At 45.1% G+C, this 57671-nt stretch carries 34 protein-coding genes (2 of these 34 only partly in view); 22 read left to right on the plus strand and 12 right to left on the minus strand.

Features of this window, described 5'->3' with window-relative positions:
* The 3 genes from ACOMHB_RS08180 to ACOMHB_RS08190 all read right to left on the minus strand — a co-directional run.
* Positions 1–1443: the 5' portion of a hypothetical protein gene (locus tag ACOMHB_RS08180; protein WP_448216216.1), read on the minus strand. 936 nt of this gene lie to the left of the window's left edge; the window shows 1443 of its 2379 coding nt (coding positions 1–1443); it begins with the start codon at positions 1441–1443; the stop codon falls past the left edge of the window.
* A 371-nt stretch (positions 1444–1814) separates the two neighbouring features.
* On the minus strand, positions 1815–2834 hold the full coding sequence (locus ACOMHB_RS08185) for an acyltransferase (protein ID WP_448216217.1): 1020 nt from the start codon (positions 2832–2834) through the stop codon (positions 1815–1817).
* A gap of 53 nt (positions 2835–2887) precedes the next feature.
* Positions 2888–3232, minus strand: coding sequence for an antibiotic biosynthesis monooxygenase family protein (locus tag ACOMHB_RS08190; RefSeq protein WP_448216218.1), 345 nt, complete (start codon positions 3230–3232; stop codon positions 2888–2890).
* A gap of 254 nt (positions 3233–3486) precedes the next feature.
* On the opposite strand from ACOMHB_RS08190, the gene ACOMHB_RS08195 reads away from it, so the two are divergent.
* The gene (locus tag ACOMHB_RS08195) at positions 3487–4095 is read left to right on the plus strand and encodes an HNH endonuclease (RefSeq protein WP_422132869.1); all 609 of its coding nucleotides are present in this window, start codon (positions 3487–3489) and stop codon (positions 4093–4095) included.
* 361 nt (positions 4096–4456) lie between these two features.
* Here ACOMHB_RS08195 and ACOMHB_RS08200 read toward each other — a convergent pair whose 3' ends face one another.
* Positions 4457–7378: a hypothetical protein gene (locus ACOMHB_RS08200; RefSeq protein ID WP_448216219.1), complete on the minus strand. Its 2922-nt coding sequence runs from the start codon at positions 7376–7378 to the stop codon at positions 4457–4459.
* Positions 7379–8026: 648 nt separating this feature from the next.
* Between ACOMHB_RS08200 and ACOMHB_RS08205 the strand changes: the two genes are divergently transcribed.
* Together ACOMHB_RS08205 and ACOMHB_RS08210 are read left to right on the plus strand one after the other, a co-directional pair.
* Positions 8027–11317 carry a hypothetical protein gene (locus ACOMHB_RS08205; RefSeq protein ID WP_448216220.1) on the plus strand — a complete coding sequence of 1097 codons (3291 nt, stop codon included), beginning with the start codon at positions 8027–8029 and terminating at the stop codon, positions 11315–11317.
* A 537-nt stretch (positions 11318–11854) separates the two neighbouring features.
* Positions 11855–15256 (plus strand): DEAD/DEAH box helicase family protein, encoded by a 3402-nt coding sequence (locus ACOMHB_RS08210; protein WP_448216221.1) that lies wholly within the window; start codon positions 11855–11857, stop codon positions 15254–15256.
* A gap of 160 nt (positions 15257–15416) precedes the next feature.
* Here ACOMHB_RS08210 and ACOMHB_RS08215 read toward each other — a convergent pair whose 3' ends face one another.
* Entirely contained in the window at positions 15417–15692 is a 276-nt protein-coding gene (locus ACOMHB_RS08215) for a helix-turn-helix domain-containing protein (RefSeq protein WP_448216222.1), read from the minus strand.
* Complete coding sequence (locus ACOMHB_RS08220) at positions 15689–16039, minus strand: type II toxin-antitoxin system RelE/ParE family toxin (RefSeq protein WP_448218618.1); 351 nt, start codon at positions 16037–16039, stop codon at positions 15689–15691. The genes ACOMHB_RS08215 and ACOMHB_RS08220 overlap by 4 nt, the downstream gene beginning before the upstream one ends.
* Before the next feature lie 125 nt (positions 16040–16164).
* Between ACOMHB_RS08220 and ACOMHB_RS08225 the strand changes: the two genes are divergently transcribed.
* From ACOMHB_RS08225 to ACOMHB_RS08275, 11 genes are all read left to right on the plus strand, one after another.
* Positions 16165–17796 (plus strand): type I restriction-modification system subunit M, encoded by a 1632-nt coding sequence (locus tag ACOMHB_RS08225; RefSeq protein WP_448216223.1) that lies wholly within the window; start codon positions 16165–16167, stop codon positions 17794–17796.
* Positions 17793–18980 carry a restriction endonuclease subunit S gene (locus tag ACOMHB_RS08230; RefSeq protein ID WP_448216224.1) on the plus strand — a complete coding sequence of 396 codons (1188 nt, stop codon included), beginning with the start codon at positions 17793–17795 and terminating at the stop codon, positions 18978–18980. The genes ACOMHB_RS08225 and ACOMHB_RS08230 overlap by 4 nt, the downstream gene beginning before the upstream one ends.
* A gap of 46 nt (positions 18981–19026) precedes the next feature.
* On the plus strand, positions 19027–19296 hold the full coding sequence (locus tag ACOMHB_RS08235; protein WP_448216225.1) for a hypothetical protein: 270 nt from the start codon (positions 19027–19029) through the stop codon (positions 19294–19296).
* Between the two features lie 102 nt (positions 19297–19398).
* The gene (locus tag ACOMHB_RS08240) at positions 19399–23811 is read left to right on the plus strand and encodes a hypothetical protein (protein ID WP_448216226.1); all 4413 of its coding nucleotides are present in this window, start codon (positions 19399–19401) and stop codon (positions 23809–23811) included.
* A 195-nt stretch (positions 23812–24006) separates the two neighbouring features.
* Positions 24007–27279: a hypothetical protein gene (locus ACOMHB_RS08245; protein WP_448216227.1), complete on the plus strand. Its 3273-nt coding sequence runs from the start codon at positions 24007–24009 to the stop codon at positions 27277–27279.
* A 202-nt stretch (positions 27280–27481) separates the two neighbouring features.
* Complete coding sequence (locus tag ACOMHB_RS08250) at positions 27482–28624, plus strand: hypothetical protein (RefSeq protein WP_448216228.1); 1143 nt, start codon at positions 27482–27484, stop codon at positions 28622–28624.
* 202 nt (positions 28625–28826) lie between these two features.
* On the plus strand, positions 28827–29315 hold the full coding sequence (locus ACOMHB_RS08255; RefSeq protein WP_448216229.1) for a hypothetical protein: 489 nt from the start codon (positions 28827–28829) through the stop codon (positions 29313–29315).
* Positions 29316–29400: 85 nt separating this feature from the next.
* Entirely contained in the window at positions 29401–32187 is a 2787-nt protein-coding gene (locus tag ACOMHB_RS08260; protein ID WP_448216230.1) for a hypothetical protein, read from the plus strand.
* Between the two features lie 198 nt (positions 32188–32385).
* Positions 32386–35631: a hypothetical protein gene (locus ACOMHB_RS08265; protein ID WP_448216231.1), complete on the plus strand. Its 3246-nt coding sequence runs from the start codon at positions 32386–32388 to the stop codon at positions 35629–35631.
* A gap of 218 nt (positions 35632–35849) precedes the next feature.
* Positions 35850–36305: a DUF29 domain-containing protein gene (locus tag ACOMHB_RS08270; protein WP_448216232.1), complete on the plus strand. Its 456-nt coding sequence runs from the start codon at positions 35850–35852 to the stop codon at positions 36303–36305.
* A gap of 309 nt (positions 36306–36614) precedes the next feature.
* A complete protein-coding gene (locus tag ACOMHB_RS08275) occupies positions 36615–39869 on the plus strand; it encodes a hypothetical protein (RefSeq protein WP_448216233.1) in 3255 nt (1084 codons plus the stop codon).
* Between the two features lie 25 nt (positions 39870–39894).
* On the opposite strand, the gene ACOMHB_RS08280 is transcribed toward ACOMHB_RS08275, so the two are convergent.
* From ACOMHB_RS08280 to ACOMHB_RS08290, 3 genes are all read right to left on the minus strand, one after another.
* A complete protein-coding gene (locus ACOMHB_RS08280; protein ID WP_422412047.1) occupies positions 39895–40275 on the minus strand; it encodes a thiol-disulfide oxidoreductase DCC family protein in 381 nt (126 codons plus the stop codon).
* Positions 40253–41854 carry a protein kinase domain-containing protein gene (locus tag ACOMHB_RS08285; RefSeq protein WP_448216234.1) on the minus strand — a complete coding sequence of 534 codons (1602 nt, stop codon included), beginning with the start codon at positions 41852–41854 and terminating at the stop codon, positions 40253–40255. The genes ACOMHB_RS08280 and ACOMHB_RS08285 overlap by 23 nt, the downstream gene beginning before the upstream one ends.
* A 128-nt stretch (positions 41855–41982) precedes the next feature.
* Complete coding sequence (locus ACOMHB_RS08290) at positions 41983–43608, minus strand: serine/threonine protein kinase (RefSeq protein ID WP_448216235.1); 1626 nt, start codon at positions 43606–43608, stop codon at positions 41983–41985.
* 235 nt (positions 43609–43843) lie between these two features.
* Between ACOMHB_RS08290 and ACOMHB_RS08295 the strand changes: the two genes are divergently transcribed.
* Positions 43844–44746: a transposase gene (locus ACOMHB_RS08295; protein WP_448216236.1), complete on the plus strand. Its 903-nt coding sequence runs from the start codon at positions 43844–43846 to the stop codon at positions 44744–44746.
* 472 nt (positions 44747–45218) lie between these two features.
* A complete protein-coding gene (locus tag ACOMHB_RS08300) occupies positions 45219–45422 on the plus strand; it encodes a hypothetical protein (protein ID WP_448216237.1) in 204 nt (67 codons plus the stop codon).
* Positions 45423–45598: 176 nt separating this feature from the next.
* Here the strand turns inward: ACOMHB_RS08300 and ACOMHB_RS08305 are convergent, their stop codons facing one another.
* Both ACOMHB_RS08305 and ACOMHB_RS08310 read right to left on the minus strand, forming a co-directional pair.
* Positions 45599–46057 carry a type II toxin-antitoxin system VapC family toxin gene (locus ACOMHB_RS08305; protein ID WP_448216238.1) on the minus strand — a complete coding sequence of 153 codons (459 nt, stop codon included), beginning with the start codon at positions 46055–46057 and terminating at the stop codon, positions 45599–45601.
* The gene (locus ACOMHB_RS08310; protein WP_448216239.1) at positions 46033–46257 is read right to left on the minus strand and encodes a FitA-like ribbon-helix-helix domain-containing protein; all 225 of its coding nucleotides are present in this window, start codon (positions 46255–46257) and stop codon (positions 46033–46035) included. The genes ACOMHB_RS08305 and ACOMHB_RS08310 overlap by 25 nt, the downstream gene beginning before the upstream one ends.
* A gap of 242 nt (positions 46258–46499) precedes the next feature.
* Between ACOMHB_RS08310 and ACOMHB_RS08315 the strand changes: the two genes are divergently transcribed.
* The 3 genes from ACOMHB_RS08315 to ACOMHB_RS08325 are packed head-to-tail and all read left to right on the plus strand — an operon-like array spanning position 46500 to position 48305.
* Complete coding sequence (locus tag ACOMHB_RS08315) at positions 46500–47357, plus strand: phospholipase D-like domain-containing protein (protein ID WP_448216240.1); 858 nt, start codon at positions 46500–46502, stop codon at positions 47355–47357.
* A complete protein-coding gene (locus tag ACOMHB_RS08320) occupies positions 47323–47688 on the plus strand; it encodes a DEAD/DEAH box helicase family protein (RefSeq protein WP_448216241.1) in 366 nt (121 codons plus the stop codon). The genes ACOMHB_RS08315 and ACOMHB_RS08320 overlap by 35 nt, the downstream gene beginning before the upstream one ends.
* A gap of 11 nt (positions 47689–47699) precedes the next feature.
* The gene (locus ACOMHB_RS08325; protein ID WP_448216242.1) at positions 47700–48305 is read left to right on the plus strand and encodes a hypothetical protein; all 606 of its coding nucleotides are present in this window, start codon (positions 47700–47702) and stop codon (positions 48303–48305) included.
* A 325-nt stretch (positions 48306–48630) separates the two neighbouring features.
* On the opposite strand, the gene sodB is transcribed toward ACOMHB_RS08325, so the two are convergent.
* Positions 48631–49212 (minus strand): superoxide dismutase [Fe], encoded by a 582-nt coding sequence (gene sodB, locus ACOMHB_RS08330; protein WP_448216243.1) that lies wholly within the window; start codon positions 49210–49212, stop codon positions 48631–48633.
* Between the two features lie 334 nt (positions 49213–49546).
* Here sodB and ACOMHB_RS08335 point away from each other — a divergent pair, with 334 nt between their 5' ends.
* From ACOMHB_RS08335 to ACOMHB_RS08345, 3 genes are all read left to right on the plus strand, one after another.
* Positions 49547–50359, plus strand: a complete 813-nt coding sequence (locus ACOMHB_RS08335) for a hypothetical protein (RefSeq protein WP_448216244.1) — start codon at positions 49547–49549, stop codon at positions 50357–50359.
* Between the two features lie 200 nt (positions 50360–50559).
* Positions 50560–51456, plus strand: a complete 897-nt coding sequence (locus tag ACOMHB_RS08340) for a hypothetical protein (protein ID WP_448216245.1) — start codon at positions 50560–50562, stop codon at positions 51454–51456.
* A gap of 180 nt (positions 51457–51636) precedes the next feature.
* A protein-coding gene (locus tag ACOMHB_RS08345; RefSeq protein WP_448216246.1) for a hypothetical protein crosses the window boundary here: on the plus strand, positions 51637–57671 show its 5' portion. Its footprint extends 5071 nt past the window's final position; only the first 6035 of its 11106 coding nucleotides appear in the window; its start codon is at positions 51637–51639; its stop codon lies off the right edge, out of view.

The following is a 57671-nucleotide window of genomic DNA, read 5'->3' on the forward strand; positions in this document are numbered from 1 at the left end:
AATATAGTTGAAATTTTGCAAGCTTTTTTCTTCGAGTATAGAAGCTATATCATACTCCAATTCTTCACCAAATTTGAGATTTATGCTGTTATCAGGTGGTATACCCTGTACTACCAAGTCTGGTTTTTCTGAAAACATATCATTCAGAGTACCTAGCCAGCGTCTTTCAAGTTTTGGTCCAATAAAAACTTCATTAAAAGATTTTCTTAAAGTAATGTTTTTTCGTAAGATGTCACTAATAAGGTTTCTGCTCCGTATATTTTCATCAAAAAACATCAAATTCTTCAATGTATTAGTGATTTCGTGTTTGTGGAGATCAATAAATTTCATAAGGTCAACAAATTCTAAAAAACAGCCATCCCCAAAAAGAATTTGTTCAAAAAAACGAAACGCATCATGTCCGGCTGATTGGAGGTCCTTGTTTTTAAATTTATCTTGATGTAAATGGTCTATATAAAGATAGTCGACCAATAAAGCTCCAAGATAATAGTGTTTATGTCGCTTATTATTGAGTGATAATTCACTTTCTCGTTGAGCAAACATCACTGATACGATTGAATTTATTCTTTCAATGTCTTTGACACTAATTCTTAGTTCAGCCCGATACTTATTGGTATCGGTTTTAAAAGTGAATTTCTGGTTTTTTAACAATCCTTCCGTATACAATATGAAGTCTACAAAAATTTCTTTAACATTGTGTTTGATAGTAACGGAATCAATGCTTTTTCCATCGTCGTTTACTCTTTCGATAGATAGATCATGCTCCTCAGTCAATTTATTAATTGTATTCAAGAGATGCTCCGCTGCCTCCTGAGGTGTCAAGTCCGGTACATTTAATTTAAGATCTGAGGCCGCCCTCTTGCGCTTACCCTGTTTTACTTTTGATGATTCTTGTTGACTTTGATTTTCGGCTTGCCCTCCTTTTTTTCTGGTTTGCTGATCACTATTGCCTTTGTTATTCACTGCTTGTTTTTCCTCTGAATTACCGAGACTAATAATACCGGGAATGTGACCCGTATTCTGTTTTAAAAAAATATTTTTAGCAGTGTCAGACAACAAGGATAAAAGAATATTCGAGGCATTCGCCTGATTATTGATGAGCTCATCTTTTTTTTGAGCTAATTGATAGAGCTTGTCCTTTTCTTGTTTAGAGAACTCTGTGTTTTTTTTCTGTTCAAGCTCTTGCAGCTCTTTTTTTACTTTATATGTTGTACTCTCGAGAAAGGGGTCTTTCCAGCCTTTGAAGACCGATATTTCTTTTTTCTTAAAGGCATCAAACAGTATTTTGTTAGCACTGTTTCTTTCTATAGGAAGTATTTGAGGAAACAACTTGCCTGAATAAACAGGAGCTAAAAAACCTTTACTGTCAAGAGTGAAGGGTTCAGAAGCTATCAAGTATGAAGCAACCATGAATGACCAGGTGAAAATAATGACTGATTTCATAGTGGAGGACTTGCCGTATCCGTCTGTATAAAGGTTGATGTTTTTAGTGGTTTTTCTTATTCAGTAATTCCAGTCTTTCAATTAAAAACTATTACCACAATAAATGAACTAAGTTGACTCGAGTTCTGATAGGGTGTGCAGAATATTGTGCGGCTATTTAGCATAAAAACTAACTGGCATCGGTCAAGTTAGTTACATATCAGGAATTAATCAAACGCGCTGACGAAAAAATCTCAGGTATTCGGCCGACAGGTAGAGAGGCTTCTGTCTGTTGGTGCCTTCAGGAGGCTGTCGCAAAAGCGCTGCATTTTGCCGATACTGCGTTAAAAAATAATGCAGGTTTGCCCGCTACTTTTGCGACATTCTCCAGGTCAGGGAACCATCCAGTGGGTTAAACGACTTCGACTGAGTAGCCAGACGAAAGCGGTACTGGCAAGTAAGGTCACAACAGTCCAGAAGGGAATCATGATAATGGCGCTGGCTGGGTAGAGGTCGTAGGCTCTTACGGGCCAGAGCAGAAGAGGATGTACCAGATAGATGCCCAGACTGTAACGGCTGAACATGGAAATAATGTTTTTGCTTCTACCCTGAATCCTGTCGCCATAGTGCTTGGCAAGACAGAAGACCATGGTCGCCACAAGAACGGTATTAATGGTTTTATAGGAGTTAAATCGACCAAAGCTGTACATTCCCTTTTCGGTGCTGAGCCAGAGCACGCCACCTAAAGTAAGCACCAGTCCAAGAATACCGCCAAGAATAATCAATGGTTGATGTTTGCGGGTATCATACTTTGCAAGGCAATAACCCCAGATTAAATAACCCCCGTACAGGAGAGTATTGATATGCCAGAAAGTCTCGATCCTGATCAAATAACTCAATGTCAGCCATAACCAGACTCCGGCCATAAATTTAAGCAGATCATCGGGCATGGTGTGAACGGCAGGCCTTAGAAAAGGAATAACAAGATAAAGAGGAATAAAATAGTAATAGAAGCCAAGGTGGTACCAGGTGCTTTTATAGGGAAGTTCTTTCAGGGTATCAATGGCCCTGGTCCACTGGTAATCAAAAGTGGGTGAGAGTCCTGCCAGAAAGGAATAAAACACGGCCCAGAAAAGGAAGGGCACCAGAACTTTCATCACCCGTCGTCTGAGGAAGTAATCCAGGTCAAAAGGGCGTTTGTCTGATAAAAACAACATGCCGGTGATCATGATAAAAATAGGAACACACCAGCGGGAAAAACTGTTAAAAGTGACCGCTGTGAGCCAGTCCGACATCGGAATTTGCCCGTAAAGGTCACGATAGGGTCCCAATACGTGGATAATGATCACAGCTACTGCGGCCACAACACGTAATAGATCCAGATAAAACACAGGTTCTCTTTTTGATGACATTGGCCTGATTCTTCTTGCTGGGTGACCGTATATTATGAAGTTTGCTTCATAGCTTATTCAGGGGGGAAACTACTTATTAAAGTTTGGGTGTAGTGATCCACCTCTGGAAAGGGATCATAAAAGTGATGCAGTAACCGTTTCCGATCCTGATACTCTTCTGACCCTCTGAAGCCTTCAGTGTGATCTTCCAGTGTTTCCCAGTTTACCAAAAGCAGATAACGGCTATCCTTCTCCAGACGTTTTTGTAGCTGATGGTAGAAGTAACCCTTTATGCTGGCAATGGTGTCCTGTGCCTGAACAAAGGCTCGTTCAAACCCGACCTCCTGGCCCGGTTTTACATCCAGGATGGTTACTTCCAGTATTATTACTTCGCTGTCGTTCTGTTGCAGGGGAGACAAGCTCCGTCCCTTGAAAAAAGACTATCAGAATCCGTTACGGCATGTCTGCGTTTCCAACTCTGGTTGGGTTGTGGTTTCAGAAAGTCAGTATAGGAGTCAATTCTGATTTAAAATAAAGGCAGTTCCTGCCTGTGTTTTTTGAACAAAAGTTCAATTGTTAACAAACAGTTGTCGGGAATAGGGCATTGGCAAGTTCATTTCATTTCGATAAGTTAATAAAAGAGGGTCATGGATGAAAAAACGGGAGCTGAATTATGTATATTCTGCGACTGAATGCTGCCGGACAACCGGTGGAGTGGCTGACCTGGCAGGAGACAGTCTGTCTCTACTCGAGAGACCTGATCCGCTGGAGCCTTGGTGACATCATTTATCGGGTAAGAGGTGGCTATAACCGATGGCTTGGCGCCCAGACGGTCATTGAATTACCCAGCATCATTGCTTGTGGTGGTAAACGACTCTTCCCTGCCCGCACAAATCCAGCCTTAACTAACACTTCTCTTTTTGAACGTGATAATCACCAATGCATGTATTGTGGCAAGTTCCTGGCACGCCGGTTTTTGACCCGTGACCATATTCTGCCTACCTCAAGGGGCGGACAAGACGACTGGATGAATGTGGTGGCTGCCTGCAAGCGATGCAATCAATTCAAAAGTGATCGTTTGCTGGATGAACTGGATATGACACTGGTGGCGCTACCCTATCGACCGAATGCCGCTGAATATCTGGCTTTAGTGAATAGCCACCGGATTTTGCCGGAGCAGGCGGATTATCTCAGCAGCCAGTTTTCTAAAAACTGTCGCTGGAGTCTTGATCCGGATCGTCTGGACAAAGAGCCTGCACAACTGATTGATGACTTCATTTAATGATTCTTCTCTTTTGAGATCATCAGCTCAATCCGGGCAAGGTTTCAGAAGGATAGCGACTAACGGTCTAGCTACTACCTTGCAAGAATTTACGGAATTAGACGATATCCAATACCGTTCATGATTGACTCGCTCAGCTCAGGAGATCCTCTACTGGACTGCCCTTCAGCCTTATGAGGTCAGAGACAATCGTGCATTTGATCCTGATTGTGAGTTCTACTCAGAACACTTAAAGCAAACGGGGCATTTGGATAAAACACTCTACCCTGAAACTTTGCACCCAGCGGACGAGGAGAAAAAATTTCCCAGAGACTTCGATCAAGGCGATGATCAGCTTAATCTCGGGGCCGATAATGCCGTTTTACCTCTGGTCGCTCTGGTCAGGGGACTTACGCTGCTGGCCAACCGGGGTAAGTTTAATCTGAACGTAAACACATTCAGGAAAACCATTGTTGTGACGACCTCTGTCCTTACTATACACGGTTTTAAAAAGTAATTCTGTCAGGCATATTGGGTACGGATCTGGATGAGTCATCGTATCAAGATGAACCTCGTAACCACAGAGATCACATGAGGAATCTCCCCGCATCACAAAGGGTATGTCTTCCAGCTTTTCACCTTTTCCGTTAAAAACGACGGGTAGTGCCATACGGCGATGTTCGGCTTCCGGAAATATAAGGAGAGACAGACTACCTTCAAAGGTATCAAATCTGAAATCTACAGAAAAACCATCGGAATAATCAGGGTTAACGCAGATAAACTTTATAGAGTGTTTTCCCCATACGCGTCCTCTTTTGGTTATTGATTCATAAAAAAGCTTTGAAATTTTGCAATAGTAGGTATCTTCTCCTGGCTTCTTAAACACTGGAATCACCTCCTCTCTATCTTGACCCCCATAGAGCTTAACAGGCATCTGCTCAGTTCTGTCATAAAATAAGGCATCATCCTGATTCAGTCGTATACTGGCAAGGCAGTTTTCCCTGTGCCTGCTCATTTTCGTCAAAGCTACCTGTTGGTGGCATATTTGGCACTTAACTTTGTTATAACGGCATTTTAACAAGTGTGTCGGCATCAGGGCAGACTGATGTTGAAAAGAACAGCCATCATCTCTGTTAGGGCAGAAACCGATTTTAGAGCATTTGCTTAAATGTTCCCGTATAGCCAGCACATTTTGATTCAACCCTATGCGGACGTTACAAAAACGGCATTTGGCGATTAGCTCATTAGTACTTCTGAAACACTGCAAGTATGCCGAATCAAGATTTTGCTCTATGGAATTGAAAAAAGCATACGACGGGTGATTATTATGACAAGCTGCACCTGTGCTCTCCCGTCCAGAATGAATACTGGCTGGCTGTTCGGGCCTGTTTTGAAGTGCCTCGAAGACCCGGGTAAATGCGCCTGCCAGTTGCAGGTGTTCGGGGTCATTAATCTGGCGGCAGATATGAAGAAATTGCTCGACCCTGTCTTTATCTTCTGCCATTACAGGCACACCATAAAATAACACGCTCCCCGGAGGCATCGCCTGCTCTTCCTCTTCTTGGTTCATGGGTACTGATCGATCTTCGGGAGAACCGGGGGTATGCTGCTCTTTGATATGGTTCTTTATGAATGCCAGCGGGCAACTGTGCCCACAGCCTAACGGACATTGAAACATGACGACTGCGGCAGCGTCTTCATAGTTGAATGAATGTTTATGCATTTTCCCACGGCAAGTAATGCATTCTTTGATGTTTTTCATTTTTGCTTCAGTCATTGCCTCAAAACAGTCAATGCAGACACTGTGTGGAAGACTCGAAGTGCAGGTTTTCGCTTCTCCGGTAATGAGCTCAGTGCAAACCGGACAATACAAATGTTGCTGGTTGCCATTAAGAAAAGCGGTAGCGTATAACGGAATGGGGGTTTCATCGCGGTTTTCCGGAGGTTGATAATCGTAAATCACTTCAACTTTCTGCCGGTTAATCTGTGCTTGCCTTCCATCCCTTTCGGTAGATGCTGTTCCGGGTTCCCGGGTTTGTTCTGAGTAATGCATTGCATGAGCTTCAGATCGAGTCGATCTGTCGTTTCTTTCATTATTCCTGCCTTCAGGATTTACAGGTCTCTGAGCACCAGAACCCTCACTGGCATCCCGTTCAGACCTCTCATAGGGTTGAAAAGGCTTCTTGCGAACCCAGCGGTTCCATTCATGCCAGCCGCCACCCGCAGGGAGTGATGGACCGAAAATCTCCGGATACAGTGACTCAAGAAAGCTCTGGCTATAAAGACTTAACCTTAAGTGGGCTTCGAATCTGCTGATGGATAACAGCTTGCCGTTGCGCTGGATGATGTATGAAAGTTGTCCATTACTGTCCTGTACCAGAAAGGCTGTCCCGTGAATGAATGCCAGAAATCTTAATAACGGATCATCGGACAGTGCGTTCTGTATCAGCCTATTAGTCCATCTCAAGACAGACCTGACACCATCGGTATTCCTGTGAACAGACTCAGCCGCAATGAGTTGCGGCCAGTTTTCATCGGACATATCGCTGACTTTGGCCACGGCAGGAAACTCCGATGGCGCAAGAACCAGCGATTCTTCCTGATTAAGCCTCAGCCAGATTGAATCCTGGAATAAAACCGACAGGCCGGATTCAGCATAACGGATTGACAGGGGGTAGGTGGCAGGCAGGAGATGGGTTAACGGGTTTTGTACTGCGTCAAGGTCATTGCTATCAGATCTATCCAGTCCATTACCTGCAAAGAGATGGGTGAAATTAAAGGGTGTGGATAAATCAGAATTATTCCTCAGTGATGGTGGCGGGCTGTTTTCGGGGTCTTCCGGGTCGATGTCTGGTGGCATGTCCTGTGTGGCGACACCCTGAATAACCCAGTGCTCATGACAATGTCCCGTTGGGTCAATGTATTTTAAGGCGCCGGGCAGATGGTGGGGCTCCAGATCCAAAGGTTCATTATTGCCTGAGGATTGCCAGATATGGCCTTCAGCCAGGGTGATTTGTAACTTTATCTGACGGTATTGCGGCGCAACGACGGAAACGGTGGTATCAAAAGGGCATGAACTGTCTCCGTGACGATGTGCAGGCTGCGGTGGCAGATTCAGGTCAGGCAATAGGCTCTTTGCTTCGGGCATATTCCGGTAAACAGTGGCCAGCAAGGGTAACAATGAACTCTGCGGAACATGTCCGAGACTATCCACGGCCATTGCCTGTTGTATCGTTGCCAGTTGTACTACGAGGCAGAAAAAAAGAAATCCGCAAACAGCCTGCCAGTAATCTATTTTTTTCATATCACCCTGATATCCGCAGTACACCATTCCGTTCAGCAATAACTTGAGTGGTATGTCTGACAAAGTATAAGAATTCTCGTCGGTAGACTTTCTGTCATTCCAAGTAAATGCTTTTCTTTTTGATTTAACGTTCAGCGTATCAATAAGCTCAGCTCATAACGACTCCGAATAGCAGGATAGACCATCAGAGAGAGAGTGATCATCATTACAGGGCTTAATAGCAATTTTTTTTCAAGCTATGGCAAGGTAGAATCAATACACCGGGGATAATAATATGAAATGACGTAGATATCCCACCAGTGCATCCAACATCTCAGGCTATTTAAGTACCTAACCAGTTGGTTTCGCATATTCTGGACGGCGGCTTTTTCCATCCTTCTGCGTTCCAACTCTGGTTGCGTAGCTATGGCTACGCGCCCGTCGTTGCGCCTTGAAGGATGAAAAAATCCACTCGCCAGAATATGCGAAACCAACTGGCCAGGTACTTATATGATTTTGTATTGGGCTGACCAGGCTTGCGGCTTTTTTTCAACTCAAGGATTCTTCAGCTGTGGAACTTTCGTTTAACTAACGTGTCTAAATTACAATATCTCTCCAGGTGGGCTCACCCTCATCAAGATTAAGGACAATTAAAGTAAGATAAAAACGATGGAACCATTATCTCAAGACTCACGTAATCAGGTGCCAAATGCCTCTTCTTACCGTGCTACAGCCGCTTTTATAGAAGATGCTACAACGAAGTGCATTGTTTCCGGCAGGGCCGTTAGCCCCGCCAGCAGTGGTGCATTTGGAGTCAATTGTGAAGATTTCACAGCCGATCGACAAAAAGAGATCGGAATTTCCTCCAGAGCCATTGCTTCAGATCCAGATACCTGTGAAGCCACTCAACGCAAACGCAAACGGCTCTTTACCGATGCCGGAGATATTGCTCTTAGGGTAAAACCTAAAGCATCATTACCCGGATCTTTAACAAAGTTTAAAGCCAATCCGGGTGACAACACTGCTATCTTGAACCAAAAACAAGTCGAGCTGATTCAAAAAGTCTTTGATGGTCGAAGCCGTGAACTCTCAGAAGAGGAATTTAAGAACGTTATCGACTATTTTTCACGAAAAAATTTTAGAGGTCACGTACCCAGAGTCTATTTAGAATCACCCGCCTTGATGAAAGAATTTTTAAGGAATGGTGTTTTGAAAGTTTATGAAATACCAAAGGATAAACTAACTAAAGATATACTTTTGTCTAAGAGCAGTTTTGGTATTAGTTGCTGTGACTTCGATAAACTACCAGACGAATTGAAAACAGATTTTGATTTTCTTATTGAATATTCATCCCGTAAAGGTATTCCCTTTGGCACACCGCCGGAACTGGCTGTTCTTATTTATGATTATCTGGACATCACGGAGAAAATAAAATCTCTCAATCAACTTCCGGACAGCTTTAAAAATAAAAATGATGATTTTTACGATGAACTCATTCATTCAGGAATGATAAAGCTTGAAGACCTTCCAGAACACGTCAAGAGCAAAAACAAAGAATACTGTCTTTCGCAATTATCAAAAGGCCTGTGTGAATTATCAGAAGTTCCGGTTCATTTGTTGACGAAAGAATCCATTCTGGATTCGATCAAGGGTAAATATTACTGGCGTAACTTTAGTAGTGTTTTTTTTGATGAATACAAGGTTTTTATCAAGGACTCTGTATTTTTTGAAGAAGTACTGGTCAGGGCTGTAACAGCTGATTTGGAAAGTGTTATTAAATATGATTCTTCATTGAAATATTCTTCAGGGGATTTATGTATGCAGCAAGCATATTGTTACGCCTCAAAAAGATATAATTCAGACGCAGAAATGCTTGCTTTGTTATTTGAGAAACTGGTAAGAGTTAATCCTTTTTTTTTAGTTTATATTGAGGATTTAAATGCTGAGTTGGCGCAGAATTTAATCGATAAAGCAAAGGATTCATTATTGAAAATATTAAGCGGAAGGCCTGAAGTAATCCCAGGCTTTCATGTTGGAGTCCTTAAAGTTTTCTTTGATAAAGTTAATGCAGATAACGAATTTAAAACCCATGTCTTGAGTATTGTCTATCGATATTTTCCTTACCAGAATAACAGCAAGACTTCTGAGGAAATTCTGCAACAGCAAGATGAGATAGTACTTGGTACTGAACCCTTTGACAGGGGATATAGTCACTTTCTGAGCCGAAAGTTACGGCCAGCCAATCCTCAGATTGCATTAGATTACATTGAACGGAATCTGGATTTCTTGTACTTTTTTGACGACAAAGAATATCTGAAGCGGTGCTGCATTGATCCAATAATCAGGCAAAAGCTCATACACATACTTGCAGAAAGGTTGGTTTCTGACAAACAGGCGCTATTGATATACTGGCAAGATCGTCTACCTCGACGATTACTGGATGATACGCTGGAATTTCTCAAAGATCCGGCACTTTTCTCTAAACTGGATTCTTCCGACAAATTGACAGAACCCGTTAATCCTCTTAAATTTCAACTGCCCAATACTTCGGCATTCGAATTGCTGGTAGCTGCTCACGCGTTTGGTTTTAAACCTGCGGATCCGGCCTCCGGTCGTCAGTTGCAGTCAGAGTTTGCCCATTCCGGTGAAACAGGCTTTCAATGGGTTTATTCTGGTCAGGATCTGCTATCACTGTTCGAAAAAGAGGGCACCATTGTTGGTGGTCGTACACTGGCAATACCTAATGGTGAAGAGGTTGATTACTATAAGTTCCATCGGGTCGGAGAGTGCATGTCTACTTTGGCGGAAGAAGGCATTATGCATAAATTTATTGCCAAAAGTGACCGCTTTAAAAGCCAGAAACCCCGTTTTGGCCAGTATCTTGCCGTACTGGAAAAGGATCTCCCTGAGAAGACCCGAGGTTTCACTGACCGCTTGCAAGTCATCAATGTTGATGGTGAAAGAGCCATACTGGTCTATCACTTCAAAGCGACAAACGACTATGGTGTATACGCTTACACTCCTGATGAAAAAAACACTCCTTATGCGACTGCTGAGCGAGGTCTATTGAATGGCATTCATGATATTGGCTTACTTAATGGCCAGTTTGGCATTATGCCATCGTCAACGGTACCGTCATTTCACGCTATCGGACGTCGTTGGGTATTTCTGAGTCCGTTGTTGGGGAACTCGCAATATTTTGCCCTCCCATTACCCGGGGATTTCAAAGGCTGGATCGAAGCTATTGAACGTCCTGATTTTGGCTGGGCTGGTCTACGGGATTGGGGCGATGTGGAGTTTTATGGCTCTATGAAAAGTGGCCTGGCTGCCGCAGACTCTATATCGTCGGGTTATACTCCAGAGGTTTTGCAACGATTAAGCTTCGCCAATGCTCTGTGCGAAAACCTGCTGGCAGCTGTGTTATTAAGATCACGCTTGCGTCGGGACTCCCCGGATTATCATTATCAAAAACAATCGGCATTGAAAGAGACAGAAAACTTTATTGAACAGCTACTGAACGAATACCTGTCGGGCCTGTTTGCAAAAGAAAAAGAATTACAGCCCAAGGCAAGATTGCAAGAGTTCATGCAGTTAAACGATACCAAATACCGTTCATGGCTGACTCGGACAGCTCAGGAGATCCTGTACTGGACGGCCCTGCAACCTCATGAGGTCAAAGACCCCTCTGCATTTCCCTCTTCTGATGAGTGTTACTCAGAGCACTTAAAGAAAAATGGACATCTTGATGAAATGTTGTACTCGAAATTGCATCCTGTGGACACGCAGAAAAAATTCCCCGGAGACTTTTACAAAGCCAATGGTCAGCCCAATCTCGGAGCCACTAACGGTGTTTTTCCTCTGGTCAGTCTGACCAAGGGGCTTACGCTGTTGGCTGCCAATATTTTTGCATTCTCAGATCAATACTCCGAGGATGATAATTTGGCTTGGTCCAAGTTGTAGATAAGCAAATGGTGATTTACCAGGACTTTTCCACAGCAGTCCAGACAGGGAATACGACTGGATAACCTGAAGAATGTTTTTCTTCGCTGGCATGAGAATCGAGTTGAAAAGTCCAGGCAGGCAGGTCTTTCAGAGCCCGAAAAATTTACGCAAGGGACATCGGAAGAGCGGCCAACTATCTATTGACTGATGCAGGGGTAAGGGCAGAAGACAGTAATCTGCTCCAGTCACATGGCCAAACCGACATTGTTAAAAAACACTATGACCGCCATCATCATTTACCCGCCAAGCGTGCCGCTATTCGGCTCTATGAAAAAGAGCTGAGGCATTTGCTCGCTGGAAGCAAGGTTTATCGGAATATTGGGAAATATTAGCTGGCAGAGCCAATGTCTTGATTAAAAAGCGACAGATGCCCATAGTCAGGGAAAAGTAATGTGTGATGGAGTAAAAAAACGACGTAAGCAAGCCAATTTATTTTTCAAATCAAACGTAGAATAATAACGAGCATTCAGAAACCTTTGACAAGATGTTTGTCCAATGACGTCAGTTAACTTTGAAATGCTTCGTTCCAAATGGCCGGAACTGGCGAATCTTGGTGCTCAGGCCGAGCAATATGTGCACTCTGATCCTGAAAGCAGTGTGGTTAAACTGCGCAATTATCTGGAGCTGATCGTTCGTTGGTTATACCGTCATGAACGTCTTCAGCAAGGTTACCGATCCAGTGTCTATGATCTGATTTCTGACGATACCTTCCAAAGCATCATCCCCAAGCCTATCTCCATGAAGATGGATGCACTGCGTATTCATGGCAACCGGGCTGCTCATGGTGATCCTGTTAAAGCTGAGGATGCTCAGTGGCTGCTCAAGGAAGCCCATATCGTGGGGGCCTGGATGTACCTGAAGTATGCGGGTGGCCATGCCGATGACTTTGCGAAATTTCAACTGCCCTCTCCCCCAAAAGCCTCCTCAGAGATTCATCCAAAAGAACTGAAGAAAAAGCAGGAACAATTAGAGCAAGCCAAAACCGACCTGGAAGAAGCTCAGAAGCGGGAAATTTCCATTCTCCGTGATCTTCAGATTGCCAAGGAAAAAGCTGACGAGCTGGAAGCCCGATTAGAACAAAGTCGCAAACAGGGTGAGCAGGCAGCAAGCGTTTTAGACATGGATGAGGCGGAGACGCGTCGCCGTCTGATTGATTCCCGGTTAATGGCGGCAGGCTGGAATGTTGCCGAAGGTGTCCAGAACACTCTGCAGGTCACCCAGGAACACCCGGTCAAGGAGCAACCTACTCCAACCGGTGACGGTTATGCAGACTATGTGCTTTGGGATGATAAAGGCTTGCCAATTGCTGTTGTTGAAGCCAAACGCACCAAAGTCGATGCTGAAAAAGGCCGCAAGCAAGCCCAACTCTATGCCAACTGGCTGGAGAAGGAATCTGGCCAGCGTCCACTGATCTTCTACACCAACGGCAACGATATTTTTATTTGGGATGACCACCCTGCCCGCAACTATCCACCTCGCAAACTGTTTGGCTTTTATAGTCCCCAAAGCTTGCAGTATCTGATCCAGCAAAGGAATAGCTGTCGTCCTTTGGAGTCCGTTTCAGTGGACACCAGCATTGCTGGCCGCCTTTATCAGATGGAAAGTATCAGTCGAGTCAGCGAGCGTTTTTCTGACCGTCATCGCAAGGCTTTGATCGTGCAAGCCACAGGCACCGGTAAGACCCGAGTCGCCATTGCTCTGACCAAAAAGTTGCTGGATGCCCGATGGGCCAAGAGAGTGCTGTTTCTCTGTGACCGAAAAGAGCTCAGGAAACAGGCCCGAAATGCTTTTAATGAGTTTGTGAATGATCCGATCTTTGTGGTGGGAAGAACGGACAAGAAATATCAGGATAACTCCCGCATCTACATTTCGACTTATCCTGGCATGATGAACATTATGGATCAGTACGATGTGGGCTATTTTGACCTGATCATTGCCGACGAATCGCACCGTTCTATCTATAACGTTTACGGTGATCTGTTCAAATACTTTGATGCTCTGCAGGTAGGTCTGACCGCTACACCCGTAGATATGATAGGTCACACCACTTATGGACTGTTTGGTTGCGAAGGCCGGATTCCTACCTTTGAATATTCTCTGGAAGCGGCCATTGCTGACTCTTACCTGACTCCCTACGAGATCATTACCCACACCACACAGTTCCTGCGAGAAGGCATCAAGCAGGACAAGTTGAGCGATGAGCAGATTGCTGAACTGGAAGAGCAAGGGATAGACCCGAATACCCTGGAGTTTGAAGCCAAAGCGGTTGATAAGGCGATCTTCAACCGGGATACCAACCGGGCCATCATGCGAAACCTGATGGAAAATGGACTGCGAGATAAAGATGATCAGCTGCCCGGTAAAAGCATCGTCTTTGCCCGCAGTCATAAACATGCGGTGCTGCTGCAGAGTGTGTTTGATGAAATGTATCCCCAGTTTGCAGGCAAGTTCTGTCAGGTAATTGATAACTACGATCCCCGTGCCGAGCAGCTGATTGATGATTTCAAAGGGGGTGATCAGTCCACCAATGATGAGCTGACCATAGCGATCTCGGTGGATATGCTGGATACCGGAATTGATGTACCGGAAATAGTGAACCTGGTCTTTGCCAAACCCATCAAATCCAAAGTGAAATTCTGGCAGATGATTGGGCGGGGAACCCGGCTCTGTGAAAACCTGTATGGTCAGGGCAAGCATAAAGAAAAGTTCCGGATCTTCGACCACTGGGGCAACTTTGAATACTTTGAAGAAGACCCCGGAGAAGGAGAAGTCAGCCAAAACAAATCATTGGCCCAAAAACGTCTTGAAGCCTGGATTGAACTGGGCAAAGCCGCGCAGAAAAAGTTTGAACAGGGCAGCCTGAAAACCATCGCCAGGCAATTGCAGGAGCAAGTGGTAGGGTTGGATGAAAGCTCCATTGCTGTTCAGGAGAAATGGCAAACCCGCGACCGGCTCATGGATCTGAAAGTCCTCGAACAGTTCGCACCACAAACCCGGCAGCAACTTCAGGATGAAATAGGCCCTCTCATGCAATGGCTGGATGTGCGGGGGCAGGGCAATGCTCTGCGCTTTGATATGGATATGATCGAAGCCCAGACAGCGCTCTACACCAATAAAGACCGCTTGATGAAGCCCTGGTCTACAGTGGTCAACAAACTCGATATGCTGCCGCCTCACCTGGCTCAGGTTCAGCAACAGGGTGAGATTATCAATCAGGTGCGTGACCCTGATTGGTGGCAAAACGCCAGCTTTGCAGAGCTCGAACATGTTCGGACCCGTTTGCGAGGCATTATGTACCTGATGGAAGGCGAGGTCGCTCCACCGCCAGCTGAACCTGTGTATCTGGATGTCAAAGAAGATCAGGCTCTCTATGAAATCGGTCAGCGAGAAAGCAAGATCAAGTCAGTGGATCTCAAGCTCTATCGCCAGCAGGTGCAGGGTGCTCTGGAACCCCTTTTTACAAGCCATCCGGTGCTGCTGAAAATTCGTAACGGGCAACCGGTGGATGAAAAAGAGCTGGAAGAACTGGCCAAGCTGGTAATGGTTCAGAACCCCAATGTGGATATTCGGGCTTTAAAAGAGTTTTATCCTGAAGCTTCCGCCGGGCTGGATCAGATTCTGCGCACACTGATCGGCATGAACAGCAGTGCCGTGGCGGACAAGTTTGCCGGGTTTGCTGCCCAGTACAACCTCAACAGTCAGCAGATCCGTTTTCTGGATATGCTGAAAAACCATATCCGGGACTTCGGCACCGTGGAAATGAAGCAGCTCTTCGAGCAGCCCTTTACCCGTATTCATGGCGAAGGCATTACCGGTGTATTCACTGATATGACCCAGGTGATGGCCATTAAGGAAATCGTGGACGGTTTTTCGGTTAATTTAGGGGAGTCAGCTTAAGTAGACACTGGCTCTCTGACGCTTCAGGAAGCCAAAGACAGCTCAGAGGTAGAGAATATTGTCACCGCTCATGACTGGTTAATGTTCATGCTTGAAGCAGTGTCAGAAAGGTCGCAAGAAACCACAGCCTTGATGGGTGAAATAAACGTCCAGATGCAGCTTAAATTAGCCGAATTTCCAGCTTTTTACCCAAGGCAGCAGCAAAGCGCTCAAGTGTAGAGAGTTTTACATCTTCAGAATTGTTTTCGATACGGGATATCGCGCTTTTATGGGTTTGTAGCTTTTGTGCCAGCTGGAGCTGGGTCAACCCTGCTTCTTTTCTGGCCTCCTTGAGCAATACTCCAAACTTGAACGACTCATAGCCCTCATCATAACCGTCGGCAAATTCCGGATCTCGGGTTTTCCTGTCTTGAATGTACTGATCCAGATCACTCATAATATCCTCCTGTTCAGATAATCCCTGCGACGCTTTTCAGCCAGCTTGATGGCTTTTGACGGTGTCTTCTGTGTCTTTTTTTGAAAAGCGTGATTTAATACGATCAAGCTGCCTCCGTCAAAGAAACCCAGCAGACGAAATATAACACTTCCAGATTGAACTCTAACCTCCCAGATTTCCTCAGTGCCAACCAACTTTTTAAAATAACTGCTCGGTACTTTCTCCTGCTCCTGAACCAGCTTCAGAACCCAGGTAACTTTTCGAGCCTGCTGGCTGCTCAGGGTATTCAGAAAATCGGCAACAGGCGTTTTGCCGTCTTCCGTTGTATAAAAACTGATTACACGCATGGTCACAGGTTAACACAGGTGTAAACTTTTTCCAGCCGGTTTCTGGTAGAAAATTCGGGTTCTGCCAGCCAGTAAAGGATATAATCAGCGATATTTTTCTGAATAACTCCGAGATATTCCCCTCCATGATCACAGGCGAACTGAAAAGCAAAATCGACAAGCTCTGGGAAGAGTTCTGGGTCGGTGGTATTACCAATCCGCTCACCGTGATTGAGCAGATCACCTATCTGATGTATTCCCGCATGCTCGACACCATGGAGAGCAAGGACGAGCAGAAAAAAGCCCTGGCCGGTGTCGATTTCAACCCCCGCTTTCAGTCGTACCAGCAGGATTGCCGGTTCAGTCATTACTGCAACCTGGGCGCTGACGAAATGATGGAAGTGGTGCGGGATGAAGTTTTCCAGCACTTCAGAAGCCTCTCTACCGAAAAAGGCGACGAAGGTTCACTATTGGGCGAATTTATGAAAGACGCCCGTCTGGAAATCGTAAAGCCCAACCTGCTGGTTAAAGCGGTAGAGATGATCAAAAACCTGCCGCTGGATCGGGGCGACACCAAAGGTGATCTTTACGAGTACCTCCTCAGCAAGCTGACCACAGCGGGTATTAATGGCCAGTTCCGTACACCGCGCCATATTATTCGGGCCATGGTGGAAATGATGGAGCCTAACCCGGCCCGGAGCGAGCGCATCTGTGATCCGGCCTGTGGCACGGGTGGCTTTCTCTCCACCACCTATGAATACCTGCTGGAAAAATACAGCTCTCTGGACAGTATTCATACCGAAACCGTCACCAACGAGAAAGGCGAGCTGGAACAACAGAAAGTTTTTTCCGGTGACCTGCTGAGCAAATACCGCCAGCATGTGGACTTTGATATGTTCCACGGCTACGACTTTGACTCCACCATGCTGCGCATTGCCGCCATGAACCTGATTATGCACGGCGTGGACGAGCCGGATATTCACTATCAGGACACCATGAGCCAGAGCTTTAGTGATCGTTACCCTGAAGCATCCCACAACGGCTTTCATCTGATTCTCGCCAACCCACCGTTTACCGGGACCCTGGACGAAGAAGACATTGACCCTGATATTCTGAAACTGGTCAAAACCAAAAAGACCGAGCTGCTGTTTGTCGCCCGAATCCTGCAAATGCTGAAAATCGGTGGTCGTAGCGCCACAGTTGTCCCTCAGGGTGTGTTGTTCGGTTCGAGCAAAGCCCACCAGAGCCTGCGGAAAACCCTGGTAGAAGACAACCAGCTGGAAGCCGTCGTAAACCTGCCTTCCGGTGTCTTCAAACCTTATGCTGGTGTAGCTACAGCTATCCTGATTTTCACCAAGGGCGGCGAAACCGACAACGTCTGGTTCTACGATCTGAAACACGACGGTTACAGTCTGGATGACAAACGTAATCCTGTTGAGAAAAATGACTTGCCTCATTTGGTGGCCAGTTGGAAAGCGTTCCGTAAAAGTAAACAGTTGCCAGTTGAAGAGTTTACAGGACATAAGCTCCGTCATTCCCGCGAAGGCGGGAATCCACCCCTCGTAGAAAACAACGACTGGATGGATCGCACCCAGAAGGCATTTGTTGTCCCCAAACCCGACCTGAAAGCCAACAAATACGACCTGTCCATCAACCGCTATAAGGAAGTGGTGTATGAGGAAGAGGTTTATGATCCGCCCAAGGATATTTTGGGGCGTCTGAAGGCTTTGGAAGCAGAGATTCAGCAGGAGCTGGTTGAGTTGGAGGGGATGTTGTGAGTTGGCCTGAACACAAGCTCAGTGACTTCTTTGAAATTACATCAAGCAAGCGGGTTTTTAAATCTGAATGGAAAAGTAGTGGTGTTCCATTTTATAGAGCAAGAGAAGTTGTAAAACTTGCTCAGAGTGGCGCCGTTGAAAATGAACTCTTCATTTCTGAAGAGATGTATGCAGAGTACAAACAAAAGTATGGTGTGCCGCAGCCAGGAGATATCTTGGTAACAGGTGTGGGAACTCTAGGTAGAGTTTATATTGTTAGGGAAGGTGACAAATTCTACTTCAAGGATGGAAACATTATATGGTTGAAGAAGAAAAAGGAAATAGACTCTAAATTCGTTGAGTACGCTTTCAAAACTCCAAAAGTCCAAGAATTTATCCAAAATTCTCCCGGTGCAACTGTTGGTACCTACACGATCACGAAGGCAAATGAGACTAAGATACCTGTCCCCCCACTCCCCGAACAAAAACGCATCGCCGCCATTCTGGATAAAGCCGACCAGCTGCGCCGGAAACGTCAGCAGGCCATTGAGCTGGCCGACGAATTCCTGCGCAGTGTGTTCCTGGATATGTTTGGTGATCCGGTGACGAATCCTAAGGGGTGGGAAGTGAAGCCTCTGGGTAGTCTGATCGCAGAAAAAGACAGAATGAACTATGGTGTTGTTCAGCCCGGTGATCATGATGAATCAGGCATTCCAGTTATTCGTGTTGGAGATATGGTTGATGGTGAGATCGATAGCTCAAGTCTAAAAAGAGTCTCTGGAGCTATAGATGAAAAACATAAAAAGTCGAGAATAAAAGGTAACGAAATCCTGATTGCCTGTGTGGGATCGATTGGGAAAGTTGCCTTGGTGAATAAATTGCATGTTGGTATGAATATTGTTCGGGCTGTTACAAGAGTTCCGATTGGCCCGAGTATTGATCGTGAGTATGTTTTTCGATATCTGCAAAGTCCATATATTCAGGATTATTTTCTTCGAAAAACTCGCACGGTATCTCAGCCAACTCTAAACGTTGGTTTGATCTCAGAAACTCCTATTTTGATACCGGATCAAAAGGTACAGGATGAATATTTGGCTATTGTGAAGAGAACAATGTCAATCAGAGAAACTGCCAAGTTAGGCACGAGTGAAGTAACAGAGCTATTCAACTCCCTCAGCCAAAAAGCCTTCGCCGGAGAGCTATAAGCCGAACTGAATATTCATCCGATGGTGGCATGGTATCCGTGCTACCATGCAATCCATGATCGCTTCATCCAAAGACAAGGCAACAGCAGATATTTTTAACGATAAGGCTTCCCGCCTGGCCCGCAAAGTCTGTCCTCAGTCGTTTTGGCGAATCGCCGCAAGAAAGTTGGTACAGCTGGATTCTGTGCTAATCCCGGGTGAACTGAAGGTTCCACCGGGTAACTGTCTTGAAGCCTTGACCCGAGACCGGAAAGGGCGTGAAATTCGTATGATTTTTTTGCCGGAATCAAAAATATTGACTAGGCTCTTGCATTGATAGCGGTCACCATGAGTTGTTGATGCCTGTTTCAATGGTAAAAACAATAAAGACCATTATTTGTTTTCGTGCGTTCATCAATGATTGGATTTAAACAATCTCATGAGAAGATACGCATTATTTTTTATTTTTACCCTGCAGTTGTCCTGGGCAAGCATCAGCAACTCAGATACGGATAATCACGGTTATCGTGAAGCTGAAAGCGGGTTAAATACACTTTCACCTTTTGATTTTGAGTTTCACAGCGTGTCGCCATTGGGCTTCTTTTTCCGTCTTGGAGATGATTTTACTTATCGCCGTTATGGCGATTATTTATCGCTGAACGGTTTGCGCACACTGCCCACGCTGGCGTTTAACGCCATGATTTACTGGATGGTGAGTAAAACTACAGCCTCCGTACTGAGCCGCTGGACAGAAAACCCTTTGATGCTGCACACCGCTCAAGTCTTGTCCATGGCCATTTTGCCCGGTGTAAAAAGTGCCTTGTACACTTGGTATACCGGGACTCGTTTGGGATCAGAACAAATTCAGGTGGACCCTCCTCACATCCGCAAGCGATTTTACCTGGAGCTGATTTACCAGCAGCAAAGTCACCAGCAGACTTTGCGAATAACGCCATTCCCGTTGAACCCATCCATCAGCCCCTGGTTGGCCGAGACTCCATTACCTGAGGGCTACTCCCCCTGGCTGGAGCTGTACGAGGCCAGTTCGCAACACGGTGTCGTTCATATTGATCTCTCATGGGTTTCACCCATGGCGGCAAATGCCATTCGCATTGATATTGACTATTCAGACAAAAGCAGGGAGTCAACTTTAGTCACACTGACCAACACTGGAAACTCAGAAAGTTTACCGGTGAGTATTGAGTCGTTGTTGCATAATGAGGCGAAAGATTTTGCCAATGGTTTTTCCATTGCCAGCCTGCTAAGCGATGCGGTCATTAAAAACACCATAGCTTTGATCCAAAATCCGGATTCGGCCTCAACCAGCCTCCCTGTGTCACAGGTCGCTGGCAACGTTGAATTTGAGGCGGATGGTCATAGCGGTCAGCTCTCACTTTGTGGCGAGCAGCAACCCGAATGCAACAGCCATCTGCAATTGACCTATAAACTGTTTCCATACCCGCATTTTGGTATGACTTTGCAGGGGCAGCAGGACATCAAAACCAGCGTTGACGCGACCATTAAACAGCTGGCGAATGCCAACCGCGCTGAGCTAATTCTGCAACTGCTGGAAAAGGCGGTTCTACACTTTTTCATAGCCTCTTTTCAGCAAAACAATCAGGAGCCAGAGAATACTGGCAAGCCTTATTTTCAGGCCTCCTCTCAACATAACGAAAGAAGCCTTAAAACGATCATAACCCCCCCTCACGATAAGCTTGCTAAAGCGTTGCAGCCAGTGGTTAAAACGTTGATGCCAGAAGGTGGTATCTGGAAATCAGGAAAGCTCTCCGACGTTCCACCGGTGCTGTGGGTGCTGCATCCTGCGTTATTTAGAAGTTTTATGGTAAAGCCCGAAGTCTCATCATCCGAACCTTTAAAAAGGTTTAAGGCCAGTCCGGGTGTGAACACCGCTCTTCTTACCGGGAAACAAGTCGAGTTGATTCAAAAGGTCCTTGATGGCAAAGCCAGTGAAATCACAGAAGATGAATTCGTGAACGTTATCGACTATTTTACAATAATAAATTCCAGGCAATATGTGCCTGATGCTTATCTAGAATCACCCAGCCTTATGAAAGACTTTGTGAGGAATGGTATTTTGTGCGCTGACGAAATACCAGTAGATAAACTAACTAAAGATATACTTTTAGCTCAGAGCGATGGTATTCATACTCTTACCCGCTATGATAAATTACCTGATGAATTGAAAAAAGATCTTGATTTTCTTATTGAATTTTCAGGGCGTTATGGCATTCCCTACAGCACACCAGCAAAATTGGCAATTTTTATTTATTGTCACTTGGACACCGTGGAAAAAACAGGGTCCTTGCATCGTCTTCCAGCCAGTTTTAAAAGTGAGTACTTATACGACGAGCTCATTCGTTCAGGAATGATAGAGGTTGATGACCTTCCAGAACGCATTAAAAATAAAAACAAAGCCTTCTGCCTTTCACAATTGGCAAATGGCTTTTGTGAATTATCAGACGTTCCGATTCATTTTATGACAAAAGAATCCATCCTGAGTTCGATTAATAATGGTAAACATTTGAGTCGTAATTTTCGTAGAATTTGTTCCGATGAATACAAAATGTTCACCAGTGATCCTGTTTTTTATGAAGAATTACTGGTTAAGGTCGTCACAGTCGAATTGGAAATGTTGGATAAGTTCGATTCTGAATTATACTCTTATTCAAACAATTCCTGCTTGTGTGAGGTACATAACTCTGCCTTAAAAAGATATGAGGCAGATGGGGAGAAATTTGGTTTATTATTAAAAAAACTGACAAAAGCAAATCCTTTTATTTTGCTTTACACTGTAAATTTGGATGATGCCTTGCTTCAGGAATTAATCGGCATAGCAAAGGAATCATTATTAGACATATTGAGCAGGAGACCTAAAGTAAGTCATGGCTTATACCCTGGACTGATTGAGGATTTCTTTGAAACAGTGAATGCAGATGAAAGTTTTAAAGTCCGTGTCCTGAATATTGTTTATCCTTATGTTCTTGCTCATATTGGGGAGGCTTTCAAACCCCGTACTCGTTTTCCAGAGCAAATCCTCAAGGAGCAAGATAAAATGGTGCTCAAATCCAGGCCCTTTCACAAGGGAAAAGAGCATCTTCTGTTCAGAAAGTTACGGCCTGTCGATCGTAGCATTGTAGTAGAATACATTGAACGACACAGGGAGTTTGTGTACTTTTTTAAAGACAAAGAATATCTCGAAAGTTGCTGCACTGACCCGATACTCCGGCAAAGACTCATATATACATTTGCACAAAGGCTTGTTGCCAATAAACATGATTTATTGCATGATTTTAAGGATAATCTGCCCCGACAATTGCTGGATGATACTCTTGATTTTCTCAAAGATCCGGCACTTTTTTTCAAACTGGATTCTTCTGAAAAACTCACAGAACCCGTTAATCCTCTGGAATTTCAACTGCCTAATACTTCGGCATTCGAATTACTGGTGGCTCTTCACGCATTTGGTGTTCATTTTGCGGATCAAGACTCCACTCGACAATTAAAGTCAGAGTTCGTTCGTGCCGCTGAAACAGAGTTTCAACCGGTTTATCCTGGTCAACATCCGATAACACTGTTTGAGAAAGAAGGTACCATCGTTGGTGGACGTACACTGGCAATAGCCAATGGTGAAGAGGTTGATTACTATAAATTCCATCGGGTCGGAGAGTTGAAGACGGCCCTGGCGAAAGAAGGCATTATGCATCAATTTGCTGCCAAAAGTGACCGCTTTAAAAGTCAGAAACCCCGTTTTGGCCAGTACCTTCTGGTGCTGGAAAAGGATCTTCCCAAGGGTACCGAAGGTTTCACTGATTGCTTACAAGCGAGCGATTTTGATGGTAAAAGAGCCTGTCTGGTCTATCACTTCAAGGCGACAAACAACTTTGCTAAATACGCTCACACTCCTGATGTAACCGGAACCCCTTATGCGACAGCTGAGCAGGGTCTACTGAAGGGCATTCATGATATTGGCGTACTTAATGGCCAGTTTGGCATTATGCCTAAGTCCAGTTTACCGTCCTATCACGCTAGCCAACGTCCCTGGGTGTTCCTGAGTCCGTTGTTGGACGAGTCACTTTATTCTGTCTTCCCCTTACCCAGAGAGTTTACGGGCTGGATCGAAGCTATTGAACGTCCTGAATTCGGCTGGAATGGTTTAAGGGATTGGGGCAATATGGAGTCTTATGGCGCTGTGAAAAGTGGCCTGACTAACAGAGACTTAAAAACTACGGATTATTCTCCGGAGGTTTTGCAACGGCTAAGCTTTGCCAATGCTATTTGCGAAAAATTGCTGTCAGCCGTGTTGTTGAGATCGCGCCTGCGTCGCAACTCCCCGGATTATCATTATCAAAATCTACAGGCAGTGAAAGAGACAGAAAACTTTATTGAACAGCTACTGAACGAATACCTTTCGGGTTTGTTTGCAAAAGAAAAAGAATTACAGCCCAAGTCAAGATTGCAGAAATTGATGCGACTTGACGATGCTAAATATCGTTCATGGTTGACTCGTACAGCCCAGGAGATTCTATACTGGACTGCCCTGCAACCTGATGAGGTCACAGACCCTTGTGCTTTTACCCCTTCTGGCGAGTGCTATTCAGAACATCTGAAACGCAGTGGACGCCTGGATAAAACACTGTACCCGAAACATTTACACCCCCTGGATGAGCATAAAAAATTTCCCAGAGATTTCCGCCTGGCTACTGGTCAGTCCATTCTTGGGGCCAGGCGCTCTGTTTTTCCCCTGATCAGTCTGGTTAAGGGGCTTACCCTGTTTGTCAGCAATATTTTTGCCTACGAAGACCAATATACTGAGGGTGCTGATTGGGAATAGCGTGGATATCCGCCACTGCATCCTGCATCCAGGGTTATTTAGATTATTTTGTGCCGTCCTGGCCCGGGCTGGGGGCTTTTTCCGACTCTGTGTTTTTTTGGAACTTTCATTTAGTTAATGAGTCTAAATTTTTAGCATTCTTTGTCTGAGCTACTTTGGGCAAGATTAAGGACAATTAAAGAAAGGATAAAAACATTGAATCTATTACCTCAAACCTCAGTTAAACATAGGCCAAATTCCTCTTCTGACAGAGCTAAAGCCGATGTTCCAGAAAATGCTAGAGAAAATCAGGGCAATATCTCCGGCAGAGTCGTCAGACCTGTCAGCGATGGAACGTTGGGCTTCAATCGAGAAGATTTCGAATCAGAACCCACAAAAGATCAAAAAGAGACCGGAATGTCCTCCAGAGTGGTTGTTTTAGATATAGATACCTGTGAAGCCAGTGTACGCAAAACAAAACTGAACTTTAACGATGCTGTAGATATTGGTCTTTCGATAAAGTCCGAAGCATCAACACCCGGAACTTTAAAAAAGCTTAAAGCGAGCCCGGGCACGAGCAATGCTATCTTTACGGAAGAACAAGTCGAGCTGATTCAAAAGCTTATTGATGGTCGAGGCCATGAACTCACAGAAGGTCAATTCACTAAAATTATCAGCTTTATAAGACGACAAGACCTTAGCCGATTTTTGCCTCGAGCTTATCATCAATCGCCAATTCTTATGAAAGAGTTTGTAAGACATGGTATTTTTGCGATTCAAGAACTACCAAAAAATAAGCTAACCAAGGGTATACTATTGGCCCAGCCTATGTATATACCTTTCCGATGTGGCCTCGATGATCTAACCGATGAATTGAAATGTGATATTAATTTTCTTATTGAGTATTCGAATCTGTATGGTATTCCCCAAGATACACCATTCAGTCTGGCCGTTTTTATTTATAGCCACTTGAATACCACAGCGAAAATGAAATCGCTGGAAAATCTTCCAGTCAGTTTCAAAGATGATGATTTTTATGATGAACTTATTCGCTCAGGAATGATAAGGCTTAAAGACCTTCCAGAATATATTAAAAGTAAAAACGAAGCTTATTGTCTGTCACAACTATCAAAGGGTTTGTGTGATTTGCCAGAGGTTCCGGCTCAGTTTTTGACAAAAGAAGTTATTTTGGATTCGCTCAGTAGCTGTAATTGGTATCATAATTTTGAGAGTATTTACTACCAGAAATGCAACGTGTTCAACAAGGATTCTGTCTTTTTTGAAGAAATCATGCTCAAGGTGGTAACTGCTGAATTGGAAACAAATAATCTTGTCGATGATGCCTATCGAAGGTCCCTGTTCAGGGTATATTCTCTTGCTTCGAAACTGTATGAAAATGACAAAAAAAAATTTGGTCTTTTATTAAAAAAACTGGTGAAAGTTAATCCTTTTGTATTGAATTCTATTGGAAACCTGAGGGGTAGGCAGCTTAAGAAATTAATCGATATAGCAAAGCATTCATTATTGGACATATTAAGTAGTAGGCCTGAAGTAAGCCAAGGTTTTAGTATTTTGGCTCTTTATGGTTTCTTTGAAATAGTTAATGCAGACAGCGCTTTTAAAACCCATGTTTTGAATGTTGTTTATCCTTATTTTCCTGATCATGGGATCGAGTATCTTCCAGATGAAATTCAGAATGAGCTGGATCGAATAGTGCTCAAATCTGAAGCCTTTGATATGGGATGTCATCACATTCTGAACAGAAAGTTATTGCCCGCTGACCCTCACACTGTAATTGACTATATTGAACGGAATCGGGAATTTTTGAGGCTTTTTAACAATAAAGAATATTTGGAGAAGTCTTGCAATGATCCAATAGTCCGGAAAAGGCTCATTCCAATACTTGCAGAAAGGTTAGTTACTAATAAAGAAGATGTATTGTATGTTTGGCAATTTTGTCTCCCCCGACAATTATTGGATGATACTCTGGATTTTCTCAAAGACCCGGCACTTTTCTCGAAACTGGATGCTTCTGACAAATTGTCAGAACCCGTTAATCCTCTTAACTTTCAGCTGCGCAATACTTCGGCACTCGAATTAATATTGGCTACTCACGGACCTGATTTATATCCAGCAGGTAAAGACTCGGCACGACAGTTAGAGTGTGAATTTGCCCATGCCGGTGGAGTAGTCTTCAAACCGGTTTATCCTGGTCAACACCCGATATCACTGTTTAACAAAGAAGGTACCATTGTTGGTGGTCGCACGCTGGCAATACCCAATGGTAATGAGGTTGATTACTATAAGTTTCTGCGGGTCGGAGAGTCCGAAGCCACTCTGGCACAAGAAGGCATTATGCATCAATTTATTGCCGAAAATGATCGATTTAAAAGTCAGAAACCGTGTTTTGGTCAGTACCTTGTTGTACTGGAAAAAGACCTTCCGGAGAGTACCCGAGGTTTCACTGACCGTTTAAAAGCGAGCTTTGTTAATGGTAAGTGCGATTTCAAGGTCTATCATTTCAAAGCTTCGGAGCACTACAGTCAATACGCTCACACTCCTGATGAAACCGACACTCCTTATGCAGCTGCCGAGCAGGGTCTATTGAAGGGTATCCACGATATTGGTGTACTTAATGGCCAGTTTGGCATTATGCCTACGTCAACGATACCGGCATTTCACGCTACCGGACGTCGTTGGGTGTTCCTGAGTCCGTTGTTGGGGAACTCGGATTATTTTGCCTTGCCACTTCCCGGAGATTTTAAAGGCTGGCTCGAAGCGATTGAACGTCCTGATTTTGGCCGGGATGGCTTACGGGATTGGGGAGATGTTGAGTTCTATGGCTCCATGAAAAGCGGTCTTGGTTCCAAAGACTCTAAAACCTGGGGTTATACTCCAGAGGTTATACAGCGACTAAGCTTTGCCAATGCCATTTGCGAAAACCTGCTGGCAGCTGTGTTATTAAGGTCACGCCTGCGTCGGGACTCCCCTGATTATCATTATTTAAATCAACAGGCATTGAAGGAGACAGAAAACTTTATTGAACAGTTACTGAATGAATACCTGTCGGGTTTTTTTGGCAAAGAAAAAGAACTAAAGCCCAAGTCAAGATTACAAGAATTGATGCGGTTAGACGATTCCAAATACCGTTCATGGTTGACTCGCACAGCTCAGGAGATCCTTTACTGGACTGCCTTGCAACCCTGTGAGGTGACGGACCCTTGTGCCTCTCCCCTCTCTGGTGAGTGTTACTCGGAACACTTAAAGCAGAAGGGCTGTCTCGATGAAACATTGTACCCGAAACCTCTGCATCCCCTGGAAATACAGAAAAAATTTCCCAGAGACTTCTGCAGAGCGAATGGTCAGCTCAACCTCGGAGCCATTAACGCTGTTTTTCCACTGGTCGCTCTGGCCAGGGGGCTTACGCGGTTGGTCAGCAATATTTTTGCCTACGCAGGCCAATACGCCGAAGATGAAAGTATGGAATGACCTGGATACCCACAGTTCATCCTGTACCTCAGGCTATTCACATTGTTTTTTGCGACACTGGTCGGCCAGAGGTCTTCTTTCAGCTCTGTAATTTTTCTGTTTTGGAACTTTTGTTAAATAAACGGGTCTAGAATACGTATGCATTCTTTAGATGGGCTCTCTCCCGACAAGATTAAGGGTAATTAAAGTAAGGAATAAAACGATGGATCAATTACTACAACCCTCATTTGATTATGGGCTAGCTCCCTCTGCTGTTGGAAAAGATGAAAAAGTTGAAAATGCTCCAGCGAACCAGGGCAATCTCTCCGGCAGAGCCGTCAGCCCTGTCAGCAGTGAGCCAGTGGGAGCCAATCGCCCCGATTTGACCGCAGATCACATAACCGGACCAAAAGATCAAAAAGAGATCGGAATTTCCTCCAGAGTCGTAGCTTTGACTGTAGATGCAGCCGCTACAAACAAACCAGAATTTGATCTTGCCGGGCCTACAGAACCTGCACACCCTAAATTCGTTGCACCTTTGCAGCCAGTGGATGAAACATTGATGCCAGTAACCCGGCTTCCTGTCTCCCGTGAGCATCCGGAGCAATCGCTGGATGAGCATCAAATGACTGGGCCAATACCTGGTGTTGTAAAAACAGGCGCTGAAAAATCACCGGCAAAGTTTCAGGAAAATGACATAATGCTGCTCTACCCACAAAATTCTGTCAGCCCCTCCGGTTTTGATTTGCATGTCAATCCAGGAAAACTTAAAGATGCTCTTACATCGCATGTCCATGATAGATTGGTTTTTCTTTATGATCATAACCGTAGAGACGATTGGCCTGCCAAGGATGAAGTGAAGTCACTGGCAGATTCAATATTAACGAGGTTGCCGACAGCGTTATATGAGTTTCTGAATAAAGACTGGTCTGGTAGAGACAGTTTTGCCCCTGAGGAGTATCAGGCTTTGGTGAAGTTCCACGGTGCATTTATTTTTTTTGATCAATACGATTATTTGAAAGGGGTTTTTTATGAAGAAAAAGGTACGGAATACCCGACGTTCAATCCGGACGAAAAGTACAGTGAATTAAAAAAACTCTTGCTCAAGGATTGCCTACCTCTGCGTAATGGCTGGAGTGAGGACGAACGGGTGATTATTGAAGAGTGGTTGAACATCGAACTGACAAATTGCCAAGACTATCCTGACTGGGAGGAAATGGTTACCTATATAGATTATTGTCATTATGGCCCGTTAAAAGCCGATTGTGTTTCTGTTTGCAATGACCCATGTTACTGCGTGCTTGAAAATCGGGCTGCATATAATCGCATTAAAAACCTTGAGAGCCTGTTGGAAAAATTGCAATAACACAACCACTCTTTCAGGCGGATTAACGTTTGAATTTTATATGCTTTTATATGGCACTGGCTTGGTCAGTGGCTCTTTTTTCAACTCTGCGATTCTTCTTTCTTGGAACTTTCGTTTAATTAACGGGTCTAAATTCTAAGCATTCTTTGGGAAATCTCATCCTCGTCAAGATTAAGGACAGTTAAAGGCAGGGAAAAAAACGATGGAACGATTATTTCAACTCCCACATAATGAAGGACCAGCTACTTCTACTTACATTGCTGCAGCCGATGTTCCGAAAAAGAATAAAGCAAATGATGGCAATGCTTTCGGCAGAAGCGTCAGCCCTGTCAGCGTTGAGCTGGTGGAAATCAATCACGCAGATTTCACGGCAGTAACAGGACAAAAAGATCAAAAAGAGATCGGAATTTATTCCAGAGCCGTTGCTTTAGATGGAGATAACCGTGAAGCCACTAAACGCACATCAAAAATGGACTTTACCGATGCCAGAGATATAAAGTCCGAAGCACAATTACCCGGACCTTCAGAAAAGCCTAAAGTCATTCAGGATGCAAACACTGCTCTCATAAGCGACCAACAAATCAAGCTGATTAAAAGTCTCATGAATGGTGAAGAAGGTAGATTCACAGTCGATGAATTTATAGCTGTTATCGACTTTCTTGATTTTTGTCCTGAAAAAAAAATTACCTGAAGATTATTACAAATCACCCACTCTTTTGTCAGGGATAATAAGAAATCATCTTTGGGATGTTTTCAAACTGGACAAAAGTGATCAAATGAGGGAAGTATTACAATCAACACCCGAGAGGAAAAGACAGGTATTATTGACTGATGTCAGGAAAACGGGCTTAATGTATCGCTACAAAGGCCTTCCTGAAGAACTAAAAAACGATATTGACTTTCTGACTGAATACTCAAGTTTGCAGGGTATTCCTCGTGGTACACCGCCGAAACTGGCTGTGTCGATCTATGAGCGTCTGGATATCGGAGCCAAAATAAAGTCTATTGATGTTCTGCCGCCCAGTTTTACAGATGAAGGCTTTTATGATGAGCTTGTCCGTTCAGGAAGAATCGAACTTAAATATCTGCCGCACTACATCAGAGACAAAAACAAAGAGTACTGCCTTTTGCAATTATCAAAAGGTCTCTGCAGGTTATCAGAGGTTCCGGATCAGTTTATAACAAAAAAGGCTATTTTGGATTCACTCAATAGTGACAGTTTGCATGTTGATTTTATCAATATTTTTAAAGATGATACCAAGTATAAGATGCTGAGCAATGATTCTGACTTCTTTGAAGAAGTCGTTCTCAAGTTTGCTTCAACAGCGTTGGAAAAAGAAATGAAATTCGAAGATTCAAGAGCCTATCCATTGTCTTCTGTTTATCAATGTTGTACAGATAGGTTCAGGGATGACAGGGGGAAACTTGCTTTATTGTTAAGAAAACTGGTAAAGGCTAATCCTTTTTTTGTTATAAACGTTGAAAGTCAGGATGACAGGTTGCTTGAGGAATTGATTAAAACAGGAAAAGAATCACTGTTAGAGATGTTAAGCATTAGACCTGTAATAAGTCAGGATTTTGATACGGAAGTTCTATCTTTGTTCTTTAAGAAAGTTAAAGCAGACGATAATTTTAAAAGCGATGTTATGAATGTTGTTTTTCCGTATTTTCCTGAAGATTATTCCCGTAGTTTTCCGGAAGATATATTACTAAAGCAAGATGCTATTGTTCTGGCTTCCGAACCTTTTGATGCTGGAAAAACGCATATTTTAGATAGACGTATAAAACCTGATAAAGCCGAACTCATAATAGATTACATTGAGTATTATCAATCTTTTTTACGTTGTTTTAATAGCAAAAAATATTTGGAGAAGTGTTGTACGGATGAAACAATCCGGCAAAAACTTATTCATGTTCTGGCTAACAGAATCATTGCAGACAAGCAGCTGTTCATGTCGGAGTGGAGAGGTTGTGTACCCCGAAAATTAATTGACGATACTCTGGCTTATCTCAATAATCCTGCCCTTTTCTCAGAACTGGATGTCTCAGGCACATTAACAGAGCCGGTGAATCCACTCAAATTTCAACAACCCAATACGTCGGCATTTAAGCTGCTGGTGTCTCTCCACGCATATAGCTTTGAGTTTGACGAAAAAGACGCCAGTCGTCAGTTGCAATCAGAATTTGACCGTGCAGATCGCACTTATTTTGAACCGGTTTATTGCAGTCTGCATCCATTGTATTTTCCGATGAAAAGGCTTGGGCTGTGGGTTGATAGTATTGAACATCCATTATCACTATTTGAAGGCGAGGGAGCCATCGTGGGTGGTCGTACACTGGCAGTAGAGAATGGTGAGGACGTTGATTACTATAAATTCCAGAGACTTGGAGAGTCCGTAGCCACCCTGGCACAAGAAGGTATTATGCATCAATTTATTGCCAGGGTGACCAATAACCGCTTTAAAAGCCAGCTACCCCGTTTTGGTCAGTATCTTATCGTAATGGAAAAGGATCTCCCCAAGGGTATCCGAGGTTTCAGTGACCGTTTACAGGTGATCAATATTAATGGTAAAAGAGCCTTCCGGGTCTACCACTTCAAAGCGACAAAAAACTACGCTAAATACGCTCATACTCACGATACAACCAGCAGCCCATACGCAAACGCCGAGCGAGGCCTGTTTGCTGCCATTCACGACATTGGCGTACTTAATGGCAAGTTCGGCGTTATGCCTACTTCAACGATCCCGGCATTTCATGATACCGGACGACGTTGGGTGTTCCTTACTCCATTGTTGGGTAACTCCATTTGTTTTGCCTTGCCATTACCCGGAACCTTTGGAGGCTGGGTTAAAGCCATTGAACGCCCTGACTTTGGTTGGGATGGTTTACGGGACTGGGGCGATGTTGAGTTTTTTGGCTCCATGAGCAGCGGCCTCTCTGCCAGAGACTCAAAAACTTCGGGATATACTCCCGAGGTTCTTCAGCGGTTAAGTTTTGTCAATTCCCTCTGTGAAAACCTGCTGGCAGCCGTGTTGTTAAGAGCACGCCTGCGCCGCGACTCTGCGGATTATCATTATCAAAATCAACTGGCAGTGGAAGAGACAGAAAATTTTATTGAGCAACTAATCAACGAATACCTGTCAGGCCTGTTAGCAAAAGAAAAAGAATGCCTGCCCAGTTCAAGACTGCAAGAATTTATGGGGCTTGACGATACCAGATACCGTTCATGGCTGAAGCGGACAGCCGAGGAAATTTTGTACTGGACGGCCAAACAATCCTATGAGGCCAAGGGTGATAGTGCACTTGATCCTTCTCTTGAGTGTTTCTCAAAACATATAAAGGAGACTGGAAACCTGGATGCCACACTGTACCCGGAAGGTTTGCAAACTTTCGACACACATAAAAAATTTCCCAAAGACTTCCATAATTTCAATGATGAACTCAATCTGGGAGCCAATAACGCCGTCTTTCCTCTGGTCAGTCTGGTCAAGGGGCTTACGTTTTTAGTCGGCAATATTTTTGCACTCGCCAATCGGTACACTGAAGATGAAAATAGGGAATGACATGGGTATTCCCTCGCTGACTCCGATATCTCAGGCTATTTACAGTGCTTGGCACTGGCTGAGCCGACGGCCTTTTTTTCCAATTCTGCGATCATTCTTTTTTGCAACTTTCGTCTAATTTAAGAGTCAAAATATATAAGCACTCATTGATCGGGCTGAATTCCGTCAAGATTAAGGACAATCAGAGAAAGGATAAAAATGATGGATCAATTAAATCAACCCTCATGTAATTCAAGGCTAAACCCTTCTACCTGCATTGCTACAGCTGATGATAAAAAAAATGCAGCCAGGGTCTTCGGCAGATCCGTCAGCCTTACCGGTGATGATCTATTTGGCGTCAATCCCACAGATTTCAGGCCAGATCCCATTACAGGAAAAAAACGAAAAGACCTGGGGATTTCCTCCAGAGTCGCTGCTTTAGAGATAGATAGTCTTGAAGCCGCTAAAAAAAAACCAAAATTTAAAAAGTTTAAAGCTATTCCGGGGACATCTACTGCTATCCTCAGCGACAAACAATTCCAGCTGATACAAAGACTCCTGGATGAAGAAAAAGGTAGATTCACAATAGAAGAGTTTATAGAGGTTATCGACTTTCTTGATTATTACGCTGAAGAAAAATTGCCTGAAGACTTTTTCAAATCACCCACCCTTGTGTCAGGGATTATAAGAAATCAGCTTTGGAAGCGTTTCGCAATGGAGGGGAGTGATGAATTTTGGGAGGTATTAGCATCAACACCTGAAAGGGAAAAAGAGTTGTGTTTGACCCGTATCAGGAAAGAAGGCAACAGGCCTGACTACAGCAGCTTTCCTGAAGAATTAAAAAAGGATATAGATTTTCTGACTGAATGCTCAAGTTTTCACGGTATTCCCTGTTTTACACCGCCGCAACTGGCTGTGCAGATTTATGAGCGACTGGATATCGCAGCCAAAATAAAGTCTATAAATATTCTGCCTGAAAGCTTTAAAGATGATGATTTTTATGATGAGCTTATCCGTTCAGGAAGAATAGAGATAAGTAAGCTGCCATTCAAAATCCGGGACAAAAACAGAGAGTACTGCCTTTTGCAATTATCAAAAGGTCTGTGCCGGTTATCACAGGTTCCGGCTCAGTTTATAACAAAAAAGGTTATTCTGGATTCGCTTAATAGTGACAGTTTGCATGCTGATTTTATCAATATCCTCAGAAGTGATAGTGAATTTGAGATGCTGAAGAATGATCCTGACTTCTTTGAAGAATTCCTGCTAAAAATGACTTCATCGGTGTTGGAAGCAAGATATAATTTCTACACTGCACAAATCAATACCTTGTCCAAGGTTTATCAATGTTGTATTGAAAAATACAGTGATGATAGAGAAAAACTTGCTTCGTTGCTGAAAAGATTGATAAAAACTAATTCTTTTTTTATTTTACTTGTTAAAGACGTCGGTGATCAGCTTTTTCAGGAGTTGATTGAGGAAGCAAAAGAATCATTGTTGGAAATATTGGATAGTAGGCCTGAAGTAAGTCACCTTTTTTTTATGCCTATGATTACTCGTTTCTTCAATAAAGTTAATGCAAGTGATGATTTTAAAAACCAAGTTATAAATGTTGTTTATCCGTATTTTCCTGTCACTTGCTCAGAACCTTTTTCAGAAGACATAAAGCGTAAGCAAGACGCTCTGGTTCTGGGTTCTGAGCCCTTTAAAGCTGGAGCGATTCACATTATCTCCAGAAAATTACGGCCCGCCAAAGCCGACATCATAATAGACTACATTGAATCCTATCCACTTTTTTTGAGCCACTTCAATGACAAAGGATATTTTGAGGAGCGTTGCGCCGACCCGGCAATCCGGCAAAGGCTTATTCATGTCCTGGCTAACAAGGTCATTGCAAACAAGCAGCAGTTATTGACGGAGTGGCGACGTTATCTCCCCCGGCATTTGATTGATGATACTCTGGCTTATCTCAATAATCCTGCCCTTTTATCCGAACTGGATGTCTCCAGAGCATTAACAAAACCGGTGAATCCTCTCAAATTCCAACAACCCAACACTTTGGCACTCAGGCAGGTGGCGTCTCTTAAGGGAAATAGCCTTCAGATTGCCGATAAAGACGCAAGTTGTCAGTTGCAATCAGAATTTGACCGTGCGGATCACACAAACTTTAAACTGGTTTATCCTGGTCAACATCAACATTCATTGTCGCTATTTGAAAGAGAGGGAACCATCGTCGGTGGCCGTACATTGGCAGTACAGAATGGTGAGCAAGTTGATTTCTATAAATTCCAGCGAATTGGAGAGTCCGAAGCCACTCTGGCACAGGAAGGCATTATGCATCAATTTATTGCCAAAAGTGGCCGCTTTAAAAGCCAGAAACCCCGTTTTGGAGAGTACCTCATGGTACTGGAAAAGGATCTTCCCGAAAGTATCCTGGGTTTCACTGATCGCTTACAAGTGAGCGAAATTAATGGTGAAAGAGCCTTCCGGGTCTACCATTTCAAAGCGACAAAAAATTACGCTAAATACGCCCATACTCCGGATGCAACCGATAACCCTTACGCGATCGCCGAGCGAGGCTTGTTGAATGGCATTCACGACATTGGCGTACTTAATGGCAGCGTTGGCGTTATGCCCAAGTCAACGATCCCGGCGTTTCATGCTACCGGCCGTCGTTGGGTGTTCCTTAGCGCATTGTTGGGTAACTCTGATTTTTATGCTTGGCCATTACCGGGAACCTTTGGGGGCTGGGTTAAAGCCATTGAACGCCCTGATTTTGGTTGTGATGGTTTGCGGGATTGGGGCGATGTTGAGTTTTATGGCTCTATGAAAAGCGGCTTAAATGCCAGAGACTCAAAAACGTCGGGTTATACTCCCGAGCTTCTTCAGCGATTAAGTTTTGTCAATTCCCTCTGCGAAAACCTGCTGGCAGCTGTGTTGTTAAGAGCTCGCCTGCGCCGGGACTCTTCGGATTATCACTATCAAAATCAACAGGCAGTGGAAGAGACAGAAAACTTTATTGAGCAACTACTGGATGAATACCTGTCTGGCCTGTTGGCAAAAGAAAAAGAATCGCCGCCCAGACCAAGACTGCAAGAATTGATGGGGCTTGACGATACCACATATCGCTCCTGGCTGAAGCGAACAGCCGAGGAAATTTTGTACTGGACAGCCAAACAACCCTATGAGGCGAAAGGTGACAGTGCACTTGATCCTTCTATTGAGTGTTTCTCAAAACATATAAAGGAAACCGGAAACCTGGATGCCACATTGTACCCGGAAGGTTTGCAAACCTTCGACATGCATAAAAAATTCCCCAAAGACTTCCATAATGTCAATGATGAGCTCAATCTGGGAGCCAATAACGCCGTCTTTCCCCTGGTCGCCCTGGTCAAGGGGCTTACGTTGTTAGCTGGCAATATTTTTGCGTACGCAGGTCAATACACCGAGGAAGAAAATAGGGAATGAGGTTCGTATTCCCCCAGCGCAGCCAGTATTTAAGACTATTTACATTGTTTGGTGTGGCACTGGCTTGGCCATTGGCCTTTTTTGCAGCTCTACGATCCTTCTTTATTGCCTCTGCACAGGCTCTTTTTTGGTGCGTGGCATGTTTTATAATTGTCAAGAGGTAACGGATAGTAACGGTTCATTGGTATATACTGCGCTGGTTCACAAGAGGTTTAACAATGAGTGATTTATACGATACCGATTTCTACAGTTGGTCTTTGCAGCAAGCCGAGCTGATCAGGCAAGGTCGTTTTAGCGAGCTGGATTTGGACAACCTGATCGAGGAAGTTGAGGACATGGGCAAAGCTCGTTATCGTTCAGTAGATAGCCGTTTGTCTCAATTACTTATGCACGCTCTTAAATGGCAGATGCAGCGCAAAAAGAATGATCTTCATGAGATGGATCAGTGGTTTCGTAGTTGGTCAACCAGTATCCGTAAACAGCGAATTGAGATAGAGAAAGAGCTTCAGGAAAATCCTGCTCTTAGCAGTAAAGTTAGCGAGATTTTTCCGAAGGCTTATCGACATGCACGAAAGCTGGCTGCTAGCGAGATGCAGTGTAAAACGGATGTTTTCCCCAAGGAATGCCCATGGACTTATGAGCAAGTGATGACGGAAGACTGGTTGCCGGATTGACGATGATGGGTGTCAGGGGCCCCTGTCGAGTAACAATTGTCACCCGTCATCCGTTACCCGTTTGTCTATTTTTGGCATCTTTCACTGACACCTGTCAAAGCCCGTGTCGATCAACAATTGACGAGGGATGAGGGGGTAGCACGCCCTTTTTTTCCCAGCCATAGTTCCCCCCCACCCGTCCTGCGAGAATAAAAAAGGCCGTCCCCACCCGATTTTGGAACTTTTGTTTATTTCATAGGTCAAAATTTTTAAGCATTTTTTGGCTTGACCCTCGTCAAGATTAAGGACAGTTAAAGGCAGAAATAAACAATGGATCGATTATCTCAACAATCATTTAATCCCTCTACCTGCGGTGCAACAGCGGATATTAAAGGGGCAGCGGATCATGGCAAGGTCTCCGGCAGAACCTTCAGCTCTGTTAGCGGTGAGCCATTTGGAGTCAATCGCGCAGTTTTCATACCAGATCCCGCAACAGGGCAACAAGATCAGAAAGAGATCGGAATTTCCTCCAGAGCTGTTGCTGTAGAGGTAGATACCCGTGAAGCCACTATAAGCAAACCAAAACTGGACTTTACTGATGTCAGAGTTGTGAAGCCCGAAGCATTATCACCCAGACCTTTAAGAAAGCTTAAGGCCATTCAGAGTGCGAATGCTGCTATCATCAGCGACAGACAAGTCGGGCTGATTCAAGGACTCATTGATGGTAGAAGCGATCGGCTCACAAAAGATGAGTTTATCGATGTTGCCGACTTTCTTCCTTATAGGCCTGAAACATATTTGCCTGAAGATTATTTTAAATCGGAAACCCTTCTTGAAGAGATAGTAAGGAACCGTCTTTGGTGTGCTTTTTCAATGACGGAAGGTGATAAAATCAGAGATGTATTGTTATCAACAGCTGATCGAACAAAAAAAATATTTTTAAATGATATCAGGAACCTGGCCCTAACCTCTCACTACAAAGACTTTTCTGAAGAATTAAAATCTGATATTGATTTTTTGATAGAGTACTCAAACGTGAATGGTCTACCGAAGGGAACACCACCGAAACAGGCACAACTGATTTATGGTTATCTGGACATCGCAGCAAAAATAAGATCTCTGAGCGTTCTTCCACACAGCTTTAAAGATGATGAATTGTATGATGAGCTTATCAATTCAGGAAGGATAGAACTTAAAGATCTGCCACAACACATTATTAACAGAAAAAAAGACTACTGCCTTTTACAATTATCGAAGGGACGGTGTCAATTATCAGAGGTTCCGGATCGGTTCATAACAAAAAAGTCGATTTTGGACTCCCTTGACGGTGAAAATTTGTGTGATAATTTTAGCGAAATTTTCAACGGCAATCATGAATATAAGGTGCTGATAAATGATGATGATTTCTTTGAAGAAGTCCTTTTCAAAACTGCTTCAGCCATTCTGGGTAACAGAGATTTCGCTCGTTCGTATACCACGCCCTTACCTGATATTTATCATCTTTGTATAGAAAGATATAAGACTGATCGAGATAAACTTGCTTTGTTGTTAAATAAACTGGTAATTGCCAATCCTTTTATTGTTGTATCAATTAAAAATACAGATGATAGGTTGCTTCAGGGATTAATCGAAAAAGCAAAATGGTCTTTATTGAGAATATTAATTAACAGACCTGAGAAAAGTGAAAATTTCTCCCTTAGTCTTCTTGATAAGTTTTTTGAAAAAATTAATGCAGGTGATGATTTTAAAAACCAGGTGATGGGTGCTGTCTGTCAGTATTTCCCTATAAAATATTTCGATTCGTTTTCCGATGAATTACTGACGAAACAAGACGATATCGTTTTAAACTCTGAACCTTTTTGGTCTGGAGCGACTCATATTATTAAGAGAGGTTTACGGCCCGACAAAGGCGACCTTATAGTAAGCTACATTGAACTCCATCTGGATTTTTTGCATAAGTTTAATGATGCAGGGTATCTGGAGCAGTGTTGCAATGACCCGGCACTCCAGCAAAGGCTTGTTCATATTCTGGCTGCCAGGATCCTTGCTAACAAACCGCTGTTGTTGAGGTTCTGGAAGGATCGCTTACCCAGAAAGTTACTGGATGATACTCTGGCTTATCTCAATGATCCTGCGCTTTTCTCCAGACTGGACTCCTCTGTTGCATTAACAGAGCCGGTTAACCCGCTCAAATTTCAACAGCCAAATACTGTGGCATTCAAGTTGCTGGCGTCTCTCCACGCATATAGCTTTGAGTTTGCGAATAAAGACGCCAGTTGTCAGTTACAGTCAGAATTTGCTCGTGCTGGTGAAACAGAATTTCCGTCGGTTTATCCTGGTCAGCACCGGCTGTCACTGTTTGAAAAAGAAGGAACCATCGTTGGTGGCCGTACACTGGCAATAACCAACGGTGAAGAGGTTGATTACTATAAGTTCCAGCGGGTCGGGGAGTCCGTGACCACTCTGGCGCAAGAAGGTGTTATGCATCAATTTATAGCTAAAAGTGACCGCTTCAAAAGCCAGAAACCCCGTTTTGGCCAATACCTTACGGTGCTGGAAAAGGATCTTCCCGAGAGTACCCGAGGTTTCACTGATCGCTTACAAGTGATTAATGTTGATGGTGAAAGAGCTGTCAGGGTCTACTTCTTCAAGGCCACAAAACACTACGGTCAATACGCTCATACTCCTGATATAACCAATGCCTCTTTCGCGGTCGCCGAGAGAGGTCTATTGAAAGGCATCCATGATATTGGAGTACTTAATGGCAACTTTGGTGTTATGCCCACGTCAACTATCCCGGCGTTTCACGATACCGGACGTCGCTGGGTGTTCCTCACCCCTTTGTTGGGATCCATGCTTTATGCCTTGCCATTACCCGGAACATTTGGAGGTTGGATCAAAGCCATTGAACGCCCTGATTTTGGCTGGGATGGTCTACGGGATTGGGGCGATGTTGAGTTCTATGGCAGCATGAAAAGCGGCCTCACTGCCAGAGACTCAAAAACTTCGGGCTATACGCCAGAAGTTATGCAGCGGTTAAGTTTTGCCAATGCCCTCTGCGAAAACCTGCTGGCAGCCGTGTTGTTGAGATCACGTCTGCGCCGCGACTCGCCGGATTATCATTATCAAAATCAACGGGCAGTGGAAGAGACAGAAAACTTTATTGAGCAACTACTGAACGAATACCTGTCAGGCCTGTTAGCAAAAGAAAAAGAGTCGCCGTCCAAGTCAAGACTGCAAGAACTTATGGGGCTAGACGAAGACACATACCGTTCATGGCTGAATCGAACAGCCCGGGAAATTATTTACTGGACGGCCAGGCAACCTGATGAGGCCACATTTGATCGTTATGTTGAGTGTTTCTCGAAACATATAAAGGAGACTGGAAATCTGGATAGCACACTGTATCCAGAAGGTTTGAGTATCTTCGACATGCAAAAAAAATTCCCCAGAGATTTCCATAATGTCAATGACGAACTCAATCTGGGAGCCAACAACGCTGTCTTTCCTCTGGTCAGTCTGGTCAAGGGACTTACACTGCTTGTCGGCAATATTTTTGCGTTCGCACACCAAGTACACGGATGATGATGTGTAATGAACAAGTGCAAGGCTATTTACATTGTTTTGTGTTGCACTGACCCGGCCAGCGTCCCTCTTTTTTCAGGCGGACTTTGGTCATCCAGTCGTAGGTCCATTTCAGGAACTGTTTCAGACCGGGCAGACTCATGAGCCAACCCAGCCAGGCCCAACCGGGTAGCTGATTGAGCAAGAGAGCGTAGCTGTCAATACTGGTATAAACCTGTCCATCATTGGTTATGGTGTGCAATTCAAGCAGAGCCTTACCGGGATCAACCCCCCAGGTTTCCAGTACTTTTTCCTGACCGGTGATATCAAACCACTCTACTTCACAGCGAAAACGGGCATTTTGCCAGCGTGCGACCTCTTTCGTACAAAGAGGACAGAGACCATCATACAAAACTCTTATTTGCATCGCCTTCATCTCTTTTAAGGACATCAGCAACCCAGTTAAGTGTTCTCAGGGCTTGCTCTCTGTCTATTGTCCGATCAGTAAACCAGGGATGCTGCAAAGCTTTCTCTGGCGTCAATCTCTCCAGGGGCTCCGGGTGCAGCAAACTGTTAATCATGTCAGTCAGCTGGCTTTTACTTTTCTTCATCTCTTCTGCAGACTCTATCAGTTTTCCCAGATCGGCTACCGTCTCTCTTTCAGGTGTCGTTAACTTGCCGTAGAGCAGTCGTTTGATGGCCTGGATATCATCCAATGAAAGTGGTCCATCCAACAGTGCCAGAGCGGTATCACTGTCTCGGGCATTCAATTTTCCATGCAGCATTTTTTTGATTCTTTCTATGTCTCTGGCGTTCAACTCTCCATCCAGCATCTTTGTGATGACACCAATTTCACCACTGGAGGTCAGCAGGCTGTCCAGATTAAATTCTTGCAGCTTCATACGCTCAGACTCAGCTTCCAGATCATCCGCTGTTAATTCAGGACTTACTGGCTTCATTGCCTTTTTGTAACTACCATCAGGGTTGCGCTTCTGATACTCGAGAAATGCCTTGAGCACCTCATAAGCGGCTTCAGATCGTTGGTCGGGGGTATATTTACCCCATGGCTCTGCGCCATTGGTAAAAGAGCGAATATGGAGCTGACCCGGACTGTTCAAAAAACGGTACAGATGTTGCCCCTGAGCAAAAGCATCCGTCGCATAACTGGCTCTGACTAACCCTTTTTTAAACTGGGATCGGTATAGTTCCGGAGAAGCGTAGTCTTCATGATTATAACTGGCTCTGTTGCCTTCTTCTCTGGCACAACCAAAGTCGATCAGTTTCAAGCGGCCGCTTTTAAGATCAATCATAACGTTGTTGGGTTTCAGATCATTATGGACAATGCCTTTTTTATGCAGGTGATCAAGGGCCTTGAACTTCTCGTACTCCATAAACGCCAGAACATTGAAAAACGCCGGACTGCTGATCTTGCCATTGCCGTAGAGCTCAATCAGGTGCATCATTACGCTATCCTGGGAGGGGCCTTCAATCAACTCCGTCAGGAGCCCCCTGACGCCGTCGACTTCGGCCATTCCATAACTTCTGACAATATTTGGGTGCTCTCCCAACTTCTTTAATAACCTGGCTTCCCGTTCTCCCTTGTCACCCAAATGAGTATGTTTTAATGCAAAATGTTCTTTAACGTTTTTACTTTTTTCCTGGATGACATGAAATACCGATGCAAAGCGTCCTCTACCCAATTGCTTCTTAGCCAGATGGGCCGATTCATTCAATGGTGAGGAATGTGTGAAAACATCATCTTCAGGAAACACTTCGCTATCACTGACGACTCCGGGGCTTGACGGGTAAGAAGAAATAGAAGAAGTGGAGATACCGCTGAAATCAGAGCCTGAGCCTGAAGAGTGTTGCTCTAAATTTTTCACCGGCGCTTCGAGCTGAACTTTCTTACTCTGCCACTTCCCCTGCTTCTCCGGTTCCGGCTGCGCCTGCTCAGCGGGGAGCGATGCAGCATTGGCTGGCTCTGACTTCTTTCCTGGAATATCCACGGATTTTTCCCGGCTACTTTAATTATTAATGAGTGAATCGGCAGGAATGAGAGGTAATTAACGGGAGCCTATTATCCGGGAGAAGAAAGTGAAGGGTTTAAAAGGCGCTCCGAGGTGGGCTCAGTCACTCATACAAAACGCTTATTTTCACCACCTTCATCACCTCCCTTCAGGGCATCAGCAGCCATTTGAAGAGTTCTTAAGGCCTGCTCTTTGTCTATCGTACGCTCAGTAAACCAGGTGTGCTGCAAAGCTTGCTCTGGTGTCATTCTCTGCTCGGGCGACGGGTGCAGCAGGAGGTTAATCATATTAATCAGCTGACTTTTACTTCTCTTCATCTCTTCTGCAGAGGCTATCAGGTGTCCGAGATCGGCCACCGTCTCTTTTTCAGGTGTCGTTAACTTGCTATAGAGCAATCGCTTGATTGCCTTGATATCATGAAATGTGAGCGGCCCGTCCAGCAGTCTTTGCGCTGTCTCGCTGTCCTTGGCGTTTAATTTTCCATGCAGCATTTTTTTGATTCTTTCTACATCATTGGCGCTCAAATCCCCATCCAGCAACTTTATAATGCTGCTAATTTCATCACTGGAGGTCAGCAGACTATCCAGATTAAATTCTTGCAGCTTCATACGCTCAGATTCAGTCTTCAGATCGTCCTCTGTTAATTCAGGACTTACTGGCTTCATTGCTTGTTTGTAACTGCCATCAAAATTGGGCTTCTGATAATCAAGAAATGCCTTAAGTACCTCAAAAGCCGCTTCAGATCGTTGATTGGGCGTATATTTGCCCCATGGATCCGCGCCATTGGTAAAGGAATGAATATGGGGTTGATCCGGACTGTTCAAAAAACGGTAGAGATGTTGCCCCTGAGCAAAGGCATCCGTTGCATAGCTGGCTTTAACTTCTTCTTTCTTAATTAACTCCGATCGGTACAATTCCGGAGAAGCGTAGTCTTCATGACTGTAACTGGCTTTTTGACCCTCTTCTTTGGCACCACCAAAATCAATCAGTTTCAAGCGGCCGCTTTTAAGATCAATCATGACGTTATTGGGTTTCAGATCGTTGTGGACAATGCCTTTCTTGTGCAGGTGATCAAGTGCCCGGAACTTCTCGTATTCCATAAACGCCAGAACATTGAAAAACGCCTGACTGCTGAGCCTGCCATTTCCATAAAGCTCAATAAGAAGCATCATCACGCTATCCTGAGAGGGGCCTTCAATCAACTCTGTCAGGAGCCCTCTGACCCCGTCGACTTCGACCAGACCATAACTGCTGACAATATTTGGATGCTCTCCCAATTTCTTTAATATCCTGTCTTCACCTGCTCCCTGGTCACCCAAATGCGTCTGTTTTAATGCAAAATGTTCTTGCTTGCCTCCGCTTTTTTCCTGAATAACCCGGTGTACCGTTGCAAAGCGCCCTCTACCCAACTGTTTTTTTGCCAGATGGGCCGTTTCATTCAAAGGAGAGGGATAAGCAAAAACATCATCTTCAGGAAAGAGTTCAGTTTCACTGAATTCTCCCGGGCTTGGGGGGTGGGAAGAAACCGAAAAGTCAGACAAGTCAGATATTTCAGCAAAAGCTGAGTCTGAGCTTGAGCTTGAAGAGCTGTGCCTCAGATCGTCGACCGGCACATCATTTGACTGAACTTTCTTACCCTGCCAATTACCCTGTTCCTTCTGTTCTGGCTGCGCCTGCTCAGGGACATTAGAGACATTAATGGCAGGCCCTCGCTTCTTTCCTGGAATATCCACGGATTTTTCCCTGGCTACTTTGACTATTAAGGAGTGCATCGGCAGGGATGAGAGGCAGTTAAAAAATAATAGGACACCCTTATATTTGACAAACAAGCCAGCTCGTCTAATTTTCCCCTGTTGCTGATATTTAGTTCCGGCAGGAGAGATTATGACCCGTGCACGAAGTTCTCTGATCGACCTAGGCTCCACGCCATATTATCACTGTATAGCTCGATGCGTACGCAGAGCATATTTGTGTGGAGAGGATCATTTAACGGGCAAAAACTACGAGCACCGTCGGCAGTGGATTGTTGACAAGCTCAGGGAAATGGTTTCAATCTTTTCTATAGAGGTCTGCGCCTATGCTGTCATGTCGAATCACTATCATGTGGTTTTGCATATTAATCAAAAACCTGCCAGAGAGTGGACAAGAGACGAAGTTTTGAGTCGATGGACAAGGCTTTTCACAGGGCCGCTTCTGGTTCAGAGGTATCTTGCTGCTGACCGGCTGAGTCATTCGGAACTGGCTCGCGTGGACGAATTTGTTGAAGAGTATCGAAATCGTCTAACGAGTATCAGCTGGTTCATGCGTTGCCTCAACGAATATCTTGCCCGTGAGGCTAACCAGGAAGATGGCTGCAAAGGTCGCTTCTGGGAAGGGCGGTTTAAAAGTCAGGCGTTGTTGGATGAGGCAGCGTTGTTGACCTGCATGGCCTATGTTGACCTGAATCCGCTCCGTGCCGAAATGGCGGAAACTCCAGAAGGATCAGACTACACGTCGATCCAGGAACGAATTGAAAATTTGGCAGGTTCTGATACCCGAAAGCAGCCAGCCACCCTTATGCCTTTTCGATCACAGGGGCAAAATCCGGATAAGGCGTTGCCTTATATTCTTCATGATTATCTTGAGTTGGTTGACTGGAGTGGGCGTGCAGTGCGATCTGATAAGAAAGGTTCAAACCCTTCAGACATTCCACCCATTCTGACCCGACTGGAAATTGATTCAAATGAATGGCTCAAAACCATGAGATGGAATAACCGCTTCTATCGTGCAGTGGGCAGGCTGGAAGCCATGAAAACTTTTGCTCGGGAAATGGGACAGCAATGGGTGAAGGGATTGTTTATCTGTAGTCGTTTATTTCATGGCTTAAGCTGATTGCCCGACTTTTTCGTTGTTATTTGTTGCTCCTGTCATATGGGGCGTCTAGCTATTTCTGACTTTTTCCTTTTTTGAGTGATCCGCTTGTCGTTTGTTATGATAAGCGATGATTTTGAGTGGCTGTCAGGGTTTGATGGGTTGCCAGGCTCCCAGTTTGTGGGCTGTATTTTATATTTGATGTGGATATCTTGTTTTTTCTTTAATTTTTTTCTTTTAAATGGATAATTTTTTTCTTTTAATTGGATGTCTTTTTTTTCCTTTTTTTCCTGCTTTAATTGGATGTCCTCTTTTTCCTTAATTGGATGTCCTCTTTTTCCTTAATTGGATGTCCTCTTTTTCCTTAATTGGATGTCCTCTTTTTCCTTAATTGGATGTCCTCTTTTTCCTTAATTGGATGTCCTTTTTTTCCGGATGTCCTTTTTTTCCTTTCTTTTTTTCCTCTTACCGCCGTTACTTGAAAGACGCCTAGGTGACTTATCTCAGACATGAGCTTGAGAGCCTTGCCAGTGCATCTGATGAGTTTGTCACAGCGGTTGTGAATGCTGTTGGCTATCAAAACACAGAGGCTGGATATCAGGCTGAGGATCAGTTGGTGCGCATACTCAAAGCCCGCTATCAGGTTTGTTTCAGTGAAGCCTGTGAGCAGTGGGCTGAAAGCGAAAGAGCGGCATGATGAGTCTGGTTGTTGGCATGGTGCCAGGAAGGGAGAAAAGCGAAATGGCTTGAACGATCTACCGGTTTTCGAGCAGCTTGCGTTTCCTGCTCCAGCTGCTATTTATTGAGTCACAGACCTGCAACGGTGCCCATTCTAATATGTAGCGAGTGGCCAGGGTTGTAGGTTCTTTGTATTCAGAGGGTTCGAATATACACATCGGGCCTGATGGCTATGTCAGGGTATTTTTTCAGCAGCTTTTTATCGTAAGTCACCAGGGGGATACTCTGGCCTTTCGCCACGGCAATGAAAAGGGTGTCATAAGCAGGGTGCTTGTCTTCACAGGCCAGAATCAAGGCCTCCCGCCAGTAATGTTCGGTCGGATGAACACGGCTGAACAGGGTGCTGGCATCCTGAAGCACATCCAGGCCGGTTTGCACGGAAATGCTTTTTTGGGTAATCCACTGCCATAGCACATTGGTCAGCTCGGCCCTGATGGAGTCGGGTACGTGAATAGTTTCTGTACGATCGATGGTTGTGAGTGAATCTTCTGCAAAGTCCGTTTCGTTAAGAAGACCATAGGCAAATACCATGGTATCGATGACAGCTGCTTTTATGCCCTTATTTGCCATCATGGACGCCCTTCGTTGCGCCACTCGTCCATTTCTTCATGATGGGTTGCCGGGAGCTGGTTCCAGCGGCTTCTGATACGGTCAATTGTATCCTGCTTCCTGGGGTAGCTGGCTTCCAGCAGTTCCCGCACCTCCTGCTCCATGGAACGATTGGCTGCTTTGGCTTTCAGTTTAAGGCGCTCAACCAGTTCATCGGGTAGATTTCTAATGGTCAGTGTTGCCATAGGGGGCCTCCATTTTGCTAAGTCATTGCGCTACCATTTTATATGCTAGCATATTGAAAGCATGCTGGCGTTAATGGCGTGTAAGCAATATGATCAGCTATTAATTATGTATCAGGCACTCTTGTGATTCAGCGTTATTCATCCCGCCAGCAGCCGCTGGGTCAATCGTTTATCAGTGAGAAACTGGCTGGCGCCCAATCTTATGACCGGATTGCCGGTTTTTTCGATCGAGCATATTCGAAGTGGCTGGCGAAGCTCTGGACAGCCTGTCTGGAAAGGTCCGGGTAATCTGTAATTCTGAACTCTCAGCTGAAGATTTTATTACTGCCAAGGCTGCCCAGCAGGCTATGCGCCGGGATTGGTGTGCCGGTGAACCTGAAAAGCCTCCAGAAGCCAGCCATAAGCGATTTAAGAAGCTCTACGAGTTTCTGGTTTCAGGCAAAATGGAGGTGCGGGTCTTACCCGATGAAGCCTTTGGACTTGTTCATGGCAAGGCGGGTGTCATTACTCTGGCAGATGGCAGCAAGACCTGTTTTATGGGCAGTACCAATGAGAGTCTGACGGCCTGGAAACTGAACTACGAAATGTTATGGGAAGACAGTTCTCAAGAGGGGATAAGGTGGGTTGAAAGTGAGTTTAATGCTCTCTGGAACCATCACCTTGCAACGCCTCTTAGTGATTCTGTTATTGCTGATATAAAACGGATTTCTGAGCGAGTTGAAGTAGACAGGACGACCTGGCAAACAGAGCCTCATATTGATCCGGCTCCTGCCATTGTCGAAACGCCTGTCTATCGTAAAGAGTTCGGCCTCTGGCCTCACCAGAAATATTTTGTCAAAAAAGCATTTGATGATCACCAAAAAGGCGGGGTCAGATATATTCTGGCTGATCAGGTAGAGCTGGGTAAAACTGTGCAGCTTGCGCTGGCTGGGATGCTGATGGCTCTTCAGGGAAATAAGCCGGTGCTGGTTATTGCCTCAAAGCCTTTGACCCTGCAATGGCAGGATGAATTGATGGAGCTGCTGGATATGCCATCTGCCATCTGGACAGGCAAACAGTGGCTGGATGAGCAGGGTATCGCCTGGCCCTCCAGGACCTGAAAGCATTCTTAAATGCCCAAGGAAGCTTGGCATTGTACCTCAGGGGCTGATTACATCCGGCTCTGAAATCAAAGATTATCTTCTTGCTGCCCATTATGAATGCGTTATTGTCGACGAAGCCCACCGCTCAAGGCGTAAGAAAATAACCGACAACTGTCTGGAAGAAAAAGCCGATCCTAACAACCTGATGCACTTTCTGACCCAGATCAGCCAAAGAAGCAAAAGTATGCTGTTGGCCACAGCAACCCCGGTTCAGCTGCATCCGGTTGAAGCTTTTGATCTGTTAAGCATACTTGCCTTGGGTAGTGATCAAGTACTGGGTGATGCCTGAGACGCCTGCACATGCAGCCGGGCGATTACGTTGCCGATGCTGCCAGCTTCAATCAGTTGCGTGGACCTGACAAAACAAAGCTTCGCCGGGTTCTTCCGGACTATGGGAGACAGCATAACCCCTTTATCAGACAAATCATTCGGCGCACCCGGGACTATTTGGAAGCTACCATTGACCCGGAAACTGGCGAGCCCTGCCTGCGGCCGGTCAAGGTCCAATTGTTTGGTGAGGGGGAGAAAGACTCTATCTCATTACCTCTTTACTTCCAGAAGGCTTATGAGAAAGCAGAGGAGTTTTCTGAGGCATTAAGCAAAAGAGCTAAAGGGGCCGGTTTCTTCAAGACCCTGTTGCTGAGGAGAATAGGAAGCACGCTCTACGCTGGACAAAGAACGATGGATAAGCTGCTTAGCGAGTGGGCTGACTCTGGCGATGAGCAGGATTTTTCAGCTTGTCTGGAAGATGAGGATGATGTCGAAAATCTCTCCATCTCTGACTCCATGAAAGACCTTACTCCAGCGGAAATAAGAATATTAAAGCTATGCAAAGAAGCTCTTGAATCCAGTCAGGATAAAGACCCGAAATACCTTGAAGTTCAGAGATACCTGTTTAAGGAATAGTGGCTGGAGTGCGGTTGTATTATCTTTTCGCAGTATTACGATTCCGTTTGGTGGCTGGCTACACAACTCTCTAAAGAACACCTGCCGGATGAGTCTTTAGCTATTTATGCCGGAGCTTCCCGTTCCGGAATCATGAAAAATGGTCAGTTCCGTAAAATAGGAGAGTGCTTTATATTCTTTAAAGGCATAAATAAAAACACCGTCTGACATTTATATGCCAGACAGTGAAGGTCAAAAATTAAGCCTGTTTGCTAACTTAAATGTTAGAATTTCCAACAAATTGTGCTGATTTCCAACTTAATTGTGTATCTATCAAATCAGAATCTTAACCAGCGTAATTAGCCGCAGCAAAGTCCCAGTTAACCAGTGCCCAGAAATGTTTCAGATACTCTGGACGCACATTGCGATAGTCGATGTAGTAGGCATGCTCCCACAGGTCGCAGGTCAGCAGTGGTTTCTGATTGGTCGTCAAAGGAGTGCCTGCATTGCTGGTGTTTACGATTTCTACAGAACCATCGCTGTTTTTAACCAGCCAGGTCCAGGAAGAGCCAAAGTTGTTAACCGCTTTGTCGTTGAATGCAGCAACGAAATCGTCAAAAGAACCGAAAGCATTATTGATAGCTTCAGCCAGTTCACCGGCAGGAGCACCACCACCATTAGGGCTCAGGCAGTTCCAGTAGAACGTGTGGTTCCAGATTTGAGCAGCGTTGTTGAAGATGCCGCCTTCAGAAGTCTTGATGATTTCTTCCAGGCTCTTGCTTTCCAGCTCGGTACCCGCAACCAGACCGTTCAGTTTGTCAACATAGGTCTTGTGATGCTTGCCGTAGTGGTAATCCAGAGTTTCTTCAGAAATGTGAGGAGCCAGTGCATCGCGTGCGAAGGGCAGTGCAGGAAGTTCAAAAGCCATGTTGTCGTTCTCCACTTGGGGGGTTGATCTTGTTTGACCTGAATTCGTCTCGCGCGACGATATTAACATCGGTTTGATTACGAATCTATGTGGTGGATAGTTTGGGGGCGCGCGATATCTCTTCAACCCCCGGGTGACAGAAAAAACCTGAAACAGTGTCATGAACCGGATATTTCCAGACTGTGATAGGCAATTCCGCTGATTTTCTCTGTTACAGCGGTGATCATAAAGTCTGTTGCCCTTATTCCAGTCTCTATTTCATAGTAGTATTGCCCCTCAACTGCCCATGGCGGAACAGATGCCCGTAGCGGATTAAGAGACAGATGAGAAACCCATGAGAGAAGAGAAAAAGGCGATCAATGATATACCGGATTTCTCAATTGCAGCGGACGAGCGTCCGGGGCGCAGGAAAGCTGTGGCTTCCGGAGGAACGCCTCCTCTCAAGAAAGGGGACTCGGGGCGGACTGCTTCGGCTAAAGGTGGAAATGGCCTGACCTGGCTCATACTGGTCATGATTGTTGTGCTTGGGGCGGGTGGCGTCTGGCAATTCAAATTGATACAAAAGGAGTTGGCTGATACCCGCCAGGCCTTGAAGGTCACTCAGGAAAAACTGAGTACCGTGACCGGAGAGATCACTGCTACCGGTGAAAACCTTGATCAGAGCGGCTCAGCGCTGCGATCTGAGCTGGAGGTAGTGAATTCTGAAATTCGCAAGCTCTGGGATGTTTCGAATAAGCGAAACCGCCAGTGGATCCTGATCAATAAGGATAATGTTGCCAAAGCTCTCAAGGACGCAGATAAGGCAGGCAAAACAGCGGATAAAGCATCTGGCCAGCTGAGTGCTTTGCAGAAGCGTATTCGTGAAATGGATCAGTTGATGAAGGCCATTAGCACTGAGCAGGTGGCTGCCCAGGGTATGATGACGGAGAGCCTTGCGAAGTTTGACAAACAGGTTGCTGAAATGAAAAAGCTGGTGGCTGATCAGAAAAAACTTCAGGCTGAGCTCACCAGGAAAGTGGAAGATCAGCAGCAGGCAGTTAAAGCGGTTGATTCATTCCGGGTGCAGGTTAACCGCAAACTTCAGCAACTGGAAGATACTGTCAGGGAACTGACACAACCCCCCAGGGAAGGTCTGGGGCTGGAATAATCCTCATAGCGAGGTAAGTGGTTTCAGGCGCTGCAGGGTGCTAAACAACATCTTGACAGCTTCTGAAAACCACCTTTCATTTTATGAAAAGCGAGATTCAGTTTTAAACTGGCTACATTTAAGGTAATAACTTTTTCCGGAGATGTGGGTCGATGATGGGCTTTTTTCCCATAACAGTGCGCATATGTCTGGTGGTTGCGATGGCAGTCATGACTTCTTCCTGCTCGCTATTTGACTGGTTTGAGACTAAAGCAGACACTTCCCAATCCGCAAATACAGTTCTAAAAAAGCCATCAGGCTGGACTTTCAATCATCAATGGCAGGTCAAGAATACTCATCCCTCCCTTGAATCTCTGGTACCTGACGAATACATGACCCTGACAGGACAGTGCTCATTTTCTGCAGATATGCTGACTCTGCTGGAATCAAAACCAAAAGGTTTGTTGGTACCTGTTATCAAGGTGGCCAGTGATCTGACATTGGCGCCAGATTTTGAAAACAGCGTGAGACTTTACCAGATACTCAGATCTCGATTCCCACTGGCTGGGGCAAGTGACAGCCTGAAATTTTATCAAACCCTGTTATCCAGCGTTGAACATACCTGTCCTGCCAACATGACCCGGGAGATCGACAGCTGCCAGTTTAAAAAGTGGATGTCATTTACCGGATTAGGGGGAGAAAACACTGTTCATGATGAAGGTCGTCTCAAGCGCTGGTACCAATCTCATTCGGCTGTTAAATACCTGATCATGGGCTCCAGTGAACTGTTTAATTCTGACGCTCTTGTTAGTGCTCGTTATTCTGCCAATTCCAGATTGATTTCCGAACAGCCCATTTCTGTCAGAGAAAAAAGCATCAGGCCTTACCTTGGCAGGATTCGTTTTGACTGGGCCGTTCCGGGTAATGGCGAGCAAAGACCTTTTATTAGCCTGGGTTCCTGCAGATTGAACTGGCAAGAGCTTGAGAAACAGAGACGTTTACATGGCCCGGGCTGGATAGAAACGACGTCACTGGCTGAGGTCAATCAGGTTTTGCTTCCCTATTTTATTGAGTTTATGAGCGACGCGACCAAAGCCATCTCAGCGCCGTCCAGATGAGTACTCTGGCGTTTTGACGAGCTGTGCTTTCAAGCCACCGGAATGCAAAACTCCTCGGCAACCCACTGCTAATCTTAAATTGTGAATTCATCCGACAGGTATGAATTTAGCGTCTTAGGTGCCGGAATGTAAGCTGTTTCTTGGCAGTTGTGTAGTTTTTCAACGGATGTTGTAGACCGCATGGACCATAGAAGCAGTGGCATTGGCATACCCCATAGCCAACACCTGAACAGTACATCAGTGCATGGTTCCCAGACTTCTGAGGAACAGACAAGTCATGGTGTGGGTTCAGTTCAACTGCCAAATAAGCTTCTACAAGGCGATCGTCCAATTACAACCCCCATTGGAGACAGGGGTATCTCCCATGTCGATGTGGGCACACCCTCAATTCCAAAACCTCACAACATGATTTGCAGGGCTTATGCCCGTCCTGTCAGTCAGGTTGCTGATCATACTCTTTTCAGACTCAGAGAAAGCATAAGGCCTGAGACAGTAAAAACTGCTGACAGGAAAACCAGACTACAGATGGCTGAACGGCTGGGCAGGGTCCATGATGTGTTGGGCTGGCGCTTTAAAATGCCAGCTAACCGCCAACAGCTGGAAACTGGCCTCAATGGCAACAACGGGCCTTTGATGACATTGGCCATGGCCCAATCCATGCTTCATCAGATAGAGGTTCTGCAGACCGGTGTTGCTGATGTAATCACAGCCAGTGGTCAATCGAAGGAAGCATGGGCATGGGGACTGCTGAAACGGTATGAGCTGGATAAAATGAATCGCGAGGTTCTGGCACTCGCTGAGTTCTATTGTCAGCATTCCCCCGAGCTAACAAACCCTGAAGAGATTTCCAGCCCTTCAGAGAATGATCCGTTTCTTGGTCACATCTTTGCAGAGAATAGTCTCGGCACGCCACCGTTGGTGCCTACACTTGCAACTCCCAGACCGCCTGATGGTCCTGTTCTTTCCACCCGGAGTTTTGAACTATCCAGGGCGCAACAGGAACTGAGATGTCTCAGAGAAGAGAAAGAAGAATTAGGCAACGAGCTGCAACAGACCCGCAATCAGTTGACTGAACTGAAGGAAGCAGTAGAAGTCCTCAAGCAGAAAGAAAAGAGAGTGCCTGAAGGTTTTTCAGAAAGGCTGAGTGAGCTTGAGAAAGAACAATCCGAACTAAAAGACGAACTCAGCGAGAGGGATCGTCAGTTACGTGAGGAGCAGTATCGGATAGTCAGTACCCATGGATCTCCCATTGGCAGCAGCGAATTATTGAGTGCAGAAACCTTCGATTCTGACGACAGGCTGGATGAGCTGGAAGCATTGAACAGTCAGCTTCAAGCTCGAATGAAAGAGCAAACCCGAATGCTGGCTGACAATGGCGTTACTCTGTCAGAACTCCAGAAACAGGTGGTTGACTCTGGTCAAAAAATAGACGCGCTGCAAAGTCAACTTCAGGCAGCCCATCTGAACCATCAGCAGATGGGTCAGGAGGCTGTTTCAGCTCTGGAACAAAAGGATCAGCTGATACTGCGACTGCGGCAGGAGTACCTGGAGAGCTATCAATCCGTTGAAAATGAACTGAATCAGGAAAGAGCCAGGCTGGCAGAGCTTCAGCAGAGTTATCAAAATGCTCAAGAGCGAGTGGCTGATTTATTCAGGCAAAATGGTTTACTGCATCTTGATATCAAGGCACTCAACAAGGACCTTGAAACACTAAAGCAAGTGGATACTGCAAGAGTGGCGCAGCTTGAATCGCAGGTGAAAGAGCTTACCAAGTATCGTGATCGTTGGATTCTGGCCCATGTCGATGTCACTGGCAAGAAAAAACAAGTTGAAGAAAAGGCGAAGCAACTGGAAGAGCAGCTAAATCGTATTGTAGAAGCTCACAAGCAAAAGCTGGATCAGCTGCAAAGAAAATTTGAAGAAGCAGACAGCAGGGCGGATTCAGCAGAGCAATCACTTTTTGCCCTTGAAGGCGACTATAAAGGGGCGCTTGCTCGTGAAGAAGATCTCAAAAAAGCATTAACGGATACCAAAAAAGATCTACGGGAAAAGGTCGAAGAACTCGAGAAGCAGCAGTCTGAGTTTGAGGAAAAAGCCCGATCATTAAAAGAGATTCATCTGGAACGACAGAAATACGACGATGAAATCAAAGGCCTGCAACAAAGCCTTGTTGAGCATAAGGATCAGGCTCAGGAAGAAAAAGCGAAGCTTGAAGCGTCGCTATTGACTAAACAGGCCGAACTGGAAGACTTGCAACTCAAATATGAGCAGGACTTAAAAGGTCTGGAAGCGCTGAATGAGCAGCTGGATATAGCCAGAGCTGAGATCACCTCCCTGAAAGAGCAGCTGCAGAGTCTCCGGCTTGAACAGAGTAACGGTTCGCAGGAGAGTCAATCTCACGAGGCTGAGATGGCTCAGATTGCAGAGCAGTTAAGAGTTGCTGAACAAAAGCATCAAAAAGAAAAAGCTGATTTAGAGTCAGAGGTCGAAAGCGCCAGAATATCTGAACAGCAGGTACAGATTCAGCTCACAGACAAAGAGAGAGAGCTGAATGAGTTGCAGTCAAGGTTGCAGAGCACTGAGCGTGAACTCAGGGAAAAAATAGTCAGTCTTGAGAATGATCTTCGCTCAAAAGAGGAGGATCTTTCACAGAGAGATCAGGCGTTAGTGATTGAGAGGAGAAAAGTTCAGGAGCTAACGGTTAAGAGCGATGGGCTTGAGGAAGAGAAAGATAAACTCGAGTCATCGCTGGCAGCCCTTCGCCGAGAACTTGAGACGGCTCAAAGGGCTACCCGGTCCTCGAAAGAGGAGGTCACCGAATATATAAGACAGCTTCAAGCTGCTGAAAACAACACAGAAAAGCTGCAAAGCAAACTTGATGAAGCAAAAAGCAAGGAAAGAGAGGCGAGAGAGCGCTCTGCAATAGCTGACGAGTCTATCCCTAAATTGCAGGAGACGTCAGAGCGTTATCACAGAGAGCTTCAGTTAAGCCAGCAGGAAGTGAATCGACTAAAAGATCTGCTAACCGGCAAAGAAGATGAACTTGCCGAAGCCAAAATCAGGGAAAACTCGCTGTCATCTTCGATCCTGGCAAAGGACGACAGGATTCGGGAACTTGAAGAAGCTGAGGTTGAATTCAGGCGCGAGATTGAAAAAGCCAATCAAAGAACGCAGGAAAAGCAACAGAAAGTGGTTGCGCTTAGCCAGAATGTCGATGATCAAGTTCGTGCTATTGAAAAGCTCACGCACAGAGTTCAACAACTGCTCCCTGAGAAAGAATTGAGTGACAATAAAGTCATTGAGTTGGAAGAGAGAGTTCAGTTAATTGCCCGGGAGCGAGATGAAGCAAAGCAAATGCTTCTGAAAGCTGAGAAAAATTTACGAAGCGGTAGTGATGCCGCTGAGATTGAGAAATCTCAATGGGAAAACCAGCTCAGGGATTCGAGATCCAGAGTGTCTGATTTGGAAAGTCGCCTTAAAGAGACCGAAAAGAAAAGAGATCACTTTCAATCAGAGTCAGAGGCTCTTGCTTACGACAGAGATCAGGTGAAGAAGCAGCTTCAGGAGCTTCAGCTCAATGCAGAAAGTCTGAAAAGTCAGCATTCCCTTGAGATGGAAAGGCTCATCCGGGAGCGAGATGAGTTTAAGCTACAGGTCGAGGCACTGGAGCAAAAGGCAGAAGTTGCTTCAGCTGACTGGGATAAAGAAAAGGTCAGAATTGAGGAGGCCAGGAAAAAACTGTTTGCTGATTTGAAAAACCAGCATGACCAGCTGGTTGAAACAAAACAACGACTTGATCAGCAACTTCTTGCGTCTCAGGAGAAGGTCAGGAAGACAAAGCTTGAGCTATCCCATAAAGACGCCACTCTCGAACAGAAAGAACAAAGCATTGAGCGTGTAAATAACCAGTTGATTGCGTTGAAAAACAGTCTTGAGGAAAGTCAAACCAGGGTGTTGAGTCTGGAAGGTGAGGCTACCGAACTGGGTACACAATATGGAAGGTTGGAGCTGGAAGTAAAAAGATTGACGCAAGAGAAGGATCAGGCTCATAGCGCTTCTTTAAAGCAGAATGAGGAGCTGCACCTTTTGCGAGGCAGCCTTGAAGAGGCAGAAACCACTCTGGAGTCTCTGAAAAAGCAGCTTAACGATGAGCAAAGTGAGAAGTCACTGGAGTTTGCTGATCTTAAAAGACAGATTCGTCTGGCTAAAGAAAACAGGGACCACTTTAAATCGCTTTCCGAGACGGCAGAAGAACAAAGAAAAATAAAGGATACAAGGCTTAGCGAACTGGAAGCCCTGTTGAGGGATAGCCAAAAAGAGGCTCACAGCTTAAAGGGTAAGGTCGATGAACTGGGTGTCAGACAGGAAAGGGCGTTGAAAGAGGCTCAAGGTTACAGCAGTCAGCTTGAAAAAGATCTGGCTTTTCAGGAAAGCAGGCACAAGCATGAAGCTTCGGGTTGGGAAGAAGAAAGGCAGCGTCTTACCAGCTCGCACAAAGAGATCGTCGTTGATCTTAAAGAGCAGTTGCAAAAACTCCAGGATCTGAAAAATGATGTTGATAACCGGGTTTCAAAGCTTGAACTGGAAGGTAAGACGAAAGATCTTGAGCTGCAGCAAAAATCTCTGGGCCTTGAGGAGAGAAAAGAAGAAGTCAGTCGTGTTCAGAGCGAGGCTGAAAGCCTGAAAGCTGAATTAAAGAGCCTGACTGATCAATCCAGAGAAGCAGCGTCAAATCATACGCTTGCATTGAAAGAGAAAGAACTTGCTCATCAAAAATTAGCCGAGAGTCTTGAGCAGGAACAGCGCCAGCGGGATCAGGAAAAGATAAAGCTGGAAGAGGCTGTCAGTGACCTGGAGCAGGAGCGAAAGGGTTTGCAATCCAAACTGACTGAGTTTCAGGCTGTGAGTATTGAAAACCAGACGCTTGCCACTGAAGTTATTCATTTAAAAGACCAACTGCATATAACTCAGGAAGAGTTGAACAAGATTAGAGAGAAAAAGAGAGAAGTCGAGCAGCAATCAGAAGAAGCTCTTAAGGCCAAGGCCTCTCTACAAAGCCAGTTAGAAGTTGAGCGGGAACGGGTTGAAACACTCTCTGAAACGAAAAGTAATCTGGAAGCTCAAGTTCTTGAGAAAGAGAGCGCCCTGATATTAAAAAACGAAGAATTAGTTGAAGCTAAGGAAAGCCTTGAGCGCGAATCTGAGCGGTTCAATCAATTAACGCTTCAGGCTGACAGTCATCAGGTTGACAGTCATCAGGTTGACTCCGGTTATGAGTCAGATTCTCTTTCCGAGGACGGCTTTTCCGAGGCGGAGTCTTATACTTCAAAGGCTTCTTCTGATCCGTTACCTGATCGGTTCGATTCATCTGCTGATGAAGGTTTGGATCTCACTCAGGAATCTCCATTGCCCCAGTGGACAGATTTGGGGACAGTCGTTTCAGAGATCAAAAGCAAAGAGTTTGCTTCTCTTGGCCCAGGAACTTTTGTTATTTCGGGCCTGATTCAAAAAATGAGTTCAGCCTGGTCTGAGCTGGCTTCCAGACTGGAAGTGATTGAAAAAGAAAGGGAAATTTATCATTTCACCGGTCCGGATGATTTTCCGGGCAGGAGTGGCTCCCGAAAAGAAGTGATATCAGTCCATGAGCAGTTCCTGATGGAGCTGGAGTCCATTGATCAGGCCTATCAAAAAGCCCCGGGTGCGACCCCGGATCGCCCTTTAGTGGATGAGTTTACCCGTCAGATTGACCGGACTGTATCCCTGACCCGGGGCAATATACAAGTAATGGCCAGGGAGCAGGATGATTTTCAGACTCAGCTCGACAGATTCGAAGCGACTCTTGAAGCCTTAAAGCCTGATGCTCTGGCTGGCCCGGAAGATCCTGAAGCCATAGTCGATTTGGAACTGACCAATATGAGTACACTGTTGGCAAAAAGTTCGGGGGATCGGGACAGGGAGTTCTATACACATGCCTTGTGCGCCCTTGCCAGATCAGCTTCAAAGCGTCTGAATGAATCCTGGAAGAAAAAAATTGCAACGATTGAGGGGCCAGACGAAGGGCATCGGCTTTTAAAACGGTATGAATACTCGCTTCAGCGATTGGCTTCAGAGCATCTGCCACCCCGGTTGAGACGCAGTGTGCCCGAACATGGACGGGTATTTTTATCGAAGCTGGTTGAATATCAAAAGGCGGAGTTTGAAGCCAGACTGGATCA

The sequence above is a fragment of the Endozoicomonas sp. 2B-B genome (assembly GCF_053470045.1).

Bases quoted from the DNA above. Each gene is read 5' to 3' on its own strand.
- ACOMHB_RS08215 (WP_448216222.1), bottom strand. From the start codon at position 15,692: ATGAGTGATCTGGATCAGTACATTCAAGACAGGAAAACCCGAGATCCG.
- ACOMHB_RS08265 (WP_448216231.1), top strand. From the start codon at position 32,386: ATGATGGATCAATTAAATCAACCCTCATGTAATTCAAGGCTAAACCCT.
- ACOMHB_RS08325 (WP_448216242.1), top strand. From the start codon at position 47,700: ATGCAGCCGGGCGATTACGTTGCCGATGCTGCCAGCTTCAATCAGTTG.
- ACOMHB_RS08255 (WP_448216229.1), top strand. From the start codon at position 28,827: ATGGAACGATTATTTCAACTCCCACATAATGAAGGACCAGCTACTTCT.
- ACOMHB_RS08280 (WP_422412047.1), bottom strand. From the start codon at position 40,275: ATGCAAATAAGAGTTTTGTATGATGGTCTCTGTCCTCTTTGTACGAAA.
- ACOMHB_RS08240 (WP_448216226.1), top strand. From the start codon at position 19,399: ATGAGAAGATACGCATTATTTTTTATTTTTACCCTGCAGTTGTCCTGG.
- ACOMHB_RS08335 (WP_448216244.1), top strand. From the start codon at position 49,547: ATGAGAGAAGAGAAAAAGGCGATCAATGATATACCGGATTTCTCAATT.
- ACOMHB_RS08260 (WP_448216230.1), top strand. From the start codon at position 29,401: ATGAGGGAAGTATTACAATCAACACCCGAGAGGAAAAGACAGGTATTA.
- ACOMHB_RS08185 (WP_448216217.1), bottom strand. From the start codon at position 2,834: ATGTCATCAAAAAGAGAACCTGTGTTTTATCTGGATCTATTACGTGTT.
- ACOMHB_RS08270 (WP_448216232.1), top strand. From the start codon at position 35,850: ATGAGTGATTTATACGATACCGATTTCTACAGTTGGTCTTTGCAGCAA.
- sodB (WP_448216243.1), bottom strand. From the start codon at position 49,212: ATGGCTTTTGAACTTCCTGCACTGCCCTTCGCACGCGATGCACTGGCT.
- ACOMHB_RS08340 (WP_448216245.1), top strand. From the start codon at position 50,560: ATGGCAGTCATGACTTCTTCCTGCTCGCTATTTGACTGGTTTGAGACT.
- ACOMHB_RS08320 (WP_448216241.1), top strand. From the start codon at position 47,323: ATGAGCAGGGTATCGCCTGGCCCTCCAGGACCTGAAAGCATTCTTAAA.
- ACOMHB_RS08200 (WP_448216219.1), bottom strand. From the start codon at position 7,378: ATGAAAAAAATAGATTACTGGCAGGCTGTTTGCGGATTTCTTTTTTTC.
- ACOMHB_RS08220 (WP_448218618.1), bottom strand. From the start codon at position 16,039: ATGCGTGTAATCAGTTTTTATACAACGGAAGACGGCAAAACGCCTGTT.
- ACOMHB_RS08250 (WP_448216228.1), top strand. From the start codon at position 27,482: ATGGATCAATTACTACAACCCTCATTTGATTATGGGCTAGCTCCCTCT.
- ACOMHB_RS08235 (WP_448216225.1), top strand. From the start codon at position 19,027: ATGCAATCCATGATCGCTTCATCCAAAGACAAGGCAACAGCAGATATT.
- ACOMHB_RS08205 (WP_448216220.1), top strand. From the start codon at position 8,027: ATGGAACCATTATCTCAAGACTCACGTAATCAGGTGCCAAATGCCTCT.
- ACOMHB_RS08195 (WP_422132869.1), top strand. From the start codon at position 3,487: ATGTATATTCTGCGACTGAATGCTGCCGGACAACCGGTGGAGTGGCTG.
- ACOMHB_RS08275 (WP_448216233.1), top strand. From the start codon at position 36,615: ATGGATCGATTATCTCAACAATCATTTAATCCCTCTACCTGCGGTGCA.
- ACOMHB_RS08310 (WP_448216239.1), bottom strand. From the start codon at position 46,257: ATGGCAACACTGACCATTAGAAATCTACCCGATGAACTGGTTGAGCGC.
- ACOMHB_RS08210 (WP_448216221.1), top strand. From the start codon at position 11,855: ATGACGTCAGTTAACTTTGAAATGCTTCGTTCCAAATGGCCGGAACTG.
- ACOMHB_RS08225 (WP_448216223.1), top strand. From the start codon at position 16,165: ATGATCACAGGCGAACTGAAAAGCAAAATCGACAAGCTCTGGGAAGAG.